Here is a 57,671-nt window from a genome sequence, read left to right on the forward strand (position 1 = left end):
TTTGCGATCGCTTTGATTTGCAAACCGAAATTTGGCGGGGTCGAATTTTGCGAGCAGTACGCGATCGTGAAAAACGAGGGGGTGAAGGACGGGGAACCGGATTTCTCAACTGGCTTAAAGACCGGGAAATCAGCAAAAGTCAAGCCTATGCTTTAATTGAACTGGCAAACAGTGCCGACACACTCCTCGCCCAGGGTCAGTTAAACCCAGACTCGATCAACAACTTCAGTAAACGAGCCTTTGTTGAGACGGCGAAATCTTCCCCACAAGTCCAACAAATGATCTCAGATGCCGCTTGCAATGGCGATCGCATTACTCGCCGTCAGGTGCGTCAGATGTCTGATGAATGGACTGCAATGAGTTCTGATCTCCTCCCAGAAGAAGTGCGAGAAAAAGCCCAGGCTGGAGTGATGCCGACTCGTTATCTGGCTCCTCTGGTACGGGAAATGGAAAAATTACCTGAGTCTCATATTACTGAAATTCGTCGGGAAGTTTCTGCCAATCCAGATGTCGATACGATTAAAAATCTGACTTCAGAAGCCAAAAATTTATCAAAATATCTTGATGCTGCCGCTCAGGTACAGGCGATCAACCAATCTTCTGTGGATGTGGAAATGGCGTTAGAAGAAGCATTGCGAGTGGGTTGTTTGAACACTGCGGCAGATCTCGTTAAACAAGCCACTCAACTCGAACAAGCGATCGTCAAACTTCATAGTACCTGGAAGCGGGTTGGTAGTTTAGCGGATCGGCTTTATGTCGATACTGGTGCAAGTACCCCCCATTTGCGATCGCTGCTTTCCTGTTTAGAACAACTTGCAGGTCAAGTCTTAGAAGTTCAGCTTGGAGACAGTCGAGAGGGCAGAATTCGCTTACAGATTTTAGCGGATAATGAAGAATCTTTTCGGGAATAAAGAGTTAGAGATTTAAGATTTTAACTGATCTTTTTTACTCCAACTTTACCTCTATAAGTTCCCTTAACCAGGTAAAGCTTTGGCGGGGATTGTTTAACCTTAGACCGACTCAAACTCCTGTTAATCAAGAACTTCAGACAAGTCCAGGGCAGCACCAATCCCCAAAATAAGAGTTGATAAACCAGAGTCATCAAACGAGGTTGAGAACTAACCTGAGAAGTCTGAGGCGGATAGGAACGTAAGGTCAAACAATATTGATTGATCTTGTTTATTAAAATTATTATACTGGCCGCAGTTATTAAAAGTAAAATTGTAATTTTCATCTATTTTTTGGAATTTTCAGTCAACAAGAAGCTCTGGAATTTAGAAATAATTCCTAACAAAACTTCAGGCTAGGAACCATTTTTAGAGAAAAGATTAACCTCATACTATCTCACCACTGATTGCTGACGGCTATATTTTGAGAGATGTAAACTCTTTCCAATATTGGTTAGTAATCTTTCTTAATCCCAGGATAGTTAACTTTTATTGAGTCTGACAAGAGAATTTTATAAAGATTTAGTAATTTGTGGAGCCTGAGATGTAAATGTTCAGTAAACCCCTTCTACAGAGGCTCATCGGCGATTTTCGTTGCTGAAGTTCTGCACCTGACTACATTGAAGATCCAGAACCATGGGGAATAGGTGAATAGTCTTGGTATAAGAGAAGAGTCAATACAACAAAAGTCTAGATTTTGCAATAACATCTACGAACAAAATTCAAGTGAATCGTATGATTTGATACAAACTTTAAATTTTTTTAAAGTATTATTAGGTCAATCCAGGCCATTTTTCAATGCTTAAGTTTCGGATCAACCGATCCACTCTGATCGCTAGTCTGGGAGAACGATAACAGCTTGATTGAACTGGCTCTATTTTCTATATTGAGATAAAAATAGGGATTCGTTCAAGGGGTATGACATTTTGATTCATCAAAAAGCTCTGAAGATAAAGTGAACGCTGTATTTCATTCGGAAGCTTGATTGATACAGCAACTCATTAATAGTAAAAACAAAGTCCATAAATTGCGTCGTTTAAACTTCAATAATATTAGCCATGAATAATTGTCCTTGTTGCTCCACCAATCTGCTCCGTCACATTCGTCATTCCCAAGTGTATTGGTACTGCTCAAACTGCAAGCAAGAAATGCCAAATTTGTCAGATTGCGTTAAAGTCGGCACGATCTTAAATCGCTTTCGCACTCATTCGTGTCAAATACCGATGAAGTTTGCCGATCAATTCCCGAATACTCATTTGCCTCAGCCTCAAGAGGGAACCGTCCAAAGTATACTCGGCATGGGGTGTTAATACCCCGTCATCAAGCTGACAAGCTACTCGGATTTTTGAAGATTTAAGAGGAATCACGAGTCTCAAAAATGATCTCGAGACTATTAACAGTTGAAGCTCTATAATCTTTAACGATAGGGGTGAGGAGGTCAAATCCTCAAAGTTGAGGCATGATATTAATCTCAACTCACCGCAGCTTATGTCAAAATATCTTAATCCTGACGAATTTTTTCGATCTCCGGGCGTCATCCTTGATGTTCGCAGTCCCGCCGAATATACTCAAGGACATATTCCAGGGGCGATCAGTTTTCCTTTGTTTTCTGACGAAGAACGCGCTCTAGTCGGAATTTGCTACAAACAAAAAGGACGCAATCATGCTGTTGAGTTAGGGATGAAGATCGCTGGTCCAAAATTTGCCGATTTTATCGCTCAAGCTAGAGTTTTAGCCGCAGAGAGTTCCGTGCGAATATATTGCTGGCGGGGAGGAATGCGAAGTAGTGGAGTGGCTTGGGTGTTGGAAATGGCTGGATTTCAGGTTTTTCTTCTCCAGGGAGGATACAAAGCCTTTCGCCGTTGGGGACGTTCTTTGTTTGCAGTTCCTCAAAAAATAATGATTTTGGGGGGAATGACGGGAACAGGTAAAACAGAGATTCTCAATGTTTTAGCGACGTTAGGAGAACAAACCCTCGATTTAGAAGATTTGGCGAATCATTGCGGAAGTAGTTATGGGGCTTTGGGTCAACCCCCTCAACCGACAAACGAACAATTCTGGAACTTGATCACGGTACAATGGTCACAATTTCAACGTCATCAATCGGTTTGGATCGAAGCAGAGAGTAAACGGATCGGAATTTGTCGGGTTCCTGAAGAGATTTTTGAGCAAATGGAACTTGCACCTGTGATTGAAATTCAGCGAACTCGCGAAGAACGACTTTCACTGTTGGTTGAACTTTATGGAACTGCAAATCGAAAAGAGTTGATTCAAGCAACAGAACGAATTCGTAAGCACTTAGGCGGGTTAGCGACTCAAGAAGCCATTAATTTTATAGAACAAGAGAAACTCACTGAAGCGTTTGATTTAATCTTGCGTTACTATGACAAAACTTATACTTATGACCTACAAAAGCGTCAAGGCTCAGTCTATCCTATCGATATTTCTGGAAAATCCACCCCAGAAGCGGCAATTTTAGTTTGTCAAACAGCCCAACAGATTTTTTCTCAAGATTGTGCTTAATATTTGTTTCGGGTTTGTATCCTGTACTCACCTCGAAAAAAGCTCCTCAATTTAGGTTAACTCGAAGATTCATCAGTTAACTCGCGGCGACCATTTCCGGCATTCCCTGGGCTGAGAGTTTAGCCTTGATTTCTTCAACGAATGCTTTGTGATCGATCACAGGCTTAGGAATATAACCATCTGCGCCACTTTTGTTGAGGAAATATTCTCGATCATGAGCGCCTCCATTTGCGGTGACGAGGATGATGGGTAGGTTTGCTGTTTCGGGGTTCGCTTTCAACATCTGGGTAATTTGAATCCCGTCAACGGCTTGACCTTGATAATAACTATTTGCTAATGCAATATCCATCAAAATTAGATCGGCTTGTTTGGATTGAGCTAATTCCATTACCGTTTCGACATCTTCTGTGTGTTTGGCGATTAATCCTCCTCGTTTGGTCAGGATGCGCTCAAATACTTTCCAGTTGATGGGGTTGTCTTCAACGACTAAAACGGTTTTCATCATGGATTCACCTTCCGATCTACAAGATAACTAGGGGATGTTCTACTATTAGTTTGACGGATTTTGTCCCAGAAGTCGATAGGGATAAGTTCAGGAGTTCAGGGCTTCTGTTCTGAGTACGGATGAAAAAAGATAGAAAAGTTCAGGATCAATCCGGGAGATATTCCATACAATCAGGGGAGTAACCCTTTCGGATTATCAGCCCTCATGTGAATCCTGAGTTCAGGCGATTGCCAAAATTTTCAATCCGATCAAGCGCGATATTGGCGAGGAAAAATCAGCAATGGTAGTAAAAATGTTAACGCATAATTTGATTAAATTGATGTTTTTACATGATTTTTTTTTCAATTGACAGTGTATAATTCATCAGAGACTTTGCCTCTGCACCCTGAAAATTTCCGGTAATCGGTGCCGCATGACGAGGAACAGCAGTAGCAACTAAAGCAATATGGCGATCGCTAACGGCTAACCCTTGGGTGGGATCATAACCTCGCCAACCTGCACCCGGTAAATAGACTTCCGCCCAAGCATGAAGGTGTTGTTCTTGAGAAGATAAATCCCCTTCACAATACCCACTCACGAACCGAGAAGCGATACCCACCGCCCGACAAGCAGCGACAAAAACAACAGCTAAGTCTCGACAAGATCCAAATTGTTGTGTCCATGTTACTCCTGGGGGAAGCGGTGCGCCTGTTTCTCGAAACAGATGTTGACAGGTTTGATAAATTCGTTGATTGAGAGTATTCAAAAAGGCAATAATCCCTGCATTAGAACTTTGCCAAATTTCTTGAGCCAGTTGAGCAATAATCGGATCGGCTAAATTTGATTGTAAATAGGGCTGAAGATGAGCAAACATCGAAACTGGATAATCTGTAATGGGGAGTTCTAAAGCCCAAGGTTCCAACAAATAGTTAAAAGGATTGGTACAGTGAGTTTCCACAGAAGAACTAACTTTAATACTCAGTTTTTCAGTTTGTTGTTTAAACCAGAGTTTGATGATGTCATTTCCCGCTAAATCCACAATACTAGATTGACCGATGGGTTCAGGAAAAACTTCAATAAAAAAAGAGTGTAAGGTTTGAAAAGCATCAGAACGAGGACGCAAGCGAACAATGTGAGGGGCCAAATCAACAGCTTGAGTGTAAGTGTAAGTTGTGGTGTGAGTGATATTGTAATCCATCGAATGATGTCTCTGTAATACCTGATTTTATTTTCTCTGATTTAGGGAGTCAAAATTGTTTGTCGAGAACTAATTGTGATTTGATTGGGAATCGGTTCTAAAGCAAAAAAGGTTTCAAACATTTTATCTCCAATCAGATTGATTCTCCGTTGCAAATCATCGAGAAATTGATGCAATCCTCTGTCAGTAATATCATCAATGGTCATATAATCTAATTCAGCCCGTAATCGTCCTAATTCTCGTTCTGCGGAATTTTGCCACGTTCCCGATAAGGTTCCTGTGATTTGATGTAGGGATTGTTCGGCGTGGAGAAAACAGTATTGGATAGAACGAGGAAACTCTCGATCTAAGACAAAAAATTCAACCACTCCATAGGGTGTAATTTGATGACGTTTTTGACGTTTTCGGTACATCTCATAAGCACTGGTTGATTTTAATAAAGCTATCCATTGAATTTCATCGAGAGTCGTTCCCACATCTTCGACAGAAGGTAAAAGAATATAATATTTAACATCTAAAATTCGAGAGGCTTTATCCGCCCGTTCTAATAACCGTCCAATATTACCAAAATGCCAACCTTCGTTGTGAGACATGGTAGCATCCATAATCCCCGCAAATAGATGTCCATTCAGTTTAACTTTATAGAAAAATTCGGGTAAATCACAGAGATTTTGTCCTTTGGCGGCATCCCGAACCATCATATAAAATTCATTGACTTGTTCCCACATTTCTGAAGAAATAACTTCTCGAATTGAACGGGCATTTTCTCGGGCTGCTTTTAAACAGGAGAGAATTGAGTTTGAATAATCTGCATCAAAGGTGAGAAACTGAATCACATTTTCAGTCGTGGCTTCTCCATACCGTTCTTGAAAGAGGGGTAAATCTCCTGTAATTAATACTAAAGGTTGCCATTGTTCTTCAATTCCCAAAGGTGAATCTAGCAATAAATTGCGATTGACATCAACAAATCGGGCAATATTTTCGGCTCGTTCTACATAACGATTGAGCCAATAAATTGAATTTGCAACACGACTTAACATAAGCTATTTTTACTTATTTTTATAGGGACTTTACACTGAGATTTTCATTTTTAATCTTTTAAAACCCAAGTATCTTTACTCCCTCCCCCCTGAGAAGAATTGACAACTAAAGAGCCTTTTTTTAGAGCAACTCTGGTTAAGCCGCCGGGATGAACATAAATATCTTGACCATAAAGAATGTAAGGTCGCAAATCCACATGACAGCCTTCAAATTTGTCTTCTAATAGGGTCGGAACACGGGATAAAGATAAGGTCGGTTGAGCGATATAGTTGCGGGGATTTGCCTTGATTTTTTCACTAAATTCTTGGCGTTCTTCGGCTGTTGACTGTGTTCCGACTAACATTCCATAACCGCCCGCTTCATTTGCGGCTTTCACAACTAATTTATCGAGGTTAGCTAAGACATAATCAAGCTGTTTTTTTTCCCAACATACATAAGTTGGAACATTGGGTAAAATTTGTTCTTCGTCGAGGTAATAGCGGATCATTTGAGGAACATAGGCATAGATGACTTTATCATCAGCAACCCCCGATCCTAACGCATTTGCTAAGGCGACTCGACCTTGACTATAAACTTCCATTAAACCTGGAATACCGAGTAAAGATTCGGGATTAAACGCTAACGGATCTATAAAATTATCATCAATTCGACGATAAATTACATCAATGCGTTTTAAGCCTTTAGTGGTTCGCATCTGCACATAACCATCCACCACCACTAAATCTCGTCCCTCAACTAATTCTACACCCATTTGTCGGGCTAAAAATGAATGTTCAAAGTAAGCTGAGTTAAAAATTCCGGGGGTTAAAACGACGACCGTTGGATCAGCAATATGGGAAGGGGCGAGATTGAGTAAAGTTTCTAAGAGATGACTCGCATATTCATCAACGGGTTGAATTCCTAAAGTTGCAAAAATCTGGGGAAATGTACTTTTCATCACGCGGCGATTTTCTAACACATAAGAAATCCCCGAAGGACAGCGAAGATTATCTTCGAGTACATACCATTGTCCATCGCGATCGCGAACTAAATCGGTTCCAGTAATATGACACCAAATTTCTTGCGGGGGTTTTAATCCCATACAAGGCTTTAGAAATCCTTTGGAAGACTGAATTAAATCTGCCGGAATGATGCCATCTTTGATAATTTTTTGCTCACTGTAAATATCAGCAATGAACAAATTTAAAGCATGAATTCGTTGTTTGAGTCCTTTTTCTAACCATTTCCATTCGGAAGCGGAGACAATTCGAGGTACAATATCAAAAGGGAAAACTCGTTCAGTCCCTTGATTATCTCCATACACATTGAATGTAGCTCCGAGCTTGATCAAAGCCATTTGAGCGGCTTGTTGTCGCATGGTTAACTCCCCTGGAGAAAGAGAATTAATCCGTTCAATTAGCAGTTTAGCTTCAAGGCGAGGTTGCCCTTTCGCGATAAACATTTCATCGTAGAAATCCCCGGGTTCGTAGGAATCAAATCGCACTGGCTTTTGTCCCTATTGCTGTCACAACGAAGTAATTGGATTTGAGCGTTTTCAAATCTATTGATAAGTTCATCAAAGGTGTGTCTCAGCGCATTTTGTTTTTAATTTTTCTGTGATTTGCTTTTAACAACACATCATCAGAATAACTAACCGAACACAGCGCACTGCCGACTCAACTATGCCCTTTTTCAGAGAGTAACTAATACTCTACCAGAACTTTTGTCAGTTTGATATTTTTTTTGCTGATCAAAAAAATTAACAGATGTGATTTTATCGAAAGTGACGAAGCTTTAAAGGTATTAATCCTCCATCACAACGTCGTTTTATGAATTTTTGGCTATTATATCCCACGATAAGGGGAGTCTGAGTCTAGAGGCTGTAACTAATGATACGAAAATCGTCAAGCGGTTAATTTCACATCTCAAACATCTAGCTTAGATCTCAAACACCTAGCACTCAACAGTTGTGTTACATTAACAAAGAGTCAGTACAAACGGGTGAACTCAATCAAAGACCGTCAAATCACAAGTCGTGTGATTAAAGTCTAAAGAAAGTATTAAAAATCAAGAAAATATTTGAGATTGAGTGAATACAGGATTAATGTATGTCTATGTTTGAAGAAAAGGAAAACCCATTAAGCTATCAAGAAACCTACCCCTGTCCAGTGTGTCGCTGTGGTGATCTTTCTAATATTGCTTTAATGGACGCATTTGGTTGTGATGTTTGTCGTCACATTTTTACCATTTATCCAGAAAGACAACTCCTGAAAATGGCAGATCGCGAACCTTCTATCACTTGGCGATGGAATGGTCAAAACTGGAAAGGAGAACATATTGGCAACCTCGAAATTAGTTGGGTTTATGGGTTAGCTGCACTATTACTCATCTTGTTACCCCCGACTTTGATCGGACTCTCTGCTTTTTTGTTTCCTCCAATTTCGGGTGGATTTTGGGCTTGGTTCCCAATAATTTGGACGGTAATCGCTTTTTTATCTCATCTATTTTTAGTGTTGTGGTTAGTGGCAGAAGCTTACCAATTTCCTGTCTTTCTCTACTTGAGAACTCGATGGCAACAACTTCGATCATAAACATCATAAAACCAAATCTTCACCCAAATTTGTAAAATAAACTTCTTGAATTTGCCAATTCGGATTAGTGGTTAACGTTTCTCGCAAACTGCCAAATAAAGCCAATTGTTCGCAAGCCGAGAGAGAATACAAACTCCGACGAGAAGTGGTAGAAACTCGCAAATCAATCACGGCAATTTGATAATAATCATCAACTTCCACCCGATAACCCAACGGTAACTCAAAACCCGGTTGAATTTCTAACGTTTTTGCAACAGCATCTTCGATGGCTTTCTCCTCGGAAACTGTCACTTGTTCGGGAACGAGAGTTGAACACTCATTATCAACCCGATAGATAGTTACAGGTATGGTATCTGTGGGGGCTGTGGTTTCTTTGACAACAGGAGAAGCGGTGGCTGATTTTTGCGGTGGAGAAGTTGGGGGTTGCGAGGCGAGAGTGGCGGGAGTGGAAGCCTGTGTCTCTGTCAGTTGTGGGGACTCGGCTTCTAACTGCGTAGAACGACAACTCCCTAAACCGAACATCACTAAGCTGGCGATACCGACTGTCAAAATTTGGGGGAGATTCTTCATTGTAAATTCAGCATCAGGACATCTGTATTTGCAATTACTCCCTCAAAGGTACAAAATCCGAATTTTCACAGAATTCACAGAATTAAAAAGCACTCGATGCCAACTGTTGGTAAAATCAAGTGTTGGGTTGGCTGTCGAGATGTTCCGCAAGAATATCTGTACAGTTAATTGGTCTATTCTTATGGGTATCGATTTCTACAAATGGCTACTGCAACTTGGACTCGTCGCCACATTCTGTCCCTGGCGGATTTTACTTCGGATGAATACAACGCCATTTTACAAACTGCTTTAAGTTTTCGACAAGTCTTAAATAGCCGTACCAAAAAAGTCCCCGCTTTGCAAGGACAAGTTGTTGCGAATTTATTCTTTGAAGCTTCGACTCGAACCCGTAACAGTTTTGAACTTGCTGCTAAACGACTCTCTGCGGATACGCTTAATTTTGCCCCCGGAACTTCATCTTTATCGAAGGGAGAAACGATTTTAGATACTGCAAAAACCTATCTGGCAATGGGAACAGATATGATGGTAATTCGCCATCAACAAGCCGGAGTTCCGCAAGCAATCGCATCGGAAATGGATCGTTTAAATACAAAAGTTTCTGTTTTAAATGCAGGAGATGGTCAACACGCCCACCCCTCACAAGCGTTGTTGGATTTATTTACGATTTGTCGATTATTAGACCCGAATAATCCCAGAATAGAACTGTTAGAAGGGAAAAAAATTGCCATTGTGGGTGATATTTTGCATTCGAGAGTGGCGAGGTCGAATATTTGGAGTTTAACGGCGATTGATGCCGAATTACATTTAGTCAGTTCGCCGACATTATTACCTCAATATTTTAAATGTTTTGGTCAAGAAAGGCCGGGGAAATTATTCTTACACTGGGAGTTAGAACCTGCTTTAAAAGATGCTGATTTTGTGATGGCGCTGCGACTCCAACGAGAACGAATGACTCAGCATTTATTACCCAGTTTGCGAGAATATCATCAATATTATGGCATTACTCGCGATCGCCTCAAACTCTGCAAACCTGATGTGAAAATATTACATCCGGGTCCGGTTAATCGCGGTGTAGAATTAAGTTCAGAGTTGATGGATGATCCACAATTTAGTTTGATTTCTCAACAAGTAACAAGCGGTGTAGCGGTGCGGATGGCGTTGTTATATTTAATCGGAGGTGGAAAGCAAGAATAATGATATTTCCCGAAATTCCCCTTATTAATCCCCCTCCCGTCCCCCTTAGAAAGGGGGAAGCCAGAGGTTGCTTCGCTTTGATTAGTACGGGGGAATTTTTAGCAATATTCCTGAGTTTTTAAAATTAATAGGATTGTTGCTTTCTACTTGCTCGGAATTATAATAAACTAATCAAAGTCAAATTTATTTGCACGAATTGTCATGTTTGCCACCTCCCCAACTTATAATATTACCTGGGAAAAGTTGCCCGATGACTTTGTGCTTCCCGATGACCCTGTGGATAATATTAATCAACCCGCTTTGGCTGCGGCTTTAACCGAAAGTTTGCAGTTAGCAAAAAAACTCCCAGAAACGGCTCTTACTCCCACAAATTACGGTATTTGTGCCACGATTAATGGTAAGATTGTGGTCAAAGCGACCGATTGGGCTTATATTCCCAAAATTACGGTTGAGCGCTCCGAAGTTGTTCGCAGTTATACCCCTCAATTACAGGGCGAAATTCCGGCGTTGGTGCTAGAGTTTTTATCGGATACGCCAGGGGGAGAATATTCAATTAAAGAAACCTATCCTCCGGGTAAATTTTACTTTTATGAACAAGTTTTAAAAGTGCCGAATTACGGTATTTTTGAGCCGGAAAATGGCGCGTTAGAATTGTATCGTTTTGGCGATAACGGACGGTATCAGCTTGAGTTTGCGAACGAACAAAATCGGTTTTGGATACCGGAAATGCAGCTTTTTTTGGGAGTGTGGGAAGGAAGCCGAGAAAACCGCCTGGGTTATTGGTTGCGTTGGTGGGATGAACAGGGTAATTTATTATTGTGGGGAAGCGAACGAGTTGAACGATTAGCCGCTCAATTGCGTGCTGCGGGAATTGAACCGGAAGTCTAATAGAAGTGATTAAATTTAAACGAAAAACCCATGAACACGAATATTGAACTCAACGAACAATTGGTTAAAGAAGCGTTGGAATTAACTCAATTTAAAACCGAAAAAGAAGTGATTGAGTTTGCATTAAAAGAACTCATTCGCACTCGTAAAAAGCGGAAGAATTTACTGGATTTAAGCGGACAGATTGAATTTGCAACTGATGGGAAAAATACAGAACCTTCTTTAAATTTGGCTTCGGCGATTGAGCAACGTTTTGCCCCTTTTGGAGGGTTTGAACTCCCAACTATTCCTAGAGAACCCCTGCGCGAACCTCCTAATTTTTAGAATGGAATATCTTTGGTGTAGTTCCTCTTTATCCCCCCTAGCCCCCCTTGGAAAGGGGGGAATAAGAAGTTTGAAAGTCTCCCTTTCTAAGAGGGTAAAGAGAAATCAGAAGTAAAAAAGTCCCCCTTTCTAAGGGGGATTTAGGGGGATTTAAGCGATTAACTTAGGAATTAATTCTCAGATGAATTCTCAACCTCCCCAGAACCTTCCGACTTCAACTCCAACAAACGGTCTAAGTTTTCCTGAAATCTTTTTGTATAAGGATGGTCAACACCGAGAACCTTTTCGGCAATACTTAAAGCTTCTCGATAGAGGGGTTCGGCTTCTTCGTATTTGCCTTGGGATGAGTAGAGACCTGCCAAATTGTTGAGGCTGGTTGCAACATCGGGATGCTGCTGTCCGAGTAACAGCCGTCTCATCTCCAAAGCCTGTAGATAGAGAGGTTCGGCTTGTTCGTATTTGCCTTGGGATGAGTAGAGACCTGCCAAATTGTTGAGGCTGGTTGCCACATCGGGATGCTGCTGTCCGAGTAACAGCCGTTTCATCTCCAAAGCTTGTTGGTAGAGAGGTTCGGCTTGTTCGTATTTGCCTTGGGATGAGTAGAGACCTGCCAAATTGTTGAGGCTTTGTGCCACATCGGGATGCTGCTGTCCGAGTAACAGCCGTTTCATCTCCAAAGCTTGTTGGTAGAGGGGTTCGGCTTCTTCGTATTTGCCTTGGGATGAGTAGAGTAATGCCAAATTGTTGAGGCTTTGTGCCACATAAGGATGCTGCTGTCCGAGTAACTGCCGTCTCATCTCCAATGCTTGTTGATAGAGGGGTTCGGCTTGTTCGTATTTGCCTTGGGAGTCGTAGAGACCTGCCAAATTGTTGAGGCTGGTTGCGACATACGGATGCTGCTGTCCGAGTAACAGCCGTCTCATCTCCAATGCTTGTTGGTAGAGGGGTTCGGCTTCTTCGTATTTGCCTTGGGATTCGTAGAGTGATGCCAAATTGTTGAGGCTGGTTGCGACATACGGATGCTGCTGTCCGAGTAACAGCCGTTTCATCTCCAAAGCTTGTTGGTAGAGGGGTTCGGCTTCTTCGTATTTGCCTTGGGATGAGTAGAGTGATGCCAAATTGTTGAGGCTGGTTGCCACATCGGGATGCTGCTGTCCGAGTAACTGCCGACACATCTCCAATGCTTGTAGGTAGAGGGGTTCGGCTTCTTCGTATTTGCCTTGAGATTTGTAGACACTTGCCAAACCGTTGAGGCAGGTTGCTACATCGGGATGCTGCTGTCCCAAACGATTTTGAGTAATATCAAGACAGTTTTGATACCAAGGTTCCGCTTGACTATAAAATCCTTGACCGTCGTAAAAGTTTCCTAAACCAACAAAAGGCTGAATTAAATCTTCATCCGTTAGGTAATCTGTGAGGTTTTCCGCCACTTCTTCAAGATGGGGAATCTTCAGTGTTACCTTTAAAATATCATCCTGAGTGGGTGTCTCTGGAATCTGTTTGGCGACTGCTACAATCGCCTGACAAATACTTCGTTTCCATTCATCTACTTGTGACGGAAATTCTTCTAACTTGGTTTTCAGAAATTCTTGAATTAGGGGATGAAATTGATAGGTATTTTTTTCGACTCGCTGTAACAGACTCAGTTTCACCAGTTTATCATCTCGCCAATCTTCTAAATCTTCTTCATCGGTTTCGGGAAAGCAGGATTCAACCAGCGACCAAGGAATCGGCGCCAACGCCAATAAACTCAAGCCACAGGCTAATTGTTGTTCTTCGGGTTTGAGTTCTTTCCAGCTTAACTCAAAGGCCGCTTTTACCCCTCGTTTGGCGGTCATTTCTTGAGAGTTTTCGGGATTGAGTGAACGGTGTTCGAGTTTGAGTCTGTCTCGCATTTTAGCCAGAGATAAATCCGGCTTTCCGTTTAGATAGCGTCCGATTAATTCTAAGCCTAATGGCAAATATCCCAAATCTTCACAAAGGGTTTTTGCGGTTTCTAATTCAGTTTCTATTCTGTCTCCCACCAATGACGTTAATAACTCCAAGGCTGCGGCTTCATCTAAAACGTTGAGTGCGAGTTCTTTGAAAGAATCAAAACCTTTAACTCGAGTGGTGATTAATACTTTAAATCGGGGATTATTAGGCGGGAGATAGGGTTTAATCTTGTCATATTTGTCAACATCATCAAAAATAACCAGAACCTTTCCTTCTGGGGGTTGCCAGTTTCGCCAACAGTATTGAACTTGGGTTTCTAAATCACTATTATCGGGTGGGTTGAGGTTGAGATAGGCTTTCCCAAAGTTAACAATTTCAATCCCAACATTGGTATCGAGTGCGTATAACCAACAAATTCCGCCTAAATAGGTTTTTTGTTGACAATGATAGATACTATATTGCAGGGCGAGTTCTGTTTTGCCAATTCCTCCCATTCCGGTAATTGAAGTAATGGCTATTCGTTCGGTTTCTTGGAGTTGTTCGTGTAAATTCGTGAGGTCTTTCTCTCGTCCAACAAACTTTATAACTCCACTGTAGGGCAGATTTTGCGGGAAATCAATTGTTGTTTTATTGTTATCTTCTGTATCTGAAACTAGGATAATTTCTTCTGGGTTAATTTGTTCTCTGTGTATGAGTTCGGGAATATTTGCTTCAGAGATGTTGCTAGCCATTAAAGCAGATTTTGCTTGTGTAAAAGCTTGTTCCACTGAACGTCCAGAAGCAATTGCACCATAAAAAGTCGCCGCAAAATCAATAGCTGCTTCATCGTTAATGGCTGTATTCATTCCGATGACGCAATCAATATATTCTGCGATCGCTTCAGCTATAATTTTAGAATAACAAGCATTCCAGACAACTACTTTAATATTATCTTTGCTAACCGTTGAAAATAACGCCTTGATCGCTTCTAGACTAACAGCTTGAACTTGATCATATTTGTCGAGTAATATAATCTCACCTGTGTTGTTTCCGTGACCACTAAAATGAACAATATGGGGTTTATATTCGTTCAGACGTTGGATGAGTTCATCAAAGCGTACCGCCCAAGCTTGTTTAAATTCCAGAAAGTCTCTATTTTGAGAAGCCTGAATTTTATTCTCAATTTCTCGTATTTCTTTACCCAAATCTAAGGGCTGAGTCTGTTTGGGGTTCGAGGCGAGGAACAACACTTTGATCGGGTTCATATTGGCTCGACTTCCCGTTAGGTTGATTTTGTTCTCGATTTAGATAGCCTGAACTACCCTAGACCATCCTAATATGAAATTGACAAAAAGTTAATTGATCCCCCTAAATCCCCCTTAAAAAGCGTTAGATCCCCCTAAATCCCCCTTAAAAAGGGGGACTTTCAATAGACTTCTAACCTCCCAAACCTCCCTTTTTAAGGGAGGTGCCGCAGGCGGAGGGATCAAAGCGATCTTTTAATTTAAGAAATCAGTTCATCCCAGGGAACCTAACTGAACCCCTCGCCACAACCCCAACCTCCAAGAAAATATAAAAAATACTTATCTTATGAGTATTAGTACCAACCAATTCTTTTTTATATAACCAAACCTAATCTTTTTGGGGTTGAAGATTTAGACAAAAGGGTAGATTTGCGGAAGTTATCAGTCTGATAAAATTTTTTTGTTTACATTTCGTTGCTAAAAAACACATTACTTTGAGAGGATCAATATCAGGATTCAGTCGATTACTATTTCGCTACAAAGCTTATTTACAGAGGATTTTAGCTGATTCGAGCTTGAGAATCTGATCCCCCAAACCAACAAATTTTGATCGCTAACCTAGTCCCCTGAGTCCCCCTGTCGCAAAAATTGTTTCTTTTCTACAATGTAATTAACAAAAGTTCATATATAATGAACACAGTGTACGAAATAGGTATTTATTCTCACGGATCATGATCAGTCAACTTCCCTGGCTAACCACGATTATCTTGTTGCCCCTCTTGGCATCCCTCGCTATTCCCGTTTTACCCGATAAAGAAGGCCGTACTATTCGCTGGTATGCACTCGGAGTCGGTTTATTAGATCTAGCTTTAATAGTATTCTGCTTCTGGACTCACTACAACTTAGACAATTCAGGCTTCCAACTCAGCGAAACCTACGCTTGGATACCGCAACTGGAACTCAATTGGTCTGTCGCCGTTGATGGCCTGTCAATGCCCCTCATCGCCCTCACAGGTTTCGTCAACACTTTAGCAATACTCGCGTCGTGGAATGTTACCAAAAAACCACGACTTTTTTATGCGTTGATGTTGGCATTATATAGCGCCCAACTCGGAGTATTTGCCGCACAGGACTTACTGTTGTTCTTCCTGATGTGGGAATTGGAATTAGTACCCGTATATTTATTAATCTCAATTTGGGGCGGACAAAAGCGCCTTTACGCTGCAACTAAATTCATCCTTTACACCGCACTGGGTTCTGTTTTCATCCTCGCTGCTGCACTGGCAATGGCGTTTTATGGGGGTAACGTCACTTTCGACATGACGGAACTTTCCCACAAAAATTATCCCATTTTCTTAGAACTTTTACTCTACGCAGGCTTCATCATTGCTTACGGTGTAAAACTCCCCATTTTCCCCCTTCATACTTGGCTACCCGATGCCCACAGTGAAGCTTCTGCACCTGTTTCGATGATTTTAGCAGGTGTTTTATTAAAGATGGGCGGTTACGGGTTAATTCGGATGAACATTGAAATGTTGCCGAATGCTCACCTGTATTTTGCACCTGTTCTCGCTATTTTAGGAGTCGTTAATATTGTTTACGGGGCGTTAAGTGCATTCGCCCAAACTAACTTAAAACGACGACTGGCTTATTCCTCTATTTCCCACATGGGTTTTGTTCTCATCGGTATCGCCTCCTTAACAGAGTTAGGGTTAAATGGGGCTGTACTTCAGATGATTTCTCATGGTTTAATTGCCGCCATGTTGTTCTTCCTCACCGGAATTACCTACGAACGGACTCATACCTTGATGATGGAAAAATTGGGCGGTATAGCCGAGTCAATGCCGAAAGTATTTGCACTGTTCACCGCAGGCGCAATGGCATCATTAGCATTACCGGGAATGAGTGGTTTTGCAGGTGAGTTGAGCATCTTTTTAGGAATTACCACCAGCAATGTTTATAGTTCTAACTTTAAAGTGGTGGTTGTTGGTTTAGCGGCAGTTGGCTTGATTTTAACTCCGATTTATTTACTCAACCTATTGCGTCAAGTTTTCTACGGGAAAAACAGCTTTGGTTTGGTGATTGATGATTATCAGGGAGACGCCAAACCTCGGGAAGTTGCGATCGCTGTTTGTTTACTGATTCCCATTGTTGGAATTGGAGTTTATCCGAAGTTAGCCACTCGTACCTATGATGTGAAAACGGTTGAAGTCGCTTCTCAAGTCCGTGAGATCTTCCCCATTTTTGCTCAACAACAACAGGGTTCAGTGTTGTATTCTGGTGGTTATGTTGCACCCAAGATTCCTGATCCGACACAACAAGCGTTGTTTTCTAGCCTTGATGTAAATACCTAATTTCTGCACAATCATCACAAAAGCAACAAGAAGTTACATAGAAGGGTGGGTTTGATCAACTCACCCTTTACTCTTGAAAGAGAAAGTTCTATCAAATCAAAACAGGAGAGCATTTTTCATCTCTCCCGTCTAGTGCTTGATTAGATTGTCACCTCTGAGAATCGAGAACGCTCAATTATAAAAATTCAGAGTTTAATGTCCGATACCGACATATTGGAATCCAGCTTCTTCTAACTGTTTGCGATCAAGATAGTTTCGGCCATCAATCAGCATTGCTGAGTGCATTGACTTCGCCATCTTCGAGTAATTTAAGTTCTTAAACTGTTCCCAATCGGTAATCAAAACCAACGCATCACAACCATCTGCTAACAGTTCTGGATCAGTTTCAACAATTACATTAGACAAACCGTGACGCATTCCCGTTTGAGAAATAATGGGGTCATAGGCTTTAACTTTTGCCCCCAAACGATTCAGTTGTTCAATAATATTTAAAGCGGGAGCATCTCGCAAGTCATCGGTATCAGGTTTGAACGTTAATCCCAATAATCCAATCGTTTTCCCTTTGAGAATTTTGAGCATTTGTTGGAGTTTTTCAACCGCCATTAACCGTTGACGATTATTCACTTCAACCGCCGCTTTCAACAACTGCGCTTCATAATTGTAGTCATCGGCTGTATGAATTAACGCAGAAACATCTTTCGGGAAACAAGAACCCCCCCAACCAATTCCAGCTTCTAAGAACTTCTTACCGATCCGAGAGTCTAAACCAATCCCCAATGAAACCTGCTTAACATCTGCTCCGACGCGATCGCAAATATTGGCAATTTCATTAATAAAGCTAATTTTAGTTGCTAAGAATGAGTTCGCCGCGTATTTCACCATCTCTGCTGAACTTAGATCGGTAACGACAACCGGAACCGGAGGTAAAGTCGGATCATCTGCACACTTGCGCTCAATAATTGGGGTGTATAGTTGTTGCATCATATCGAGCGCTTTTTTGTTATTGCTCCCCAAAACAATCCGATCTGGGTTGAACGTATCAAAAATCGCAGAACCCTCTCGCAAAAATTCTGGGTTACTCACCACATCAAATGCAACTTCTACATCTTTTGTGGCTCCCTCTTGATTTTGTCGTTCAGCAACTCCATCGAGAACAATCATCCGCACCCAGTCACCCGAACCAATCGGTACAGTTGATTTATTGACGATAACTTTGTAACCTGCTGTTAGATGAGAACCAATTCCACGAGCAACTGCTTCGACATAACGAGTATCACTATCACCCGTCGGTAAAGCAGGAGTTCCGACTGCAATAAAGAGAATCTCCCCGTGATTGACCCCTGCACCCAAATCAGAAGTAAAGCACAACCGTCCTTCTTCCATATTCTTCTTCATCAATTCTGATAAACCCGGTTCATAAATCGGCGACTGACCGGATTTCATCAATTTGACTTTTTCTTCGTTATTATCTACGCAAAGTACATCGTGACCCGTATGAGCAAGGCACACTCCAGTCACTAAGCCGACATATCCCGTACCAATCACACAAACTCGCATAATAATGATATCCTCATTCTATAAACGAAACAAAAAAACGATAATTACTAGATGAGGGGGGTTGTTTACCCATCATCATCGCATTAGGATTCAAAGGGTATTGCAGCCTGGTGAATCCTGTTTCCATTCTATTGATGTTTTGACTGTTCCTCTAAAATTCGTTGATGGAAGTCTGAAATGGTTAGCTTTAAGCCTTCTTCTAGGGGAACAGTCGCTTCCCAATTCAGATAGGTTTTTGCCTTCGTGATGTCTGGTTGTCGCTGTCTCGGGTCATCTTGAGGGAGGGGTTTATATTGAATCTCCGCATCGGAATTAACCATCTGCTGAATCTTTTGCGCTAATTGAAGGATGGTATATTCACTCGGATTTCCTAAATTCACCGGGCCAATATAATCCCCATTCATCAGACGCATTAACCCATCTACCAAGTTAGACACATAACAAAAGCTGCGAGTTTGTGAACCATCTCCATAGACTGTTAACGGAATTCCTTGCAAAGCTTGGACGACAAAATTACTCACCACTCGACCATCGTTTTCTAACATTCGCGGCCCATAGGTATTGAAAATCCGAGCGACTCGAATATCAATCCCATTTTGACGGTGATAGTCAAAGGCTAGAGTCTCCGCCACTCGTTTTCCTTCATCGTAACAACTCCGAATCCCAATCGGATTAACATTTCCCCGATAGTCTTCAGTTTGGGGATGAACATCAGGATCTCCGTAGACTTCGGAAGTCGAAGCCAGCAAAAATCGTGCTTTCACTCGTTTTGCCAACCCCAACATATTCATCGTTCCCAAGACATTAGTTTTAATCGTCTTGACCGGGTTGTACTGATAATGAACCGGGGAAGCCGGACAAGCCAAATGATAAATCTGATCCGCTTCTATCCGAATCGGTTCTGTGATATCATGCCGTATCAGTTCAAAATAAGGGTTCCCAAACCATTTAACGAGGTTTCGCTTCGTACCTGTGAAGAAATTATCCAGGCAAACTACCTCATGTCCTTGTTCCATTAAACGATCAATGAGGTGTGAACCGATGAAACCTGCGCCGCCTGTTACTAAAATTCTCATTGTTGCACTTGCCACGCAAACGTAGAGGGTAATTCCATAGTACAAAAATCTGGCTTCAAATCCAAATTCACAAAAGTTGATCTCTCTGGTTTACCCGATTGACTGGATGTAATGCTGAAGGCCCTGACTAAATCAAAATCCAAGTTGGTCAACCTTATTAAAGGATAAATTCAAAAAAATGCAACCCAATACTATCGCATCACATTTATATTGTGTTGTCAATGGCAAGAGGGAACCGGAAACAATGACCCGGTTAACCTCCGTGAAATAAGTTTCCCCAACAACTGGGGTCACTTCACTTAACTGTTAGCGGTTAATGCCGTTCTAGGATTCTTGATTTAATCGTAGCACTGCCATAAACGCTTCCTGAGGAACATCAACAGATCCTAGAGATTTCATCCGTTTTTTCCCTTTTGCTTGTTTGGCGAGTAATTTCTTCTTCCGACTAATATCTCCCCCGTAACACTTCGCCAATACATCTTTTCGTAACGCCGGAATATGTTCACTGGCAATCACTTTAGAACCAATTGTCGCCTGTAACGGCACCTTAAACTGATGACGAGGAATCAACTCTTTTAACTTCTCGACCATCCCTCGACCAACACCATAAGCTTTATCTCGGTGAACAATCATCGACAGGGAATCAACCGGATCACCATTGATCATCAGATCTAACTTCACCAACGGATTCGCCCGATAGCCAATCAAATGATACTCCATACTGGCATAACCCCGAGAGCGAGACTTCATCTGATCAAAGAAATCTGTTACGACTTCAGCGAGGGGAACTTCATACACCAATGTTGTTCGTCCGAGGGTCAAATATTTCATATCTTTGAAATCACCCCGACGAGTTTGACCCAAATCCATCAATGTCCCCACATATTCTTCGGGGGTAATCATTTCAACTCGCACATAGGGTTCTTCAATTTTTTCTCGGTAATTAGGTTCGGGTAAATTAGCGGGATTATCAATCATTAAAACTTCCCCTTTTAAGGTCGTTACTTGATAAACAACTGAGGGTGAAGTTACAATTAAATCTAAATTATATTCTCGTTCAAGACGTTCCTGCACAATTTCCATATGCAGTAAACCCAAAAACCCACAACGAAACCCAAATCCCATTGCGGTCGAGGTTTCGGGTTCATATGACAGGGCAGAATCATTCAGCTTGAGTTTATCGAGGGCTTCGCGTAGGTCGGGAAATTGATCGGAATCGGTTGGGAATAAACCACAAAATACCATCGGTTTTGCTTCTTTATAACCTGGTAACGGTTTTTCCGCTGCATCTTTGGCTAAGGTGATCGTATCTCCCACTCGGGCATCTTCAACGGCTTTAATGGCTGCGGCTACATACCCAACTTCCCCTGCGTGGAGTTCATCAACGGGCTTTTGAGTCGGACATAATATCCCAATTTCATCAATCTCATATTCTTTTTTAGAAGCCATTAACCGAATGCGATCGCCTTTTTTGAGCGTTCCATCCATGACTCGAAAATAGACAATTACTCCGCGATAACTATCGTAATAACTATCAAAAATTAACGCCCTTAACTTTTGCGAAACTGTATCTTCAGGCGGAGGAACTAATTTAACAATTGATTCTAAGATCTCATTAATGCCAATTCCTTCTTTAGCCGAAGCTAGGATCGCATCAGAACAGTCTAAACCAATGATTTCTTCGATTTCTTCCTTGACTCGCTCCGGTTCGGCTCCGGGTAAATCTATTTTATTTAAAACGGGGATAATTTCTAAATTATTTTCTAGAGCTAGATAGACATTTGCTAGGGTTTGAGCCTCGACCCCTTGAGACGCATCAACGACTAATAATGCCCCTTCACAAGCCGCCAAACTACGGGAAACTTCATAGGAAAAATCCACATGACCGGGAGTATCAATCAGATTTAAGACGTACTGATTGCCATCTTTGGCTGTATAATCCATACGAGCCGCTTGCAATTTGATCGTAATGCCGCGCTCTCTTTCCAAGTCCATCGAATCTAGAAATTGCTCCTTCATTTCCCGTTGTGCGACTGTCCCTGTATCTTGCAACAGGCGATCAGCTAAGGTGGACTTGCCATGATCAATGTGGGCAATAATTGAGAAGTTGCGAATTCGAGAAACAGGAACGTTTGTCATAGGGATTTTTCCACTACCGGGAGAGATGAATGATGATTGATGGCAAGATCAGGAGAGCTAAACTTAACTTAACGTATTTTAACAAAAACCTAGCCAGCCCGTCGTCCATCTTCAGACAACTTTTTTGTTGATGGCAAGAGATGAACTTAACCCCAAGAGATGTCAAAAATAGAGGTTGACAGTCCACCTTGGGGGGGGTTATGACTGCTTTTCTAACTCGGCTTTCATCCGTTCGAGTGTTGTGTTCATCTGAGAGAACATTTGATCGGGAGTGATGCCAAATTGACCTAGTTGAGTCTTCAACTGTTCCATCGTCATCTGAGCCATAAAATCTTCGGAGAGTTCAAAGCGCTTCATAAACACACGATAACGATCCATGATCGACTCCATCTGGGCGATGAACAGTTTTTTGCCTTCGCGATCAAACTTTCCGTAATCACCACCCAGTTGAATTAAGGATTGATAATCTTCAAATAACTGCTTGGCTTCTTGCTGAACGATCTCTGAGTCAAAGAATCCCATAGCTACTCTTTATTTTACTAAACTGCTATCATTTAAACTCAGGAATTACCTAAGTTTTTGTATTATTCTAACAGTCAAGATTGACAGTTTTCACACTTTTGTAAGTCGCAATTCCCGTACTTAGGACTCAAGGATAAACTTTGGGAAGTTAGAGATTATTCCTCTACGGGATTCATTTTCGGGGATTTGACTAGACCTGTCCCCAGCGATCAATCGGCCAAAAGCGAAAAGCAGCATGACCAATGATATTTTCTTGGGGAAGAAACCCCCAAATATGAGAGTCATTACTATCATTGCGGTTATCCCCCATGACAAAATAATGATCAGCCGGAACATTCTCAGGCCCCCAATTATAAGCAGGAGGTTCGGCGATATAATCTTCTTCTAGAGGTTGATTATCGACATAAACGATCCCGTTTCGCACCGCCACAGTTTGACCCGGTTGGGCGATAATCCTTTTAATAAAGGCTTGCTGAGTTGAATAGCCCTGAACTTGTAACGGTTTTGGAGGGCTGAAGACGATTATTTCTCCGGCTTTGGGGAGATGAAGGTGATAAGACACCTTTTCGACAACCAAGCGATCGCCAATTTCTAAGGTCGGTATCATCGAATCTGAGGGAATGTAGCGCGGTTCTGCCACAAACATTCGGATCAAGATCGATAATACCAGAGCGATCGCCAAAATTAAAAAATTTTCCCCCTGCTCACTCCAGATTTTCTTCCATCCGGTTTGTGTTGTCGCGGTTTGACTGTCTTTCTGCTGTGAGGGCATTTCCATCTATTTAAACTAACGAATTTAACTGCAATTGATCCAATTTTAGAGTGGCATTTTCTGGGGGTGACGATCAATGATGAAAGCGTATTCCCAAAAATATATCGTAAATAAAACCTCGAAAATCTTTTCCTTGTAGCAACCCCAACGTTTGAGGCGAACCCTTAGAATCGAGTAAGGGTTTCATTTTCTCATAAGCAGGCTTGTATTGATACCAGGGAATAGACGGCCACAAATGATGAATGAGATGATAATTCTGACCCAAGATTAAAAGGTTAAGAATTGCACTCGGGTAAACTCTGGCATTCTTCCAGCGATTACGTTCTTCAAAGGGACGATGGGGTAAGTAATCAAAAAATAACCCTAACGCTAGACCGACAACCAATGCAGGGGAGAACCAATAGTTGAGAATGTAATCTGTAAAGCCATAATAGAATGAACAGCCAACAATGCTAAACACAAACAACCGACTCAAAAACCATTCTAAAAGCTCATATTTTCGCCACAGTCGTCGTTTGAAGAAAAACACCTCATGGTAAAAGAAACGAGCGGCGATTAACCACAAAGGCCCACCTGTGGAAACAAAATGATCAGGGTCATTGTCTGGATCATTAACATGAGCATGATGTTGTATGTGAACCCGTGTAAATACTGGAAAGGCAAAACCTAGCATGAGCGCACTTCCATGTCCCAAGATGGCATTAACAATCCGATGACGATGCGCTGAATTATGAGAAGCATCGTGAATTACTGTTCCTGCCAAGTGCAGAGCAAGCACGTTAATGAAAAAACAGCACCAACCGACCCAGTTCCAACACCAATATCCGATCACGGAAGTCGTTACTAAACCTACTGAACCAAGAAACATCAGTAGCGTTACATTGAAGCCCCCCTCAGGGATAAGAAACTCCTTGGGAGCCGTCAGTGCCTTCGCGGCCTCCGACATTACTTTTCGCACTCCTTATTCTGTCACACCACTGTATTTTATGAGACAAAGCCACAAACTGTAAAGTTTCGTGACAAATATGAATCTCATCTTAACCTGTTGAAAACCAACTTTAAATTTACCCGAAGAAGGAGAAAAATTCCATGTCCTCTCGTTTAAAGTCTCAGTCTTACCTCTGTTCCAATGTACACCGAATCCTCAGTTTGTCCGTGAGTGTTTTGATTTTATTGGGTTTTGGTTCGTCAGCCCAAGCTAGACCTGACTGGACAGGAGGAGGTCGTACACCGGGGTGGTTCCCTCAACAAAATGATAATCGCCGCGATATCGATGTTCCGCCACCGGAAACAAACAACACAGAAACAGAACCTCCTCAAGACCAAAGTTCTCAATCCCCAGACTCAACTAACAATTCTCCAATTCCGGTCGAGGAAATTGAAACCGAAACCGCAACTGAACCTCGGTTTAGATGTGAAGTCATTGGCGGAGAGTATACCGTCATGTACTATCCAGTCAGTCAAGACAATCAAGGCTTTGCTTGGGCTGTTCCCGGTGAAATGGGAGGCGGTTGGACACCTGATCGTCGCTGTAACGAAATCAGTCGCCGTCTGGAGTCCTATCGACCAGATGGACTATATGAATTGCTCACCGGGCTTGAAAACGGCTATAACGTCATTTGTGCGACAACCGAAGATGTGCCGAACTGTCGAATTGTGTTAACGGTACCGACTGAAGAAAACCCGCAATTGGTACGCGATCGCATTTTCCAAAACCTTGTTGTTGCCGATAGCGGTAGCGCCACCCAAGCCGTCTATACCCTCACTGACGAAAACAGTACAGGTGATATTATTCAAGGAATATTCCGAGGGGGTACAGGTCGCAACTCCACTCAACGGAATCGCTCCCGAGGCATTAACCTCAAACCCTTTCTCGCCCCAGAAGATCGAGGAACTGGCACCCAATTACAGTTACCCAATTCCAATCAATAGGGCGAAGTGCGGTGAGTGCAGCCCAAACTTGTCACCCTGCGGTTCTCGGTAAGACTGAGTTTGTCAGAGAGTGAACAGTCAAAAGTCAAAAGTGAAAAAATTGAGAACGGTGTGCAGTGTATTACTCAAACACACTGACAAACACACTGATAACTGTAAACTGAAAAAACTGGTGAGCTAGTCCGGTCTTGGTGGTTTCCATCAAGGAGGAACTTTGCAAGAGAGCGAAGTTCGCGATCGTAGCAACTAGCGAACCCAAAGGGTCACTGAATAACTGATAACTGTTCACTGAAAAAGATGCACCGAACCAAAATTGTCGCCACTATTGGCCCTGCAACCCAGCAGCCAGATGTTCTACGCGCCTTGATCGAAGCAGGTGCTACCACTCTCCGACTCAACTTTTCTCATGGCACCCATGAAGATCACCAACGTAGTATTCGGATGATTCGGCAAATTTCCTTTGAACTGAATCAACCGGTTGGCATTCTTCAAGATCTTCAAGGCCCAAAAATTCGTTTAGGTAAATTTGAAAACGGTTCTATTGTCCTCAAGCGAGACGATCCCTTCATTCTCACGTCACGTCAGTTACCGGGAACCCAAGAAATCTCCTCTGTGACCTACGAACCTCTGGCTGAGGAAGTTCCTGAAGGTGCAGACATTTTGCTCGATGATGGCAAAGTCGAAATGAAGGTGGAAAAAATTGACCGCAAAGCCAAAGAACTTCACTGTCGGGTTGTCGTTGGCGGGCCGCTCTCCAATAGCAAAGGCGTTAATTTTCCGGGTGTTTATTTATCGATTAAAGCCTTAACGGACAAAGATCGTAAGGATTTGATGTTCGGCCTCGATCAAGGGGTTGATTGGGTTGCCCTCAGCTTTGTACGAAATCCTCAAGATATTTTAGAAATCAAAGAACTGATCGCTAGTGCCGGAAAAAATGTTCCTGTGGTTGCCAAAATCGAGAAACACGAAGCGATTGAACAAATGGAGGAAATCCTGACCCTCTGTAATGGTGTGATGGTCGCTCGGGGCGATTTAGGGGTGGAACTCCCGGCTGAAGATGTTCCGATCTTACAAAAACGGTTAATTGTGACGGCGAACCGCATAGGAATTCCGGTGATTACGGCCACTCAAATGTTAGACAGTATGGTGGGGAATCCCCGGCCAACTCGGGCGGAGATTTCTGATGTTGCCAACGCAATTTTAGATGGTACTGATGCAGTCATGCTTTCTAATGAAACGGCGGTGGGTAAATATCCGGTCGAAGCAGTGGCTACAATGGCTCGAATTGCTCGCCGAATTGAAAAAGAAGGGATTACGCGCAATATTTCTACTGTTGCTGATACTGGCCGCTCTGTTCCGAATGCGATTTCGGCGGCTGTTGCTCAGATTGCCCAACAACTGGATGCAGGGGCAATTATGACTTTAACGAAAACCGGGGCAACGGCTCGAAATGTTTCCAAGTTTCGCCCGGCCACTCCTATTTTAGCCGTGACGCCTCACGTGGAGGTAGCAAGACAGTTGAGCTTGGTTTGGGGGGTGAAGCCGTTATTGGTCTTGGATTTGTCTTCGACAGATCAAACGTTTCAGTCTGCGGTTAATGTCGCTCGGGAAAATCATTTACTTTCTGATGGGGATTTGGTCGTGACAACAGCCGGGACTCTACAAGGGGTTCCGGGTTCGACGGATTTGGTCAAGGTTGAAGTGGTTAATGCTTTGCTCGGCAAAGGAACGGCTGTGGGTCAGGGTTCGGTAACGGGACGGGCCAGAGTCGCACAAGAGGTGTCGCAACTAAATGATTTTAGTGCGGGTGATATTTTGGTTGTTCATCAAACCAATGCGGAGTTTGTCGAGTTGATTCGTAAAGCTTCGGGTATTGTGACGGAAGTTGATAGTTTAACGTCTCATGCGGCGGTGATTGGTTTGCGTTTGGGTATTCCGGTGATTATTGGGGTGAAGAATGCCACTGATGTGATTCGCAATGGCACAATTTTAACTTTGGATATGCAACGGGGTTGGGTATATTCGGGGGCGACGAGAGGGTAAATCAGAGAACAGAGAACAGGAGACAGGGGACAGTCAAAAGAACTGATAATGGGTCACTGTAAACTGTCTCCCAACTCCTGCACTCTTGTCGGCTGATGGTGTACAGAGTATTTCTGTTCTACAAAACCTGTACAAAACGTCGCATTACAACACTTTTGCACTGTTTGCTTCCTGTTTCAAACCAGGACTGTCGGCAGCACCCTGTCCACAGGCTGAAAATCGGCTGGAACCCAACCTATTATTGAGTTTTCAATCACAACTTTGGATCTCTACTCCACTATTTTCAGGAAATTTAAAACTGATGGCTTTACTCAGTTACCTTTTTACAGGCTGCCCACTAGACAAGAATTCTCTGGGATGTCAAGCCTTAAATGCTTTAATCGCTTGGTTTTCGCGTTTTTTGATTGTATCACATTCAGAAAATACCTTGAAGCCACTCAAAGTAACGCAAATCGTATACTAGATTACATCTCTACAAAAAAATACACCCTACCGTTGATCGCAGAGTGTATTGAAGCCTTGCACTTCGGAGCATTTAGATCCATCCACTCTTACATACGTCTCAACAAGGGGGACTTATGCAGTTACCGCAGAAATCACTCAAGTTACTCTGAATACAACTTGCGTATCCGAGAGATTTTCAACTCTAAAGATCTAACTCCTCAATTGATCAATGTCTAAATTATGAAAATTAACCCAACTTTTTCACATTTCAACTGTTAAGGGAGAGGAGAAACAACAGTCTTGATTTCTTGAAAATTGAGAGTAAACTCAAGGAGTTGAGTCGATTTTTGATTCAATAATAAGTATTTCAGATGAGATCCTGGTGAGGAGGATGCAATACATAGATGAGGTCTTGAGTGATTTTTTGTATAAAATTATACTTTTTTACTGTTTAGATTTATGAACCATAGCTTTCTCTTAACCTTATGTTGAGAAAACTTGGATAATATAAATATCTAAACTTAGAAAAAAATTGAATTGACTCACAGATTGAATAATTTAATCAATCAAAGTTTGAATCTCAACTTTTAATTTATAATAGGTTAATGAAATTAATTAATTCAAATCAAAAACTACATAAGTTGGTTTAATAAATAATTTTAGGCAAAAATTATGTTTTTTTTTCCTCAGCGTCTTAAACGAACTTGGTTAAATTCCCATTGGTTATCAATATTAGTAGGATTGAACTTTAGCGTCATCGCAATTTTTCTGGGGCGACAAGTTCAGATACGTGAACACAAATATCTTCAAGCGTTCATTCAATCAGATTCTCAGGGGATAGAAACCGCTTTTACCAATCAGTTGAACGATAAAATATCTTCCCTCGAACGGATGGGAGATCGCTGGATACTCTGGGGAGACAAAGACCAAAATCTATGGCAAATAGACACTTACAGTTATCTAGACTCTAATCCTTATATCCTCGCTCTCGGACGTATTAATCCAAACTCTCAAGTGCAATGGGTGATCCCCACGATAGAAACTCAGAATATTACTCGTTCACATGAGAAGATCAAACATTCTCAAAAACGGGTGATTACTCAGTCTGAAGTGTTTAATCAAACTCAAATTAGTGATCTGATTGAACTCAACTACTTCAACCCAAAATTAAATGATGGATTACTCATCTATGTTCCTTTGATCAAAGATCAAGAATTTCAAGGTTGGTTAGTAGCATTGATTCATGTGAATACTTTATTTGAAACCTTGCTCCAAAAACTCGCCACTGTCCATGATTATCATATTTTTCTAATCGAAGGACAAGATAAAATATACCAAACCCATTCACTCGAAACAAATCAGTCTATTTCTCCCCAACAAGTTCTCCACAGCCAAACTATTCCCGTTGAAATCGCTGGAGCATCGTGGCAACTCAAAATCATACCGACTTCCAAACTCCTATCACAATATCATTCTAACCTACCAACTGTGATTATTTACGGGGGATTATTGATTTCGGGATTGTTGGGGTTGATGGTGTACTTGCTGCAAGGTAGAACGCGACAGCTTGAGCATATCCAACTGCTGAACCGATCACTACGGACTTTGAGCGAGTGCAATCAAGTCTTAGTGCGGGCGACGACAAAACAAGAACTCTTGAAAGAAATTTGTCAGATTCTTGTTAAGATTGGTGGCTTTCAACGGGTACGAGTCGGGTTTGTACAAGAGGATCGCAATATTCTCTGTTGGGTGGCTGAGGATGGTCTAGAGAAATTCTCTTATTTGGGGAGTTGTCAAACCCGGCTGAATGATGCCGAGACATCGACTACAACTGTCCTCCAAACTGGAGTTTATAATGTTGTCCTGCTTAACTCTAGCAAAGAAGATTCAACTGACCCGAAAAAGACTTATATTGCTAGCTTTCCTCTGTTCAAGCTGAATGAAAGTGACGGTTATATTTTAACAGAAAACCATTCATCATCAATACATAGAGATATTTTGGGGGTGTTGGTACTCGAATCTACTCAAAAAGAAGCATTTGACGAAGCAGAAATTCCCTTACTTCAGGAACTCGCCTCCGATCTTGCTTATGGAATTAACACCCTACAAACCCGTCGTGCTAGACAAGAAAGTGAGGAAAAATTTCGCCAAATTGCTGAAAATATTGGGGATGTCTTTTTTGTGCGTTCTCTACATCCGCCTCAAGTTCTTTATGTTAACCCCATATACGAAAAAATTTGGGAACAGAGTTGTCAGGAACTCTACCAAAAACATGATGCTTGGCTTGATGCAGTACATCCTGATGATCGTGAATTTCTTGTAGAACAACTCAACCCTTCTCTAAATTCCGGTGAATTGGTTGTAGAATATCGGATTATTCAATCAACAGGTGATATTCGTTGGATTTTGTCAAAAGCGTTTCCCCTTTACAATGAACAAGATGAGGTTTATCGAACTATTGAGATTGCTAGTGATATTACAAATCGTAAACAAGCAGAAGAACAATTGAGTAAGCTTTCAGAACGCTTGCAGTTGGCACTCAGATCGGGAAATATTGGTATTTGGGAATGGGATATTGTCAATAATATCTTGACTTGGGATCAGCGAATGTATGAACTTTACGGCGTTAAACCGTCAGATTTTGAGGGAGTTTATCAAGCCTGGCAACAAGGATTACACCCGGAAGATCGAGAGCGCTCAGAGTGGATTTGTCAACAAGCTTTGCAAGGGAAAAGGGAATATAATACAGAGCTTAGAGTTGTGCATCCTGATGGTTCGATTCACTATCTGAAAGCTGATGCTATTGTTCAACGCGATGAAGCTGATGAACCTATAGGAGTGGTGGGAATAAACTATGATATTACTGAGCGCAAACAAACAGAAATTAAGCTCAAAGAACAAAAGGAACTGCTGCAAAGTATTTTTGATAATATTCCGGTGATGATCGCTTTGATGGATAGTCAGAGAAATTTTATTTGGGTTAACCCGGAATGGGAAAAAGTTTCCGGTTATAAGTTTGAAGAAACTCATCATTTTGATGTCTGGGGGGATGCTTTTCCTGATCCAAAATACCGTCAATATATTGCAGAAAAGTTGCAAACTGAACCGGGAAGTTGGGTTGATGTTAAAGTCCGAGTTCGAGATGGAAAAGTGACTGATCAAATTTGGATTAATATCTTCCTTTCTGACGGAAAAATCATGGGAATTGGTCAGGATATTACAGACCGCAAACGAGAGGATAAAAAACTCCGTGAAAGTGAAGAACGGTTGCGGAAAGTCTTAGAAAATATGACGGTGATGTTGGATGCGTTTGATCAGCATGGGAATATTATTGTTTGGAATAAAGCCTGTGAACAGGTGACTGGATATACAGCGGCTGAAATGATTAATAATCCCGAGGCTTTGGTTTGGTTATATCCGAATTCTGAGTATCGTCAAAACATGATCAATCATTGGCAGAAAAGAGGGGATAATTATTATGACTGGGAATGGAATTTGACCGCGAAAGATGGAAGTGTTAAAACCATTAGCTGGACGAATGTTTCTGATGTGTATCCGGTTCCAGGTTGGGCAACTTGGGGAGTGGGAATAGATGTGACTGAGCGTAAATACCAGGAAGAAAAACAACGTCTTTTATATGAAATCAATCAAGCGATGACCGGGGCTGAGGATTTGGATTCAGCCCTAGAAATTGCCTTATCATTTATCTGTGAATCGATTGATTGGGATTTTGCAGAAGCTTGGATACCGGATATAGAACAGCAATCTCTAGAACTTTGTTCTCATTTTTACAGCAACAGTTTTAATTTTGAAGACTTTTTCTTGGGAAGTATCAAGACAAAGTTTAGCCCCAATGAAGGAGTGCCGGGGCGAGTTTTTATGACTCAGAAACCGGAATGGTTAACTCCGATTTCCCAACAACTCGATTCGGTTTATTTACGAAAAGATTTAGCGAAGTTAGTTCAACTAGAAACGGCTTTAGCTATTCCGATTCAGTTAGAAACTCAGGTTGTGGCTATTTTTGTTTTCTATTGTCGAGAATTTCGGGAGCAAGATCACTATCTAATTGAGTTAGTTTGTTCTTTAGGAGAGCAACTGGCTTTGACGCTTCAGCGACGACGGATTGAACAAGAAGTACGAGAGGTTAACCAACACCTTGAAGAACGGGTAAAAGCCCGCACTGCGGCTCTCGAACTCACCAACCAAGCCCTTAAACAATCTAAAGCGAATGCTGATGCAGCAAATCTGGCTAAAAGTAAATTTCTCGCCCAGATGAGTCACGAATTGCGAACACCTTTGAATGGGATTTTGGGCTATACTCAAATTCTCCAACGAGATCAAACATTAACCGAACAACAGCAACAAAGTTTAGAGATTATTTATAAATGTGGTAATCATCTCTTAGATTTGATTAATGATATTTTAGACTTGGCAAAAATTGAAGCTCAAAAGATGGATTTATATCCGAATACGCTCAAGCTAAAAGCTTTTTTGGATGAGATTGCTGTGATTATTCATCCGAGAGCCACAGGAAAAGGATTAACTTGGACATATTTCACTGATCCTCAGCTTTCTAATTTATTTTGTTTAGTTGATTCAAAAAGACTCCGACAAATTTTACTAAATCTCTTGAGTAATGCGGTTAAATTTACGGACACAGGTGAGGTTATACTTGAGGTAGAGGTAATTTCCCCTTTTACGAATTCCAATCCTTATGTTACACTCAGGTTTAAAGTTAAAGACACAGGAATTGGGATTCCCTCTGAAAAAATTGAAAGTTTGTTTCAGCCCTTTGAACAAGGTACGGAAGCGTACAAACAATCAGAAGGAACGGGTTTGGGTTTAACCATTACTCAAAAACTTTTAGAAATGATGGGAGCGAAACTAGAGGTTGAGAGCCAATACAATCAAGGGAGTTTGTTTAGGTTTGATCTTCAGTTACCAATTGTAGAAGGGGTTGATTTCCCTAACGGCGAGGCGAGTGAATCGTCTGAAACGATAGTTGGAATTGTAGGGGCGTCTCCTCAAGTTCTAGTTATCGATGATCGATTAGAAAATTGTCTGTTTTTGCAGGATTTTCTCTCCTCGATTGGATTTAGAGTAGAGATAGCCAATAATGGTAAAGTGGGTTTAGAGAAAATCGAGTTACTCTATCCTGATTTAGATTTAATTATTACTGATTTGGTCATGCCAGAAATGAGAGGGCTAGAGATGATTGCTAAGATTCGCGAAAATCCTGTCTATAAAAACCTTAAAATTATTGTTGCCTCAGCCAGTGTGTTTATCACTGATCAAGCCCTGTGTTTTGAAGCCGGAGGAGATGCGTTTCTGATCAAACCAATTAATAGCCATGACTTGTTAAAAAAATTGGATGAATTACTGACAATACAATGGATTTATGCAGAGGAAGATGATTCTCAATCGGTCTTGGCAGAATCAACTCAGTCCAGTGGTGAACTTCCCGTGAATATCGATGATCTATTACTCGAAAATTTATATGAGTTAGCCTTAGACGGAAAAATTAAACAAATTAAACAACAAGCTCTAAACCTCAAACAAGTTGACCCAAGCCATGCTTCCTTTGCAGAAATTTTGCTAGAACTTGCGAATAATTTTCAAGAAAAAGAAATTTGTAATCTGCTCGAAAAATATCGGAGTAAAAACAATGAATAATTCTTTATCGATGAAAAGTAAAATCATTATTGTTGATGATAATTCTCAAAATCTAGGTGTACTTTTTAATATACTTGATGGTCTGGGTTATGATGTGCGAGTGGCTCAAGATGGAGAAAGTGCGCTCGTCAAAATTAAACGTGATCCAGCCGATTTAATTTTACTCGATGTGATGATGCCGGGAATTAATGGATTTGAAACCTGTTCTCGTTTAAAATCTGATCCCAGTTTAGCCAAAATTCCGATTATTTTTATGACCGCATTATCGGAGACGATAGACAGACTCAAAGGGTTACAACTTGGTGCTGTTGATTATATTACCAAACCTTTTAGTCACGATGAAGTAATTGCCCGGATTCAACTCCATTTACAACTCTATAAAACAACTCAACAACTTCAACAAGAAGTGATTGAACGCACCAAAGCGGAAACGGCTCTCGCTCAACTTAATCAAGAGTTAGAAAAGCAAGTTTTCGAGCGTACACAGGAGCTAGAAATAACCCTGGAACAACTTCAAAAAACCCATAATGAGTTATTAGTTCGCAAGCAAAAGTTAGAGTTTATGGCGATCCATGATAGCTTAACAAGTCTCCCAAATCGAGATTGGTTAATGTCTAGATTAGATAATTTGATTAACCGTACAAAAGTTGATTCAGGCTTTCATTTTGGCTTGATGTATATCGATCTCGATCATTTCAAAGTAATCAACGAGAGTATGGGACATATTGTGGGCGACGGTTTACTCAATCAAGTTGCTCAACTCCTGCTCAAAACTTGTGCAAATTTTGGAGGTTCGGTGATTCGTTTAGGGGGAGATGAATTTGTAATTTTATTAGAAAATGTTTGCCATATTGAGCGAGCAAGTTCTTTGGCTGAAACCATTTTAAATCAGTTAAAATCACCTTTAGTATGGGAAGATTATCAGTATTATATTAATGCGAGTATTGGGATTACTCATAGTTCTTTTGGGTATCAAGAGGTCGCAGACGTATTGCGAGATGCAGATTTAGCGATGTATAGTGCCAAACAAGCCGGACGAGGCTGTTATCGGGTTCTAACGACCGCTCTCCAAAAGCAAGCCGCGTTACGGTTACAGCTTGAACAGAAACTTAGAATAGGAATTGAAAATCAAGAATTTTGTTTATACTATCAACCCATTGTTTCTTTAACAACCGGAGAATTAGCCGGATTTGAAGCTTTAGTGCGTTGGCAACATCCAGAAGAGGGAATCATTTCACCCGGACTTTTTATCCCGATTGCAGAAGAAACAGGTTTGATTTATGAACTCGGAGATTGGATTTTAAACTCAGCAATTAGTCAGTGGAAAGAGTGGCAACAAAAATTTCCCTGTTGTCTTGATTTAGTGCTTCATATTAATATATCTGCGGTTCAATTATCTCAGTATAAATTCTTTACTAATCTTGAAAAAATGTTAATCGAGAAAAATGTAGAACGTTCGGGTTTGAAGTTAGAAATAACTGAAAGTTGCTTGATTTCTAAGCAAGTCAAAACATCTCGCTTACTAGATCGGGCTAAAGCAATGGGTTTGCAATTATGTATTGATGATTTTGGAACCGGTTATTCTTGTTTAAGTCATCTGCGAGAATTACCGCTTGATAGCTTAAAAATAGATCGATCTTTTGTGATGAATCTTGAGGACAAAGATCATGATGCTACAGTGGTACGGGCAATTATTGCCTTAGCCCACAATTTAGGAATGGAGCTAGTTGCAGAAGGCATTGAAACCTCGGAACAATGGCAACATTTAAGAATGTTAGGTTGTGAATGGGGACAGGGATATTTGTTTGCTAAACCAATGACTGTTCAGCACGCAGAAAATGCAATCCAATCCCTTCAACAAGGAACGACAACATTTATAGACAGTTTATCTATCTTCAATGATCGGGTTGCGAATTAATTAAAATGTTATGAAATGGTCATTAAAAACAACAATTTTAACGGGATGCGCCTTAGCGATTACCATCTTAGCAACAGTTAGTGGATTGTCTTATTGGAATACAATTCGCTTGGTTGAGACTTCTCAAGATGTTTCAAGAAAGCATAAAGTAATCTCCGAAATTCAAGAACTTACTGCTTTAATAGAGTTGATTAAAAACCAACAAGAACGATATATTGTTACGGGTGATAAAAATTATTTTTATGGTTATCAATAAAAGTATATCTTAATTCAAAAACAGCTTGATTATATTCAAAAAATTACCCAAGATAATCCGAGTCATCAAAACCGAATTTCGATTTTAAAGTCTCTGATTGATGACCAGATTAACCTTATAGAAACGAGCATGAATATCCGCATAACAGATGGATTAGAACCTGCTTTTAGATTTATACAAACTGGTTAAAATCAGGTTGTTAATGAGAAAATACGCCAACTAATTAATCAATTACAAACTGAAGAAAACCAATTATTATAACAGCGAACAACCGCAGCCATCGCTACCACATAAAAGAGAATCTCCGCAATTATTCTGAGTAGTATTTTAGCAGATTTAACTAAACAATCGGAGTGACATCAAAGCTTAAATTATAATCGGTTTCTCCTTCAAACTGCGAGACTCGGACAAAATAAGTTCCAGTTGTAAGTTCGTCAAAAATCAGAGATTCTGAGGCTATCCCTAAATTCTTTGATGTTGCAAAAGTTTCATCAAACTCGATCACTTCATTGGCGTTAAGATCTTGTAAAATCTCTAAATCAGCATCCGCCGTTAATTCACTTAGGCGAATACTCACTTGACTGGTTTCATTGGGTATAACAAAACGATAAATATCAACTGGATTTTCTGTACTCACAGACTCAATAACAGTACGACTTCCGAGGAGAGTATCGAGTTGAAATACTCCTGATAAATCATTCTCAGGTTCGGGAGAAACGCCCAATTTTCCACGCTTGAGTCCGAAGCGAATAAAATGCTCAAATAGACTATTTACAACCCCGTCTTCGATAGCGGTAATCACTTCAGGATTGCGTTCTTGATAAAATAAAGCATCAAAAAATAAACTGGGATTTCGCCCTTCAAATTGACCAAATCTAAAAAAGTGTTCAAAAGGGGTGAGTTGTTCTGCTTGAAAAGCCGTTTCAACATCGGGATATTGTTCTAAATAATAAGCAGTATCAAATAAAGGATTGGGGTTCCGTTGTTCAAACTGACCAAATAAGATAAAATGTTCGGCTTCTGTGATCGCTTCTCGTTCAATTGCGGCGGAAACATCAGTATAAATCGAACGATAATAAGCCGGATCAAATAGGGGGTTGGGTTGTAAACTTTCAAACTGTCCGACTTGTAAAAAATGATCAAGTCCGCTTTCAAATTCTCCCGCGTCAACCGCTTCTGAAACTGCGGGATATTGGTCTAAATAAAAGTCTTCATCTAATAATTCTTCAAACGTCAGCATAGAGAGTTAATTCCTTAAGGTTTTAATGTTAAACTTTCTGTTTTTATGCTAGAAAATGATCATATCATAATTAGACAATTTGCCAAACTAAAACTTAATGTATATTTTTGTGAAATTTTTAACTGATGTTAACGATAATGAATAACAATAGATCCGAATTCATCAATAAAACTTAAAAAGTGAGATTATACTATGCCTAAATCTGCGTTAATGCGGGTCTTGCGTCAGGCTTATCGTATCGCTCAAACCTCAAGAAAAACAGGAATCCCTACTGATGAACTATTAGAAATACACAATGAAAATCGCCAATCTCATGCACTTTTAACTCGTCGTCGTTTGCTACAAATTGGACTCGCCAGCGCCAGTGCAATCACAACTGCAACAATTAGCCAATATCGACATCGGGCGAATGCTCAGTCTAGCATTTCTCCAGTGTTAATTGTTGGGGCGGGAATTGCGGGATTAGCAGCCGCTTATCGGTTAACTCAGGCAGGAGTTCCAGTCGATATTATCGAAGCCAGAAACCGGGTAGGAGGACGAATTAACACCCTCAAAAAAGCCGCAGGCACCCCTTTAATTGCCGAATTAGGCGGAGAATTTATTAATACTGATCATATTTGTATTCGCAGTTTAGCCGAAGAATTAGGTTTACCTTTAATTGATCTATTAGCCGTTGATGCGGGATTAATTCCCGATACTTATTTTTTTGAAGGACGACGAATTTCATTAGAAGAAATTATTAATGATTTTGTGACGGTAGCTGCACAAGTTGAAGCGGATTTAGAAGCGATTGATAACTTTGAAGATTATACCACCGAAGATGAAACAACTATCGCCCTTGATAATATTTCCTTAGCTCAATATTTGAATCAAATTCCCACGACTCCGATTATTCGTCAACTGTTGAGAATTGCTTATACGATTGAGTTTGGTTTAAATGCTGAAGAACAATCGCCGTTAAACTTTATTTATTATATTGGCACTGAACCGGGAACATTTGAAGTTTTTGGAGACCGTGATAAACGCTTTTATCTCGATGGCGGGAGTGAACAAATTACCCAAAGACTCGCCCAACTTTTAGAAGGTTCAATCACGATAAGCACAGTTTTAGAGTCCATTCGGGAACAGTCTAGCGGTCGTTTTTTAGTCAGTTTACGTTCAGGAATCAGTAGTTTTGAACGCACCTATGAACGAGTTGTTTTAGCGATTCCTTTTAGTGTTCTTAGAACTATTGAAATTGATGTGGAGTTACCCGAAATCAAACGAGAGGCAATTGATACAGTTGGTTATGGAACAAACTCGAAATTAATTACAGGCTATACTGATAAAATCTGGCGAACTCGTTTTAATTCAAGAGGAAATGTTTTCACTGATTTAGGATTTCAAAATACCTGGGAAAGTAGCAATAGTCGTTATGCTTCGAGTACAATTGGTTTGATTACAAACTACACCGGAGGAACTCAAGGGGTGGCAGTGGGGGCGGGAACGGTTGAAGACCAAGCCCAATTATTTCGGACGCAATTTGAGGCGGTATTTCCGGGTATTAATTCCGTGGCAATTCGTAATCAAGCAAACCGTGCATTTTGGACAGGAAGTCCGTTTAGCTTGGGGTCATATTTGTGTTATCGACCGGGAGAATTTACCCGATTTTATGGCGTTGAAGGGGAACGAGTGGGGAATTTATTTTTTGCAGGAGAACACACTTCTTTAGAGTATCAAGGCTTTATGGAAGGAGGTTGTGAAACAGGAGAATTAGTCGCCAGTGATATTTTAGAAGATGTGGGTTTAACTGAAATTGCCGAAGCCATTCGCGCTAAACTGAGATTTAATCGTCGTTCCCGAATTCGTCAAAATCGCCGTCCAGGTCGTCGTAGAATGCAAAGACGACTTCAGCAGAGATAATTCTATCAATCATAAAAAATGAAACGTTACTTACAAATTTTACAACTCTTTTGGAGAACAGCAATAGCGGCTGAATTAGAGTATAGAGTGAACTTTCTTTTAGCCACAATAAGTAGTTTAGGAAGCTTAGTTGGGAGTATTTTTGGATTGTTTTTATTTTATCGGACTGGATATGAATTTGAAGGGTGGAGTTGGCAAGAAGCGTTAGTCGTTTTAGGCATTTTTACACTTTTACAAGGATTTTCTGCAACGCTTTTAGTTCCTAATTTGAATCGTATTGTCACTCATGTTCAAGAAGGAACTCTTGACTTTATCTTATTAAAACCAATTAGTAGTCAGTTTTGGCTTTCTACCCGTACTGTTTCTCCTTGGGGTTTACCTGATTTAGTTTTTGGGTGTCTTGTTATTTATTATGCAGGTCAGCAATTACAGTTAGAAATAACTGATTATTTGTTGAGTTTAATTCCGCTTTTGTTTGGAATAATCAGTTTATACAGTTTGTGGTTTATGTTAGGGTCGATGAGTATTTGGTTTGTGAAAGTCTATAATGTCACGGAAGTATTGAGAGGGTTATTAGAAGCGGGTCGATTTCCAATGGTGGCTTATCCTACGGTTTATCGATTTTTCTTTACCTTTATTATTCCTGTCGCTTTTTTAACAACAATTCCCGCAGAAACGCTATTAGGTCGAACTGAAGCAACTTGGGTTATGGGTTCAGGAATTTTAGCCTTAATATTATTCTGTTTTTCTGCCGGGTTTTGGCGGTTTGCGTTGCGATTTTATACCAGTGCATCCAGTTAATTGATTTTTAGGGTTAATTCAGGTCAAATTTACTGGCGACCAATCAGCCAATAAGTCATCATTTTTCCTTTTCCTTTGATGGGAATTTCTCCCCGTTTTTCAAATATATATTCATTTTTAAGTCGTTCATAAACTGCTGCTGTTACTTGAATTTTTCCCGGTTTACCTGAAGATTCCATGCGATATGCAATATTAACGGTATCTCCCCACAAATCATAAATAAACTTATGAGTTCCAATCACTCCAGCCACGACAGTTCCGGTATGAATTCCAATCCGAATTTGTAGAGTTTCACCATAATCAAAAGGAAAATGATCGACCACCAATTGCATTGAAAGAGCCATATCTGCAATGGTTTCTGCATGATCTTCGCGAGGTAAAGGTAAACCCGCAGCCATCATGTAAGCATCTCCAATCGTTTTAATTTTTTCTAAGTCTAAGCCTTCCGCTAATTGATCAAACGTGGAAAAAATTTCATTAAGTAATTTAACCAGTTGAATGGGTGTCAACCGTTCAGAAAGAGCAGTAAAATCAACTAAATCTGCAAATAAAATACTGACTTCATCATACTTTTCCGCAATTAAACCCTGTTTTTCTTGCTTGAGTGTTTCAACAATTTTTTGGGGTAAAATATTCAATAATAATCGTTCAGATTTTTCTCGTTCTATACGGAGTTCTTCTTCAGCGAGTCGGCGTTCTGTTGTGTCTGTGGCGACAGATAAAACTTCAACTAAATTACCATCTTTATCAAAAATCGGTTGATTAATCCAAGTCACCCAAATTCGTTTACCATCGCTACGAATATTCTCATTTTCGTGAACAATATATTGATCTGGATTCTGACAAATATTATCGATTAAAGTTCGCAAATCTCGTCCTGATGTCTCAATTTCAGGAATCACGTTTCCCAGTAACGATTGTCCTAAAATTTCTGCTTCCTGATAACCAAAAAACTTCAAGCCATATTCATTAATAAATAAAATTCGTCCTGATCGATCCCATTGTACAATTGCAGAACTAACGTTATGAACGACATGACGCAGTTTTTCTTCATTGGTTTTTAATGCTTCTTCTGTAATTTTTCGTTGACTAATATCTCTAGAAACCCAAATTACTGTGTTTGGGGTCAACGGTGAAATACTTCCTAAAAACCAGACGAACTGTTCGTTAATGGTCAGATGATATTCCACTTGAACAGTCTGTTTTGTTCTCAAAGCAGTTTGAATAAATCCTAATAATCGTTCTGCTTCGTCAGCCGGAAAATAATCGGATAATTTTTGTCCAACTATTGCTTCGGGAGTACAAAAAGATTGATGAGTTGGTTCTAGCTTTAACCCCTTTCCAGAAGCATCCAAAACCATAACAACTTCTGTCATAGCGGCAAATAATGCCTTCATTTCTACTTCGGATTTCTTTTGTTGAAGAATGGCTCCGAGTTGATTACTTGCTGCATAAACTAACTCAACAAATCGTTGATATTGAGGACGATACTTCCTCATAAAGAAAACCAATACTGCTAAGACTGGAACCGTTGCCGCCTCGACTGTTTTCCAATTAGAGTTTCCCAGAATTGGAACGCTAAAATGAGCTTTTAAACCGTAGTTTTTAGCTGGATTTTGACTTAATGACCGATGACGAACAGGAGAAAAATTAATCGGTTTATTTTGAGCTTCAATATTATCAATCCATTCCGGTTGTTTCGATTGCCAAACTCGTCCTGCAATTCCTTCTCCCGGTTGAAATGTGACTCCCTCTAAATGAGAGCGAAAGGATGTCAAATCAGCAATAATTTGAGGATTTTCTTGAGGACAATAATAAGACCAAATCGGACTGCATTCTAAAACCGTTTGATCGCTGGCTGGAATCCAAACTTCTCCATAAATCCAGCTTGTTGTTTCACAAAGCGTCTGTAATGCAATTTCTAAAGCAGTTTCTAAATCTGGAGCCGAACTAATGGCTTGGCTTAAGGCTAAGAGCAGTTGTAATTCTTCTTCGGCTTGTTGACGTTCTTGAACTTCTTTTTTGAGTTTTTTATTCGCTGAAATTAATTCTAAAGTTCGTTCAGTTACTTTCTGTTCTAAAGACGCATTTAAGCGTTTTAGGGCTTGATTTTGTAAGGCTAATGTTTTTTCTTGAAGATAACATCTTAGAGCTTCTCTAACCGTTAAAACTAAATCTGTTTCATCCCAAGGTTTAGTAATATAACGATATAAGTTGGCTTGATTAATCACTCGAATAACAGTATTGGTTTCTGTCATTCCGGTGAGCATAATTTTGAGGATTTTCGGATATTGAGCCTGAACCCTAACTAGCAGTTCATCTCCAGTCATTCCTGGCATAACTTGATCAACAATCAAGAGAGCAATTTCCAGTTTTTCTTCTTGATAATTCTCTAAAATTCCTAGTGCAGCGTCTCCACTTTGAGCCGCAATAATCTCATAGTGATCACCAAGATATTTCTCAAGTAACGCTTTGAGACTTACTAAAATAGACCATTGATCATCAACACATAAAATCGCTAGATTACTCATAGATTATTTTAAAGCCGAGGAAATAATATCAACCAAATCTTTTTCACTCCAAGGTTTATACAAGCAAGAGTACAAGTTTGCACTATCTTGAGCGCGTTTGACAGCTAAACCATCTGCTTGACCTGTTAGCATTACGGTCACAATTTGAGGATATTTCTCATGCACTTTAATTAAAAATTCATCTCCTTTTATTTCCGGCATTAACCAATCCGAAATAATCATTAAAATCTCAATATCTTCTTCCTTAAGTTCTTCAATAATTTCCCAAGCTTCTTCTACACTTTCAGCCATCTCATACAGATATTGATTGCCAAACCGTCTTTTGAGTTGTTCTTTGAGACTTTCTAAAATTATCGCCTCATCATCAACGCATACAATCGCTTTCTCTGTCATAATAATAATCTTTTAACTTGATTACGAATTAGAATGATCGCTGATCTCACTGGTTTTGGGGGAGATTTTATCCTCCTCTATGAACGAATGACTGACGGCAGAGGGTGGGGTTTTATCCATTGGCAACCAAACTTCAAATGTGGTCTGTCCAGGTTGGCTTTCAAACTCAATTCTACCCTCATGTTTTTCAATGATTTTACGAGCAATATCCAATCCTAAACCACTGCCTTCTCCAACAGATTTTGTAGTGAAAAAGGGTTCAAAGATTCTCGGCTGAACTTGGGGAGGAATCCCTTGTCCCGAGTCTGTAATTGCAACCACCAAATAACTTTGACGTTCAGATACACTGATTTGTAAAGCACCCTTACCCTGCATCGCATGAATCGCATTGTGAATCAGATTTGTCCAAACCTGGTTTAATTCATCAGGATAACACCAGACGGGAGTATTAGGTTGATAATCTCGAATGAGTTCAATTCCCGAGGAGATTTGATTGCGATAGAGTTCTAAAACTGTTTCTAAACCCTCTGTGACTTGAACAAACTGTTTTTGACCACTATTATCATAACGAGCATAGCTTTTAAGTGCAAATACAATTTTTGCCGCTCGTTCGACAGCCATAATAATATTTTGACTATTTATTTTTAAGGAAATGAGATTATAAGCCTGTTGTAATATCCAATCGACATCAAGACTTTTAAATAGTGGAAAAAAGACTTCTATTCCTTCATAAATTTCTAAATCGATTAAAGTATCTGCAATTCGTCTGGCTTGAACAATTCCTTGTTCTTCGAGTTTCAGGGCGATTTCTCGCTTAAACTGACGCTTTTCTCGACTATTGAGTTTGCGTTTTTCTGCTTTCAGTGAACAATCTAATAAAGTAAAAAATTGTTGCTTTTGTTCTAAGGAAGTTTCATTAACCAGTTGAGGGAGTTTCTCTAAAAATTCATATAAAGCGGTTTGAGAATTATTACTTGAGGCTAAGATTGCCCCTAAAGGAGTATTAATTTCATGGGCTATACTCGCAAGTAACTGTCCCAGTGCTGCCATTTTCTCCGATTGCAATAAATGTTTTTGAGTTTCTTGCACTTGTGATAATGCTTCAGATAACTCCTGATTTTTTGCTTGAAGACTTTGACGTAAACAACGATTTTCTAACTGAATCTGAACTCGGGCTAAAACTTCTTCGACATGAAAAGGCTTGGTAATATAATCGACTCCCCCCACTTGAAAGGCTTTGACTTTATCAATTGCTGTATTCATCGCACTGATAAAAATCACAGGAATATCTTGGGTTTCCGGATCAGACTTGAGTTTTTGACACACCTCATAGCCACTGATTTCCGGCATCATCACATCGAGTAAAATCAAATCAGGAGGTGTTTTTTTGATTCCTTGAAGTGCAATATTTCCACTAATATACGCTCGGACTTGATAACCGACACTCGTTAACAATTGTACCATGAGTTGTAAATTTTCTGGAGTATCATCAATGATTAAAATCTCGGCAGAACAGGAGATGCTTTCTAATGGTGTATTCATATTTTGCTCAAGAATAATCTCATGTTGAAATTCATCGCTTAACCCGGAGACTCAGTTCGGGGGAATCTTCTATTTAAATTCCACTAGAGTAAAATAAGCTCAATTTTATAAGTATTTTATTATACGGCAAAAATCTAAAGACGATGAGATTGTTTTTCAAGTTGTTAAAAATTTTTTGATCACTTCTGTCTTCAATTGACGATTTGATGATCGGATTTGGATCAACCGAGACAATCAAGACATGAATCTGAAAATATAAATTAAAACTTAAGAAATGAGTCAGAGTACACAAATACTGATAAATAACCCTGACTCCTTCACCTTTCCGACGATTCTATCTAAACATCAAAATTGATGAAGTATTATTACTTATTTTTCTCTAACAAAGCATTACTGTCAGATTTTCTAACGTCATTTAGATACAAAAATTTGTGAAGTATTGTTGTCTCTTTATTTTTTGAGAAAAGGTTTATACAGAACCAAAAAATTAATAAAGTGTTCATAATGAGCAAATGATTAAGTATCTTCTTAAGACAATGTTAAAGGGGTTAGAGTAACGAATGAGTGAATTCTGTATATGTAGCAGTCAAATCAACTCAAAGTTTCTCTGTCTAGAGTATTTATTACATTGCAATACTACTTTTAACTACCTATTCTAATCTAGATTCTAAATTCTTGTCCAAGTTGCTTAAAACAGGGTAGATGCAATATTAGAATGCTACTTATGCAAGATTCGGGATATGTTTTCCTCTAGCCTAAACCTCGAACTATCCCTCAAAAAAGAACTCATCACTTTTTGAACACTTACCGATATTCAATATTAGTATTCAGTTCATCCAAGAGCAGCTCTTTCCGAATAAAGTTCAACACAAAGGTTAGGGGTATAAATTCCTCTTTCCAGTTTAAATTGTTGTTTCAGTGTCTTTTATCCCTCTAAACTATGCCCTATTCAATACCTGAAAATTGTTCTGGATGTGGAACCTGTAAACCGAATTGTCCGACCGGCGCCATTCAAGAAGTCGAAGGACAACTCTGGATCGATCCGGCCCTTTGTAACCACTGCGAAGGCTACTATAGCGAACCCCAATGCGTGGTTCAATGTCCGATTAGTTGTCCTGTTCCCTCACAACCCAAAAAAGGACGGTATAAAGCCACTGTCCGGATGCCAACCAGTCCTGATATTTTTCTGAACGCCAAAAATAATCCTTTTGCGTCGTCAATGGTGGTTTGGGAAGCCTGTAACCTACTCACTAGCGCCTCTTTAATCCCCTGGGAACTCAATGATCAAGGTCAACCCTACTATGAACGAACCGTCAAACAAGGGGCAGGATCAATCGTCTTCCGACTCACCAATGAAATGGACTCTGAGACTCCGAAGATACTGGCAGATGAGGCTGCATTGTCAGCAATCGAAGGGATTGATATTCGCGCCGCTTGTTTGCATCTAATTTATGCTGCTTATGCCACCACCCTAGATCGCCCTTGGGAACAAGAATTTGTGATTAACGATCGCCAAATCGAACAATATCTCGGACTCGACAAACGCAAAGATCTCAGTAAATCCACAAAATTAACCCTAATCAAAGCCCTCGCCCAACAACCCTGTCAACTACTGACAACCATTGACTGGCCCCAACAAGGCAAAGTCAGAGGGTTCTCCGTCGGTGAAGATCGCCTCTGGCATCTCCTTGACATCAAACATCACTTTCAACAAGATACTGAAGGCAACAAATATCTCACGGGTTTAACCTTCACCTTCAAAGCCGGGGCTTGGGCGCAATATTTCCTAAACAAAAACGACTACCGCAAACGAACTGCTTTTTATCAATACGGTACATTGCCCAAATTCCTACTCAATACCGTAATGAGTATCTGGCAACAACACACCGGCGCCGCCCGGATGATGCTGTGGTTGTTGTTCAAAGCCAAAATGGGACGGAAACAGTGCATCACCATTCCCACCCTGATGCGAGTCGCCTATGGAGAGGAAAAGATTTCTCTAGCCGGCCTTCATAGTGAACATCGCAAACGCCTGATTCGCACCTTTGAAAGCGATCTCGAAGTTCTCAACCACTATGGCATCAAAGCCGTATTCGACCCCGCCACCTATGTCCCGGAAATTCAACCCCTGTGGGCAAAACTCGCGGACTTACCTGATGATGCCGAAGAAGCCCTCGATTTTTGGATTAACGATGGGGGTCAAGATCAACGCTTAACCGATTCTAGTCCCCGAGGAAAATGGAATCGCTTGATGAAAGCCCGAATTTCTTGGTTTAATCTTCCCCCCGATTGGGAACAACAACTTGCCAAACTCGACAAGAAAAAAACAAAACGCATCTCTCGTAAAACCCAATCTTCCACCAAAATTGGTTTATCGGCCCACCAAATTGCCAACGCCCGAAAACGCCAGGGAATCAGTCAAAGACTATTAGCAGAAATGGCCGGAAAAAGTCAAAGCTGGATTCGGGACTTGGAGAAAGGTCGTTTTTCGGCAAAACCCAAAGATGAAGCGGTATTGCGAAAAGTGCTAGAAATTTGAGGAATCTAGATCGTGATTCCGGTTTGGAGTGAGGAGTGAGTGCATGGCGATCGCCATAACGTCAGAGGATAGAGTTGAAAAAGTACGTTTCAAATCCGTAATATCAGGAAATGTGATCGCCACAATGAATCAGCTTGCTGTCGCTGAATTTGCCCAATCAATATAAGGAAGTTGACTAGCCGTTGTTTGAATATCCTTCACATTTGCTAACAATTGACCACAACTATCCCAAGTTCCACTCAAGAACATTTGTCGTGATCCGGTATTCATATTCACTTCCAGAGTTAAATCCCCACATTTGACCTGTTGTTCTTCTAAATTCACCTGCATCGAGAGTTGAGGAGATTCTTGCAGGGCTTGTTGTAGCTGTTGAACTTGTTCCGGTGTTGCAGTCAAACAAGGCACTCCAATCGCCACACAATTTCCGAAGAAAATCTCTGCAAAACTTTCACCAATAATCGCTTGAATTCCCCATTTTGCTAAAGCTTGAGGTGCGTGTTCCCTCGATGAACCACAACCAAAATTACCATTGACTACCAAAATATTCGCCCCTTGATATTGGGGTAAATCAAACGGATGATTTCCTTGAGTTTGTTGGCGATCGTCTGCAAACACCTGTTCCCCTAACCCGTCAAACGTGACACAGCGTAAAAACCGGGCTGGAATAATTCGATCCGTATCAATATCACTTCCAACTAAAGGAATTCCCCGTCCTGAAATGGTTTGAATTTGACTCATTTTTTTCTCCTGTAAATTCCTGTCAATTATTTGTGAGCGATCGCAAAAAACATGGTAATATCTAGCCAAACTCCATCTGCTGTGGCTAACGTCTCAATTTGTCTTTTCTACATCAGCTTCGATCAATTGAATATTATTCAAGCTGGCGATCGCAATTTTTTCTCGGGCTTGACCCAACATCACGGGAGAACAATCAACCCCGATCACATCCCCCTCATCCCCAACCTGCGGACTAATTGCGATCGCAATCATCATCGGTTACAACAACTCTCGCACATCGCTGACTTTACCACTAACAGCCGCCGCCACCACCATCGCCGGACTCATCAACAACGTTCGCCCCGTAGACGAACCCTGACGCCCTTTAAAATTCCGATTCGACGAAGACGCACTAATTTGATTTCCTTGCAGCTTATCGGGATTCATCGCCAAACACATCGAACATCCCGCCTCTCGCCACTCAAACCCCGCAGCTTGAAAGATTTTATCAAGTCCTTCGGCTTCTGCTTCTTTCTTAATGCGTTCAGAAGCCGGAACCACAAAGGCTTTCACCCCATTTGCCACATGACGTCCTTGGGCAAATTTCGCCGCTTCCCGCAAATCACTTAACCGTCCATTGGTACAACTGCCAATAAAACAAACATCCACTTTTGTGCCTTTAATGGGTGTACCCGGCGAAAACTCCATATAACGGTAAGCTTCAGTTGCGACATCGCGATCGCTGATCTCAAAACTGTCTAAACTGGGAATCGTCTCATCGACAGCTATTCCTTGACCGGGCGTAATTCCCCAAGTCACGGTCGGAGAAATCTCAGCCGCATCAAAAATTACCACATCATCATAAACCGCATCGGCATCACTGTGAAGACTCTGCCACCAACTCACGGCTTTATCCCAATTTTCCCCAATGGGTGCAAAATCTCGGCCCTGGAGATAGTCAAACGTCACCTGATCCGGGTTAACATAGCCACACCGGGCGCCGCCTTCAATCGACATATTACAAACGGTCATCCGTTCTTCCATCGACATCGCCGCTAAGGTACTCCCCGCAAATTCATAGGCGTAACCGACACCGCCTTTCACGCCTAATTTACGGATAATATGCAGAATCACATCTTTGGCGTAAACACCGGGACGCAATTCGCCATTGACTTCGATGCGACGAACTTTTAATTTAGACAGCGCTAAGGTTTGGGAAGCCAAGACATCCCGCACTTGTGAAGTCCCAATCCCAAACGCTATCGCCCCAAACGCGCCGTGAGTCGAGGTGTGCGAGTCCCCACAAGCGATCGTCATTCCTGGCTGTGTTAGACCTTGTTCTGGGGCGATCGCATGAACAATCCCTTGATCACCCGAACCGATATTGTAGAAGCGGATGCCGTAGTCTTTACAGCTTTTTTCCAACGATTGCATCATCTCCTCGGCCAAGACATCCACAAAGGGACGGGCTTGGTTTTCTGTCGGAACGATATGATCGACAGTTGCAACCGTGCGATCCGGATACAATACCTGTAAATTTCGTTCATGCAGCATCGCAAAAGCTTGAGGACTCGTGACTTCGTGGATCAGGTGCAAACCGATGAAGAGTTGAGTTTGACCGGATGGTAAAGTTCCTACCCTGTGCAAGTCCCAAACCTTATCAAATAGTGTTCCGTTGCTCATAATCAGACCAGCCTGTATTGCGGGTATTTCACGCTTTCTATCTTTAAGATTTATTTTAATCCAAACTGAGATTCTCAAACAAACCAATTTAGCCGCGTGGGTGAGTGAGTTTACCGCTTGGTCTGGTTTGAGTTGTTGATCGGATTCTAGGTGTTGTCGTTTTGTTCAACCTTTGTTAAAATAGAAGGTAGAAAAAGTAAAAAGCACCCTTTCTCTAAACGCAATAATTGGGTGCTAAGAGGTTGAAGTTTCATCACAACAGGATCATATCACAATGACATCCCCCATTGATCACCCCTGCCGTTCAAATTTCGTGGGAAGTGTAAAGAATTCTTTAGAGATCACAATACAAACTCCCCAAATTCCCGCCTTAGTTTCAGCGAATATTCAAGTTGAACGGATTCAAACCGTTGGAGTCGGAAACATTCCCCAAATCATTTATAAAACTCCCAAAGGACGCTGTTCAACACTGTTATCTAAAACTCAGTTTACCAAAATTTGGCAATGTTGGCTACAAATTCGATCTTCTAATATTACTCAACTTCAAGCGTGGGAAATCAAGGCTTCTGGTCTTCAGTTCAAGACAAATCAAGGTCAATTTTGGCTGAATATTTCTGAAGCAAAAGCCTTTTTATCGCGTTACAATCGTGTCGCTATTGAACCATTATCGGTGAAATTCACAGAACATGATATTGTGGTTTGGAATCCGATTCATCAGACCATTTCTCAAGTGAATAAAACCGGATGCAGTTGTGCAGATTCGCAGTATCGCCATACCACTTGTAAGCATCAAATCGCTGTGCAGTTATGTCGAATGCAAACCCATGAAGAAAGTCAGTCCATTGCATCATTAAATTGACTTCTAAATTGGGATTTCTATAGCACTACGCGAATACATGATTGTCATTTCTAAATCCTAAAACCCCGAGCCAGTCTACTGTTCCCTCTCTTGGTGCGCGTTCGTGATTGCGAGGAAACCTCGCCGGGGTCTGACCGCAAGACCGCACTAGACTCACCGCACTTTGCGCTGTTCCCTGTTCCCTGTTCCCTGTTCCCTAAGATTGCAAACTAAGTCTCGCCGGAAACCGCGCCCGCCGCAAGGCAAGCGCTGTTCCCTGTTCCCTAGCGCTATAGCTTTAATCGACTCGTATCCAACGTAACATTGATCCAATCGCCCGTTCAACAAAACTATCAGGCTTTTCCTGGATTAATTTACGTTGGGCTTTATTTCGTTCAAGTTCTAATTCTGCAATTAAACGTTCACCCTTTTGTAGACGAATCAAATTCACCAAATAATCGTGAGAAAGTTGATAGCGATCTTCGGGAATATCGGGAAGCAAAAATACTAATCCATTTTCCACAAAGACTTCTAAAACCATATCTATTTTTTCAGAGGATGCTGTATCCAAATCTGCGATTAATTCAGCACGAGTTTTGAGAGGACGAGTTCCATTATCCTGAGTAAGTGAATAAAGAATCAGCACAGCCACTCGTTCATTTTTGAACCCACAATCTGTTAAAGCCTCATCTAAAAATCGGGCGACAAGATTCAGTCGAGGATGATCACAAAATTGTTGATATTGTTCTAAGGTTGTAATCCCATCATTTTCGAGTTGTGAACCTGTAATCTGTAATTCAATTGGACTAATTTCTTCTAAGCGAGTCCCTAAATCTTGTACCCATTGATTGATTAACTCCTCCTCAAATTGAGAAGATTTGTGTTGAGTTTGGTATTTAATAAAAGCTTTCGCTTGATCCACTGAAAAGTTTCTCAATTCATAAATAACCTGTTTAGAAAGAACTTCATAGCCAATCACCGCTTCTAAACAAGTGGTGCGATCGCATTCTAATAAATAATGCAAGAAATCAGTTCGCATTGAAAGGATAACACTGATAGATTCTAAAGCTAAACAGTCTCGCAAAAATTGATAAAAAGGTAAGCGTTGATTGGGTTCTGTACAGACGAGAAAAAATTCTTCAAATTGATCAAAGATCAACACCGTCGATAAATGATTTTCACTATTTTTTCTTAAACGGTTTAAAACAGTTTCCAAATTCCAGGTGTCGGAATTAGGTTCTCGTAGCCAATCTGTATAAATCCTCAACGCAATTGGAATTGAAACTTGGGGATTTGTTGCTTGTTTTTGTAGTAGACTAGGAACAATCCCCCCATTAATCAAAGAACTTTTTCCAACTCCAGATTCTCCATGCAAAACAATCAATTTATGCTCGGGACTTTCGATTCGTTCAACCAACTCATTAATCTCATTTAATCGACCCGAAGCGAGCATCTCAGGTGCTATTTTTCCGGTAACTTCTTGAGGTTGTAGCTGCTGTTTTAGCGGACGTACCCCCACAAAAGACCGAAATCCAAATTGATATTCTACTTGTAGTTTTTTCTCTTTGAGATGAGTTGCACTGCCATAATAATCTTGTTCAAAATAAAGTTGATGGAGAGCCTTTAAAATTTGTAAATAAGTTTTAGTTTCCTCAGAAGGATTAGTTTCATTTAAAGCATCTTCTAAACGATTTACCGTCGCTTGCCAAACCTTTAATTCATGTTTAGACTCTGCTAATAACAATAAATAAGGATTTTCATCAGATAAGGTATGAAGCGGATCGCGCAAAGATTGATTCTGAATTTCTAAAGCCAATTCAGCTAGTTGATTGGCGTGTGACCATTGAGATTGGTGCATCGCCGCCTCAGCTAAAAAGCCATAATCTTGAGCGATATCATGGTGTGAACCATAAGAAATATGTAAATCCAGAGATTTTTGAGCCAAGATTTGTAGTTCTTCCCAAGCTTGCAATTGTTGGAGAACAAGACATAATTTTGGGGTGAATTTTGCAACTAAATCCTGACGTCCTGCCCGTTCTAAAATCTCTAAACAGCGTTTAAAATAGATTTTTGCTTCTCGATAGTGACTCTGTTGATTGGAAGAATCAAGCTGCGATTTCCGAGTATAACTCAATCCAATATGAAACAAAATAGCCCCTAAACGTTCTAAAGAATTAGAAGCCGGAATAATCTCCGGATCAGCAAATAAGTTTTGATTAAAAGAAGTTAAGGCAGCTGGCCAGAATCCTAAACTATGTTGATAATGATTTAGGGCTAAATCAATTTGGTCATTTGCATAGTCTTCACGACCGAGTAGAAAATCTAAACCCGCCGCTAGTGATGATGTCAGTTCTTGTTGTTGGGGTTGAACCGTCTCAATAATCGTCCTCAGTTGTGCGTGAGATTCACCGAGAATACTGGCATTAGACTCGAATAAATCGCTATGGGGATCGAGAACAGAGGCAAAAACTTGGTCGGTACAATCATTGAGAAAACCAATAACATCCGCACCACCGAACTCTGCACGACCTTCTGATAAATGACTATCGCTCATAGGGCTTATTGGCTGAGGGGATACTTTCCAAATTAGCACGTCAATCTCCGATCAGCCAACCTATAGAACCGATACAAACTGTTACACAGGGGGAACTTCAACTTGTCGTTCAAGGGCCAGTTGAACTAAGCGATCAACCAATTCTGAAAAAGAAATTCCACTCGCTGCCCAAAGTTGAGGGTACATACTGGTTGCGGTAAAACCAGGAAGTGTATTAATTTCATTGATCAAAACCTCGCCTGTTTTCTCTACATAAAAGAAATCCACTCGGGCTAAACCTGCCGCATCCACGGCTAAAAAGGCTTTAACAGCCATTTCTTTGACTTGATTGGCAATATTATCACTCACCTTTGCAGGGATGAATAAATCGGCTTGACCTGCCGTATATTTAGTTTCATAATCATAAAAATCACTGGCAAAAGTAATTTCTCCCACCGTTGAAGCTTGGGGCGTGTCATTGCCTAAAACTGCACATTCTAGTTCTCTGGCTTCGACTCCGGCTTCAACAATAATCCGCCGATCGTAACTGGCCGCATTATCAAGAGCCGTTTCTAATTCCGCACGCGATCGCACTTTAGAAATTCCCACCGATGAACCCAAATTCGCAGGTTTTACAAAACAAGGATATCCTAATTCTAGTTCTAATTCATCACATAATTTGGGAAACACACAAGGATTAGACCAAATTTGCGATCGCGTGACCATTTTATACTTGACTTGCGACAGTCCAGCTTGAGAAAAAATCATTTTCATGGCAATTTTATCCATGCCAACTGCTGAACCCAAAACACCCGATCCTACAAACGGAACTTGCATTAAGGTGAGTAATCCTTGAATGGTACCATCTTCTCCGTTGGGGCCGTGTAAAATCGGAAACCAAACCTCAATTTCTGCAAAATTTGTAGGATCAGGAAGTAGCGAAGGACTGGGAACTAAATCTGTTGATGTTGTCTTTTCATCTGTCAGATAAAGAGGTTCACCCGAAGCGATAATTTGTTGAGCAATTTCACCTTTTTGCCAAACTCCATCCTTGCCGATATAAACGGGTAGCAGTTCATACTTGCTAGCATTTTGATCGCTTTTTAAGGCTTTAGCGATCGCTTGTGCCGAACGAATGCTGACTTCATGTTCACCTGAACGTCCACCAAATAACAATCCTACCCGTGTTTTACTCATATAATTTCTCACACTAAGACATTTTGAATACTATATCAGCTCTTTGTCCCCCCTTTTCCGGAATTTTGTGAATGTGTAGGGCAAATTAAATTACACTGATCTTTTTTTGGTGATCGCGAATCTTCTGTTTGATACACTCTCAAGTTTTCAATGATCACAGTTGACAGGTTTCTGCCCGAGCAAATAACCAGTATAACGGCCAACGACATCCCGAGAATTTTTGAGCCGCATTTTTGCAGGTGGGAAACTGACCCCTAAGTGCATTTTCATCAAAGGTTAAGTCAGAATATTCTAACCAATCGCCATTTTTTCGCCAACCAATGCGATCGCCAAATTTATGATAACTTGACTCTTGAAATTTCCCCAGAGGATTTCCAGTTTCTAGGTAAATTTCTTTTTGAATACTTAACCCAAATTTTCCCTCTGAATATTTCATCCAAACTTGATCAAGTTCACGTAAATCAGCACAGGATAAACTTTCAATTGCATTGGCATCAATCCATCCTTCTGCCTCTCGGTTAGCAATTTTTAGCATAACTTTTTCTGTTTCTATATCTGCTTCTTTCCATTGTTTTTGACTCAGTAAGTTTTGCAGTTCGGTGTAATCTGTTTTCAGTGAATTTGAAGGTGATCTCAGATTTTCTAGCGTGATATAAACTCCACCCACAAAAAAGATGACGGTGATTATTCCGCCTAAAGAGCTTTTGATTGATTGAGTTACAGATTGTCGAAAAGGAGGGGTAGAAATGGGTGTAGTTGCCGCAGACTGACTTATATTAACGGTCGTTAACCTGTGAGTATTCGCTGTTGAAAAATTATTAGATTGAGTCAGTAAAGAAGTTAGTGAAGTTAAGGCTTCAGACGCATTAGAATAGCGATCACTTAACCGTTCTTGTACCATTTTATTGAGGATTTCCGCGAGTTCATCACTGACATTAGCGTGATTTCTCCAGAGGATTTCATCAGTTTTTTGATCGCGGGGAAATTGAGAGGGTTTTAACCCAGTGAGAGCTTGAATTCCGATGATTCCCACTGCATAAATATCGCTGGCGAATTTGGGGCGTCCTTGGGCTTGTTCGCTGGGCATATATCCCGGTGAACCAATACTCACGGTGAGGTGAGTTTGTCCTTGAGCGTTAACTTCTATTCCTTGAATTTCTTTAACGGCTCCAAAGTCAATTAATATGATTTTCTCATCGGAGTTTCGCCGCATAATATTGGTCGGTTTGAGATCGCGATGAATCACATTTTCTTGATGAACAACGACTAAAACTTCTAAAATGTCAGACAACAATTTAACGGTTTTTTCTTCACTCCATTGTTGTCCGGGTTGGAGTTCGTGGCTGAGATCTTTTCCCTCGATCAATTCTTGAACGAAGTAAAATTCTCCTTGATCGTTAAAATGAGCATAAAGCCGAGGAATTTGAGAATGTTCTCCCAAGCGATGTAAGAGTTGTGCTTCTTGATCAAATAATCGTTGAGCCACCGTCAGGACTTGGGGACTGGTATCTTTTGGAGAAAGATGTTTAACGACACATTGAGGTTGACCAGGTAAAGCGAGATCAACAGCTAAATAAGTATCTCCAAATCCTCCTGTTCCAATTTGTTGAGTAACTTGATAACGGCTCAAAAGTGTTCGACCAATGAGTGTCATATGTTTTTAATTTTTCAGAGATTAATTAAAATTATAGCAATTGAACTCGCCTTTGATTTTGAACTCATCTCTAATTTTTTGTTAAATTTATTAGCTCAAACTAGCTCTCAATCTTCAAGATTTTGGGAGGAGTAATTTCGAGGGAATTTTTACCCCCATTCTCAGCAAAAATAAAATCAGCAACTTTGTCTGGCCCTGCTGCTTGCAATGCTAATAATAAATTTTTGGTTTGATGAATTAACTGTTCAACATTAATCTCAAAATAATCAGGTTTAAAATAATCTAACCGACGCATTCCTTCACCCATCGAAGTTACAGTACCTTGCCAGTTATGATTGCTCAAATGATAGAGTCCTACGGCAATTTGTAAGATGCCTTGATAGAACTTTTTAGTCGGTTCCATCGCTTCCATCCACAACGCCTCTAAGGTATCGTGACAAGCATAATATTCTTGTTGGTTAAACTGTTCAATACCTTGCCAAAATTCTGACGGAATTTCCTCACGCATAATCTTTGTTTAAAAAATGATAGATTTACCGATAATTTTAAGTAAAAATTGGGTTGCCCTAATTTAAAATAGAGCGAACCCGCTCAAACAATCATCTAATCTCTCAAAAAATTAAAATGAGGTTTATTATTTGATGTTATTATGCCATGCTTTGACGAGCCGCTTCGAGATCTTCAGGGGTAATATCTTGTTCCTCACCTGCAAAATCATTATCCGGAGTTAAAAATAACATACAATGACATTCTTTGCGTTCCCGCATCGGAATACAAGGACAGTTCCAGAAAGTATTTTTAACTTCAGCTTCCTTATCTTCATAGTGGCGACAAGGACAAAGAGGCGCCCCTAAGTCATCTTTATGTTTAGCGAGTCCTTCGATCACGACTGCGGTGACTGAAGGATCAGAACAAAAATAGGTTCCTGTCCGCTTGGCATACTGTTCAGCGAATTTTTTCATCGCTTTCAAGCTTTTGTCAGTTGATAAATTTCCGTTAGTCTCAGTTGTCATGGTATCAGAGCTTAACATCTCGCATATTTTTTTAGATTGTAACGCACGATGGGATCATTATAATCAAAAGTGATCAGTGATCAGTTGCCCCAATTCTGCTGAACTCCTGAACACAGCAACTTATTTTGGCATCTTATTTCAATGCAGACTGAAGTTGAAGTTGTAGGGGTTGCTCCGGGAAAATTTGTAAACCTTGTTCGGAAAATTGAGCAGTTTTTGTAGAGTTAAAATGATCTTCATCTGACCACAAAACCCAACGACTTCCCTCGGGAAGTGATGTAATACTCTGGGAATTTTGAGTCAGCCAAATTAGGGGAGTATTGGGTAAATTTTCACCCCTTGCTTCTTCTGTCGCCATCACCGCAGCGAGTGTTGATAATACGACTCGATTTCCCTGAACTGAGCCTGTTTTTGCCGTCCATAATCGTACATTGAGTTGCGATCGCGAAGCATAAAAATATAGAGATCCGGCGGCAATTACAGCCTGTTCAAAATGCTCACTTTGCCAAGAATAGCTACTATCAAGACCAATGATAATTTCTTGGCCTCCGGTGGCGACTTCTAACTCCCGAACTCGCAGTTGATTATAACGCGCACTTGAGCGCCAATGAATTAAACGAGTGGGATCACCATAACGGTAGGGTCGAAGGGTACGAGTGACCCCTTCGGTTGCCATCTGAAACTGACTGCGATCGAGAACTTGTTGATTTTGTTCCCATCCCATTTGATCCACTAACGGGCAGGTTGTCAAGGGTAAAATAGTCGGATAGACAATCGCGGTTGCTTTGGCCTTTTGGGAACGACGACACCAAAATAAACCCAAAGGAGCCGCTGTCCGAAGCTGAACCTGATCCCAATGATAAACCCCTCGTCGTTCAGTCGGCAGATAATACACCCAATGATAAGTGCTGCTAGGAGCCAGGGTTTCGATAGCTGTTGCGGATTTTCCTAAAATTGAGGGGAGTTGATCGTATACTTGTAAAAGAGTTTTCGGTTGATTAGAGCGATTGTAAATTTCTAGTTCGACCGTGAGTTGACTTCCCACGCTAACAGGTTCAAGGGAACGACGGTGAACATCTAGGGATTTTAGCGATCGCCCCGGTAATACTGCCGCAATTGTTAATAAAGCAAAACTGATCCCACTGATCACATACAACCAACCCGTCATCGTATTTGTCGCTGCTCCAAAGAAAAAGAGCGATAAAAAAGTGAGTAATCCTCCCGCATACGCTGGCGCGATCCAATGGGTTTCGAGCCAATAGCTGATTTTTCGATTAATTTTCATAGCAAATACTGCTGGTTTGTGTTCCCGTTGGGCGAGAATATCTGTAATTTTATCCGCTTAGAAGTTCTCAGTTATGATAAATTAACAGGAAGATTTTCAGCAAAGTATAGAAGGGATCTGCTCCAGTCTGATCTCAAAATTTGATTACAAAACTTTTAAAAAGTCTACAGGAAGTCATCAGATTTTCTATAATTACTGTTAATTGACCTGAATAAAAATC

The 57,671-nt window shown here is 40.8% G+C and carries 42 protein-coding genes; 17 read left to right on the plus strand and 25 right to left on the minus strand.

Annotation, left to right across the window (positions count from 1 at the left end):
• From L8106_RS18785 to mnmH, 3 genes are all read left to right on the plus strand, one after another.
• Positions 1 to 911, plus strand: a 911-nt coding sequence (locus L8106_RS18785; RefSeq protein ID WP_009785986.1) for a hypothetical protein, incomplete at its 5' end; no start/stop codon positions are given.
• A 1,094-nt stretch (positions 912 to 2,005) separates the two neighbouring features.
• Complete coding sequence (locus L8106_RS30805) at positions 2,006 to 2,257, plus strand: hypothetical protein (RefSeq protein WP_071941419.1); 252 nt, start codon at positions 2,006 to 2,008, stop codon at positions 2,255 to 2,257.
• A 178-nt stretch (positions 2,258 to 2,435) separates the two neighbouring features.
• The gene (mnmH, locus tag L8106_RS18795; protein ID WP_009785988.1) at positions 2,436 to 3,470 is read left to right on the plus strand and encodes a tRNA 2-selenouridine(34) synthase MnmH; all 1,035 of its coding nucleotides are present in this window, start codon (positions 2,436 to 2,438) and stop codon (positions 3,468 to 3,470) included.
• A gap of 76 nt (positions 3,471 to 3,546) precedes the next feature.
• Here the strand turns inward: mnmH and L8106_RS18800 are convergent, their stop codons facing one another.
• The 4 genes from L8106_RS18800 to L8106_RS18815 form a co-directional block, all read right to left on the minus strand.
• Positions 3,547 to 3,972: a response regulator gene (locus L8106_RS18800; protein WP_009785989.1), complete on the minus strand. Its 426-nt coding sequence runs from the start codon at positions 3,970 to 3,972 to the stop codon at positions 3,547 to 3,549.
• A gap of 328 nt (positions 3,973 to 4,300) precedes the next feature.
• Positions 4,301 to 5,152 (minus strand): transglutaminase family protein, encoded by an 852-nt coding sequence (locus L8106_RS18805; protein WP_009785990.1) that lies wholly within the window; start codon positions 5,150 to 5,152, stop codon positions 4,301 to 4,303.
• Between the two features lie 41 nt (positions 5,153 to 5,193).
• Positions 5,194 to 6,192: an alpha-E domain-containing protein gene (locus L8106_RS18810; RefSeq protein ID WP_009785991.1), complete on the minus strand. Its 999-nt coding sequence runs from the start codon at positions 6,190 to 6,192 to the stop codon at positions 5,194 to 5,196.
• 50 nt (positions 6,193 to 6,242) lie between these two features.
• The gene (locus L8106_RS18815) at positions 6,243 to 7,634 is read right to left on the minus strand and encodes a circularly permuted type 2 ATP-grasp protein (RefSeq protein WP_369749068.1); all 1,392 of its coding nucleotides are present in this window, start codon (positions 7,632 to 7,634) and stop codon (positions 6,243 to 6,245) included.
• Between the two features lie 646 nt (positions 7,635 to 8,280).
• Between L8106_RS18815 and L8106_RS18820 the strand changes: the two genes are divergently transcribed.
• The gene (locus L8106_RS18820) at positions 8,281 to 8,763 is read left to right on the plus strand and encodes a hypothetical protein (protein WP_039896700.1); all 483 of its coding nucleotides are present in this window, start codon (positions 8,281 to 8,283) and stop codon (positions 8,761 to 8,763) included.
• A 3-nt stretch (positions 8,764 to 8,766) separates the two neighbouring features.
• On the opposite strand, the gene L8106_RS18825 is transcribed toward L8106_RS18820, so the two are convergent.
• Positions 8,767 to 9,333: a hypothetical protein gene (locus tag L8106_RS18825; protein ID WP_009785994.1), complete on the minus strand. Its 567-nt coding sequence runs from the start codon at positions 9,331 to 9,333 to the stop codon at positions 8,767 to 8,769.
• A gap of 201 nt (positions 9,334 to 9,534) precedes the next feature.
• On the opposite strand from L8106_RS18825, the gene L8106_RS18830 reads away from it, so the two are divergent.
• The 3 genes from L8106_RS18830 (at position 9,535) to L8106_RS31650 (ending at position 11,739) form a co-directional block, all read left to right on the plus strand.
• Positions 9,535 to 10,527, plus strand: a complete 993-nt coding sequence (locus tag L8106_RS18830; RefSeq protein WP_009785995.1) for an aspartate carbamoyltransferase catalytic subunit — start codon at positions 9,535 to 9,537, stop codon at positions 10,525 to 10,527.
• Between the two features lie 201 nt (positions 10,528 to 10,728).
• Positions 10,729 to 11,415, plus strand: coding sequence for a Uma2 family endonuclease (locus L8106_RS18835; RefSeq protein WP_009785996.1), 687 nt, complete (start codon positions 10,729 to 10,731; stop codon positions 11,413 to 11,415).
• Positions 11,416 to 11,445: 30 nt separating this feature from the next.
• Positions 11,446 to 11,739: a type II toxin-antitoxin system VapB family antitoxin gene (locus L8106_RS31650; RefSeq protein ID WP_009785997.1), complete on the plus strand. Its 294-nt coding sequence runs from the start codon at positions 11,446 to 11,448 to the stop codon at positions 11,737 to 11,739.
• A 170-nt stretch (positions 11,740 to 11,909) separates the two neighbouring features.
• Here L8106_RS31650 and L8106_RS18845 read toward each other — a convergent pair whose 3' ends face one another.
• Positions 11,910 to 14,918 carry a tetratricopeptide repeat protein gene (locus L8106_RS18845; RefSeq protein WP_009785998.1) on the minus strand — a complete coding sequence of 1,003 codons (3,009 nt, stop codon included), beginning with the start codon at positions 14,916 to 14,918 and terminating at the stop codon, positions 11,910 to 11,912.
• A gap of 710 nt (positions 14,919 to 15,628) precedes the next feature.
• Here L8106_RS18845 and L8106_RS18850 point away from each other — a divergent pair.
• On the plus strand, positions 15,629 to 17,251 hold the full coding sequence (locus L8106_RS18850) for an NAD(P)H-quinone oxidoreductase subunit 4 (RefSeq protein WP_009785999.1): 1,623 nt from the start codon (positions 15,629 to 15,631) through the stop codon (positions 17,249 to 17,251).
• Between the two features lie 192 nt (positions 17,252 to 17,443).
• Here L8106_RS18850 and L8106_RS18855 read toward each other — a convergent pair whose 3' ends face one another.
• The 6 genes from L8106_RS18855 to crtR form a co-directional block, all read right to left on the minus strand.
• Positions 17,444 to 18,808, minus strand: a complete 1,365-nt coding sequence (locus L8106_RS18855; RefSeq protein ID WP_009786000.1) for a UDP-glucose/GDP-mannose dehydrogenase family protein — start codon at positions 18,806 to 18,808, stop codon at positions 17,444 to 17,446.
• A gap of 128 nt (positions 18,809 to 18,936) precedes the next feature.
• A complete protein-coding gene (locus L8106_RS18860) occupies positions 18,937 to 19,884 on the minus strand; it encodes a UDP-glucuronic acid decarboxylase family protein (protein ID WP_009786001.1) in 948 nt (315 codons plus the stop codon).
• A 324-nt stretch (positions 19,885 to 20,208) separates the two neighbouring features.
• Complete coding sequence (gene lepA / locus L8106_RS18865) at positions 20,209 to 22,023, minus strand: translation elongation factor 4 (protein ID WP_009786002.1); 1,815 nt, start codon at positions 22,021 to 22,023, stop codon at positions 20,209 to 20,211.
• 198 nt (positions 22,024 to 22,221) lie between these two features.
• A complete protein-coding gene (locus L8106_RS18870; protein WP_009786003.1) occupies positions 22,222 to 22,545 on the minus strand; it encodes a DUF1825 family protein in 324 nt (107 codons plus the stop codon).
• A gap of 190 nt (positions 22,546 to 22,735) precedes the next feature.
• Complete coding sequence (lepB, locus tag L8106_RS18875) at positions 22,736 to 23,323, minus strand: signal peptidase I (protein ID WP_009786004.1); 588 nt, start codon at positions 23,321 to 23,323, stop codon at positions 22,736 to 22,738.
• Between the two features lie 67 nt (positions 23,324 to 23,390).
• Positions 23,391 to 24,263: a beta-carotene hydroxylase gene (gene crtR, locus L8106_RS18880; protein WP_039896701.1), complete on the minus strand. Its 873-nt coding sequence runs from the start codon at positions 24,261 to 24,263 to the stop codon at positions 23,391 to 23,393.
• A gap of 143 nt (positions 24,264 to 24,406) precedes the next feature.
• Here crtR and L8106_RS18885 point away from each other — a divergent pair, with 143 nt between their 5' ends.
• The 5 genes from L8106_RS18885 (at position 24,407) to L8106_RS18905 (ending at position 35,583) form a co-directional block, all read left to right on the plus strand.
• On the plus strand, positions 24,407 to 25,249 hold the full coding sequence (locus L8106_RS18885) for a COP23 domain-containing protein (RefSeq protein ID WP_009786006.1): 843 nt from the start codon (positions 24,407 to 24,409) through the stop codon (positions 25,247 to 25,249).
• Between the two features lie 297 nt (positions 25,250 to 25,546).
• On the plus strand, positions 25,547 to 27,292 hold the full coding sequence (gene pyk / locus L8106_RS18890; RefSeq protein WP_009786007.1) for a pyruvate kinase: 1,746 nt from the start codon (positions 25,547 to 25,549) through the stop codon (positions 27,290 to 27,292).
• Between the two features lie 1,116 nt (positions 27,293 to 28,408).
• Complete coding sequence (locus L8106_RS29790) at positions 28,409 to 33,409, plus strand: PAS domain S-box protein (RefSeq protein WP_009786008.1); 5,001 nt, start codon at positions 28,409 to 28,411, stop codon at positions 33,407 to 33,409.
• A complete protein-coding gene (locus L8106_RS18900; RefSeq protein ID WP_009786009.1) occupies positions 33,402 to 35,327 on the plus strand; it encodes an EAL domain-containing response regulator in 1,926 nt (641 codons plus the stop codon). Before L8106_RS29790 ends, L8106_RS18900 begins: the two co-directional genes overlap by 8 nt.
• Positions 35,328 to 35,337: 10 nt before the next feature.
• The gene (locus tag L8106_RS18905) at positions 35,338 to 35,583 is read left to right on the plus strand and encodes a hypothetical protein (protein WP_009786010.1); all 246 of its coding nucleotides are present in this window, start codon (positions 35,338 to 35,340) and stop codon (positions 35,581 to 35,583) included.
• Between the two features lie 340 nt (positions 35,584 to 35,923).
• Here L8106_RS18905 and L8106_RS18910 read toward each other — a convergent pair whose 3' ends face one another.
• Positions 35,924 to 36,823 (minus strand): PPC domain-containing protein, encoded by a 900-nt coding sequence (locus L8106_RS18910; RefSeq protein ID WP_009786011.1) that lies wholly within the window; start codon positions 36,821 to 36,823, stop codon positions 35,924 to 35,926.
• 192 nt (positions 36,824 to 37,015) lie between these two features.
• Between L8106_RS18910 and L8106_RS18915 the strand changes: the two genes are divergently transcribed.
• A complete protein-coding gene (locus L8106_RS18915; RefSeq protein WP_009786012.1) occupies positions 37,016 to 38,725 on the plus strand; it encodes an NAD(P)/FAD-dependent oxidoreductase in 1,710 nt (569 codons plus the stop codon).
• Between the two features lie 18 nt (positions 38,726 to 38,743).
• Positions 38,744 to 39,526, plus strand: coding sequence for an ABC transporter permease (locus L8106_RS18920; RefSeq protein WP_009786013.1), 783 nt, complete (start codon positions 38,744 to 38,746; stop codon positions 39,524 to 39,526).
• 29 nt (positions 39,527 to 39,555) lie between these two features.
• On the opposite strand, the gene L8106_RS29795 is transcribed toward L8106_RS18920, so the two are convergent.
• Genes L8106_RS29795 through L8106_RS18935 form a run of 3 tightly spaced genes read right to left on the minus strand, consistent with a single transcriptional unit; the run spans position 39,556 to position 43,992 of the window.
• Complete coding sequence (locus tag L8106_RS29795) at positions 39,556 to 42,057, minus strand: adenylate/guanylate cyclase domain-containing protein (protein ID WP_009786014.1); 2,502 nt, start codon at positions 42,055 to 42,057, stop codon at positions 39,556 to 39,558.
• 3 nt (positions 42,058 to 42,060) lie between these two features.
• Complete coding sequence (locus L8106_RS18930) at positions 42,061 to 42,450, minus strand: response regulator (RefSeq protein ID WP_009786015.1); 390 nt, start codon at positions 42,448 to 42,450, stop codon at positions 42,061 to 42,063.
• 21 nt (positions 42,451 to 42,471) lie between these two features.
• Positions 42,472 to 43,992 carry a response regulator gene (locus tag L8106_RS18935; RefSeq protein WP_009786016.1) on the minus strand — a complete coding sequence of 507 codons (1,521 nt, stop codon included), beginning with the start codon at positions 43,990 to 43,992 and terminating at the stop codon, positions 42,472 to 42,474.
• A gap of 940 nt (positions 43,993 to 44,932) precedes the next feature.
• Here L8106_RS18935 and L8106_RS18940 point away from each other — a divergent pair.
• Positions 44,933 to 46,531, plus strand: coding sequence for a helix-turn-helix domain-containing protein (locus tag L8106_RS18940; protein ID WP_009786017.1), 1,599 nt, complete (start codon positions 44,933 to 44,935; stop codon positions 46,529 to 46,531).
• Positions 46,532 to 46,660: 129 nt separating this feature from the next.
• Here L8106_RS18940 and leuD read toward each other — a convergent pair whose 3' ends face one another.
• From leuD to leuC, 3 genes are all read right to left on the minus strand, one after another.
• Positions 46,661 to 47,269 (minus strand): 3-isopropylmalate dehydratase small subunit, encoded by a 609-nt coding sequence (gene leuD, locus L8106_RS18945; RefSeq protein WP_009786018.1) that lies wholly within the window; start codon positions 47,267 to 47,269, stop codon positions 46,661 to 46,663.
• A gap of 93 nt (positions 47,270 to 47,362) precedes the next feature.
• On the minus strand, positions 47,363 to 47,524 hold the full coding sequence (locus tag L8106_RS32370; protein WP_009786019.1) for a methyltransferase domain-containing protein: 162 nt from the start codon (positions 47,522 to 47,524) through the stop codon (positions 47,363 to 47,365).
• A gap of 3 nt (positions 47,525 to 47,527) precedes the next feature.
• Positions 47,528 to 48,931 carry a 3-isopropylmalate dehydratase large subunit gene (leuC, locus tag L8106_RS18950; RefSeq protein ID WP_009786020.1) on the minus strand — a complete coding sequence of 468 codons (1,404 nt, stop codon included), beginning with the start codon at positions 48,929 to 48,931 and terminating at the stop codon, positions 47,528 to 47,530.
• Positions 48,932 to 49,205: 274 nt separating this feature from the next.
• On the opposite strand from leuC, the gene L8106_RS18955 reads away from it, so the two are divergent.
• Positions 49,206 to 49,790, plus strand: coding sequence for an SWIM zinc finger family protein (locus L8106_RS18955; protein ID WP_009786021.1), 585 nt, complete (start codon positions 49,206 to 49,208; stop codon positions 49,788 to 49,790).
• A gap of 277 nt (positions 49,791 to 50,067) precedes the next feature.
• On the opposite strand, the gene L8106_RS18960 is transcribed toward L8106_RS18955, so the two are convergent.
• The 6 genes from L8106_RS18960 to L8106_RS18985 all read right to left on the minus strand — a co-directional run bounded on the left by L8106_RS18960 (position 50,068) and on the right by L8106_RS18985 (position 57,451).
• Positions 50,068 to 52,323: an ATP-binding protein gene (locus L8106_RS18960; protein WP_009786022.1), complete on the minus strand. Its 2,256-nt coding sequence runs from the start codon at positions 52,321 to 52,323 to the stop codon at positions 50,068 to 50,070.
• Between the two features lie 81 nt (positions 52,324 to 52,404).
• Complete coding sequence (locus L8106_RS18965) at positions 52,405 to 53,499, minus strand: D-alanine--D-alanine ligase family protein (RefSeq protein WP_009786023.1); 1,095 nt, start codon at positions 53,497 to 53,499, stop codon at positions 52,405 to 52,407.
• A 154-nt stretch (positions 53,500 to 53,653) separates the two neighbouring features.
• Positions 53,654 to 55,153 carry a serine/threonine-protein kinase gene (locus L8106_RS29800; RefSeq protein WP_009786024.1) on the minus strand — a complete coding sequence of 500 codons (1,500 nt, stop codon included), beginning with the start codon at positions 55,151 to 55,153 and terminating at the stop codon, positions 53,654 to 53,656.
• Positions 55,154 to 55,253: 100 nt separating this feature from the next.
• A complete protein-coding gene (locus L8106_RS18975; RefSeq protein ID WP_009786025.1) occupies positions 55,254 to 55,661 on the minus strand; it encodes a DUF309 domain-containing protein in 408 nt (135 codons plus the stop codon).
• Positions 55,662 to 55,800: 139 nt separating this feature from the next.
• The gene (locus L8106_RS18980) at positions 55,801 to 56,166 is read right to left on the minus strand and encodes a ferredoxin thioredoxin reductase catalytic beta subunit (protein ID WP_023067235.1); all 366 of its coding nucleotides are present in this window, start codon (positions 56,164 to 56,166) and stop codon (positions 55,801 to 55,803) included.
• Positions 56,167 to 56,299: 133 nt separating this feature from the next.
• Entirely contained in the window at positions 56,300 to 57,451 is a 1,152-nt protein-coding gene (locus L8106_RS18985; RefSeq protein WP_009786027.1) for a DUF58 domain-containing protein, read from the minus strand.
• Positions 57,452 to 57,671: the final 220 nt, after the last annotated feature.

The sequence above is a fragment of the Lyngbya sp. PCC 8106 genome, from assembly GCF_000169095.1.
In the GTDB taxonomy this organism is placed as follows: domain Bacteria; phylum Cyanobacteriota; class Cyanobacteriia; order Cyanobacteriales; family Microcoleaceae; genus Capilliphycus.

Bases quoted from the DNA above. Each gene is read 5' to 3' on its own strand.
- L8106_RS30805 (WP_071941419.1), top strand. From the start codon at position 2,006: ATGAATAATTGTCCTTGTTGCTCCACCAATCTGCTCCGTCACATTCGT.
- mnmH (WP_009785988.1), top strand. From the start codon at position 2,436: ATGTCAAAATATCTTAATCCTGACGAATTTTTTCGATCTCCGGGCGTC.
- L8106_RS18800 (WP_009785989.1), bottom strand. From the start codon at position 3,972: ATGAAAACCGTTTTAGTCGTTGAAGACAACCCCATCAACTGGAAAGTA.
- L8106_RS18805 (WP_009785990.1), bottom strand. From the start codon at position 5,152: ATGGATTACAATATCACTCACACCACAACTTACACTTACACTCAAGCT.
- L8106_RS18810 (WP_009785991.1), bottom strand. From the start codon at position 6,192: ATGTTAAGTCGTGTTGCAAATTCAATTTATTGGCTCAATCGTTATGTA.
- L8106_RS18815 (WP_369749068.1), bottom strand. From the start codon at position 7,634: ATGTTTATCGCGAAAGGGCAACCTCGCCTTGAAGCTAAACTGCTAATT.
- L8106_RS18820 (WP_039896700.1), top strand. From the start codon at position 8,281: ATGTCTATGTTTGAAGAAAAGGAAAACCCATTAAGCTATCAAGAAACC.
- L8106_RS18825 (WP_009785994.1), bottom strand. From the start codon at position 9,333: ATGAAGAATCTCCCCCAAATTTTGACAGTCGGTATCGCCAGCTTAGTG.
- L8106_RS18830 (WP_009785995.1), top strand. From the start codon at position 9,535: ATGGCTACTGCAACTTGGACTCGTCGCCACATTCTGTCCCTGGCGGAT.
- L8106_RS18835 (WP_009785996.1), top strand. From the start codon at position 10,729: ATGTTTGCCACCTCCCCAACTTATAATATTACCTGGGAAAAGTTGCCC.
- L8106_RS31650 (WP_009785997.1), top strand. From the start codon at position 11,446: ATGAACACGAATATTGAACTCAACGAACAATTGGTTAAAGAAGCGTTG.
- L8106_RS18845 (WP_009785998.1), bottom strand. From the start codon at position 14,918: ATGAACCCGATCAAAGTGTTGTTCCTCGCCTCGAACCCCAAACAGACT.
- L8106_RS18850 (WP_009785999.1), top strand. From the start codon at position 15,629: ATGATCAGTCAACTTCCCTGGCTAACCACGATTATCTTGTTGCCCCTC.
- L8106_RS18855 (WP_009786000.1), bottom strand. From the start codon at position 18,808: ATGCGAGTTTGTGTGATTGGTACGGGATATGTCGGCTTAGTGACTGGA.
- L8106_RS18860 (WP_009786001.1), bottom strand. From the start codon at position 19,884: ATGAGAATTTTAGTAACAGGCGGCGCAGGTTTCATCGGTTCACACCTC.
- lepA (WP_009786002.1), bottom strand. From the start codon at position 22,023: ATGACAAACGTTCCTGTTTCTCGAATTCGCAACTTCTCAATTATTGCC.
- L8106_RS18870 (WP_009786003.1), bottom strand. From the start codon at position 22,545: ATGGGATTCTTTGACTCAGAGATCGTTCAGCAAGAAGCCAAGCAGTTA.
- lepB (WP_009786004.1), bottom strand. From the start codon at position 23,323: ATGGAAATGCCCTCACAGCAGAAAGACAGTCAAACCGCGACAACACAA.
- crtR (WP_039896701.1), bottom strand. From the start codon at position 24,263: ATGTCGGAGGCCGCGAAGGCACTGACGGCTCCCAAGGAGTTTCTTATC.
- L8106_RS18885 (WP_009786006.1), top strand. From the start codon at position 24,407: ATGTCCTCTCGTTTAAAGTCTCAGTCTTACCTCTGTTCCAATGTACAC.
- pyk (WP_009786007.1), top strand. From the start codon at position 25,547: ATGCACCGAACCAAAATTGTCGCCACTATTGGCCCTGCAACCCAGCAG.
- L8106_RS29790 (WP_009786008.1), top strand. From the start codon at position 28,409: ATGTTTTTTTTTCCTCAGCGTCTTAAACGAACTTGGTTAAATTCCCAT.
- L8106_RS18900 (WP_009786009.1), top strand. From the start codon at position 33,402: ATGAATAATTCTTTATCGATGAAAAGTAAAATCATTATTGTTGATGAT.
- L8106_RS18905 (WP_009786010.1), top strand. From the start codon at position 35,338: ATGAAATGGTCATTAAAAACAACAATTTTAACGGGATGCGCCTTAGCG.
- L8106_RS18910 (WP_009786011.1), bottom strand. From the start codon at position 36,823: ATGCTGACGTTTGAAGAATTATTAGATGAAGACTTTTATTTAGACCAA.
- L8106_RS18915 (WP_009786012.1), top strand. From the start codon at position 37,016: ATGCCTAAATCTGCGTTAATGCGGGTCTTGCGTCAGGCTTATCGTATC.
- L8106_RS18920 (WP_009786013.1), top strand. From the start codon at position 38,744: ATGAAACGTTACTTACAAATTTTACAACTCTTTTGGAGAACAGCAATA.
- L8106_RS29795 (WP_009786014.1), bottom strand. From the start codon at position 42,057: ATGAGTAATCTAGCGATTTTATGTGTTGATGATCAATGGTCTATTTTA.
- L8106_RS18930 (WP_009786015.1), bottom strand. From the start codon at position 42,450: ATGACAGAGAAAGCGATTGTATGCGTTGATGATGAGGCGATAATTTTA.
- L8106_RS18935 (WP_009786016.1), bottom strand. From the start codon at position 43,992: ATGAATACACCATTAGAAAGCATCTCCTGTTCTGCCGAGATTTTAATC.
- L8106_RS18940 (WP_009786017.1), top strand. From the start codon at position 44,933: ATGCCCTATTCAATACCTGAAAATTGTTCTGGATGTGGAACCTGTAAA.
- leuD (WP_009786018.1), bottom strand. From the start codon at position 47,269: ATGAGTCAAATTCAAACCATTTCAGGACGGGGAATTCCTTTAGTTGGA.
- L8106_RS32370 (WP_009786019.1), bottom strand. From the start codon at position 47,524: ATGATGATTGCGATCGCAATTAGTCCGCAGGTTGGGGATGAGGGGGAT.
- leuC (WP_009786020.1), bottom strand. From the start codon at position 48,931: ATGAGCAACGGAACACTATTTGATAAGGTTTGGGACTTGCACAGGGTA.
- L8106_RS18955 (WP_009786021.1), top strand. From the start codon at position 49,206: ATGACATCCCCCATTGATCACCCCTGCCGTTCAAATTTCGTGGGAAGT.
- L8106_RS18960 (WP_009786022.1), bottom strand. From the start codon at position 52,323: ATGAGCGATAGTCATTTATCAGAAGGTCGTGCAGAGTTCGGTGGTGCG.
- L8106_RS18965 (WP_009786023.1), bottom strand. From the start codon at position 53,499: ATGAGTAAAACACGGGTAGGATTGTTATTTGGTGGACGTTCAGGTGAA.
- L8106_RS29800 (WP_009786024.1), bottom strand. From the start codon at position 55,153: ATGACACTCATTGGTCGAACACTTTTGAGCCGTTATCAAGTTACTCAA.
- L8106_RS18975 (WP_009786025.1), bottom strand. From the start codon at position 55,661: ATGCGTGAGGAAATTCCGTCAGAATTTTGGCAAGGTATTGAACAGTTT.
- L8106_RS18980 (WP_023067235.1), bottom strand. From the start codon at position 56,166: ATGACAACTGAGACTAACGGAAATTTATCAACTGACAAAAGCTTGAAA.
- L8106_RS18985 (WP_009786027.1), bottom strand. From the start codon at position 57,451: ATGAAAATTAATCGAAAAATCAGCTATTGGCTCGAAACCCATTGGATC.